The following is a 52,693-nucleotide window of genomic DNA, read 5'->3' as shown; positions in this document are numbered from 1 at the left end:
CTTCTCCAGGGCGACGGTCGCGGACTTCACGGCGTCAATCACGGAAGCGGCAACCTGCTTCCCATCGATAATGGTGGTCACATTTCTCTCCCTGAATGAATGCGCCCACTCTAGTGGGGCTGCTGATCGGCGGGATGGCCTCCTAACGCCCTATGCTGTCGAAAACGCATAATTTCAAGCGGTCCGCGCCGGAAGAGCGAAATGAAATCCCCCGCGAGGCGCTTTCCTGTCATCGATGAGAGAACAAGGGCGCGCCGCAATGCAACCGGCCATCTGTTCCCTCTTGCGTGATGGACGCCGGAATTTCAGCCGCACGCCGCGGAATATCTTGAAAAATATCAATATCTTTCAACATGCCGACCAATATGGTTAGCAATGCATGAATGCCGCCGTCGGCCTTTTCAGGAAATCCTTAAACGGCCTTTCAGCCGAACTTGCTAAACCGAGCGCTGTACCAGCCTTACGGGAGCATCATGACGCCGGATCGCACGGATACTGCCGAAAACGGCGACCGCGCGGCGCGTGCGATCCCGGTGGAGGCCCCAGTCGCTACGGGAGGAACCGTGCCATGACCCTCGTGTCGGGCAACATCGCCGCTTCGCAGCGGGACATTCTCGGCCTGCCGGTCTGCGATCTCGGCTGGGCGGATGCCTTCGCCCTTGCCGAGGAGATGGCGACCATGCCGTTCGGGCAGAGCGTCATCGCCTTCCTCAATGCGGGCAGCGCCAACCGGATGATGCGGGACCCGGAATACCGGGCCGTGCTGGAACGCCAGATCGTCCTGCCGGACGGCGCGGGCATCGATCTCGCCTCCCGGCTGCTCCACGGCCGGAAGTTCCCGGCGAACCTGAGCGGCATGACCTTCGTTCCCGCGCTGCTGACCCACATTTCCAAGCCGATGCGCGTTGCATTGATCGGCGGGCAGCATGTGGCCCTGATGGGAGCGGCAGAAGAGCTGCGCCGCCATACGCCCTGGCACGACATCCTGCCGATCGCCGACGGCGCCTTCGACCCGGCGCGATCCGACGCGATCATGGAGCGCGTGCGCGCCGCGAATATCGACATCCTGCTTGTCGCGATGGGCAGCCCGGCACAGGAAAAGTGGATCGACCGGCATGTCGGCCCCGGCCATGCGCGGCTGGTGCTGAGCGTCGGCGGCCTGTTCGATGCGCTCACCTATGGGACGCACCGGGCGCCGCGCGGCGCCGGCAAGCGCCGCCTCGGATGGCTCGACCGGTTCATGCGCCAGCCCAACCTCGCCGCTCCGCTCTTCCTTTATCATGTCCTGCGCTACAAGCTTTCGGGCATGACGGCTTCGCGCGGCGGCACGGCCGTAGCGGCAAAGGCCGGCTCGCTCTAGCGACCGGCCCTTGTTGATAATCCCTTTTCAGGGGATGGGCTTCAGTGCCCGCCGCTCTTCTCCGCCGGCTCGGCGGCCGGAACCTCACCCTTGAGAAGCGTGACGCCGCGCCTTGGCGCGGGATCGCGCACCGAGGCGGTCGTCAGATAGTCGATCTGCTCGACATAGACCTCGGCGATGACCTCCGCACCGAAGCGCCGGTTCAGCCCCTCCTTCACGACGCCCCGGAAAGCCTCGATGTCGAAGCTGCCGGTGTTCGCCACGTCGATCATCTTCTTGCCGACGAGGAGCGTGTAGAGCTCGTCGGTGATCAGCTGCGGCAGCGGCACGACCTGCCTTGCCGCCAGATCCCTGTTCGCCTTGTAGGCGAGCCTGGTCAGCAGGTAGCCGTTGACGCCCCCCTCCCCGATCACCGGCACGGTGGTCGTGTAACCGCTGACGAACTCCATGGCCGCCTCGCGTTCGGCGGCGTCGGCATCCACCTTGGGCGCCGACGCCATCTTCAGCGAGAAATAGACCGAGGCGAGCGTGATCGCGAGAATCCAGACGCCTGTGCCGATGAGCTTGATCATGTCCCGTAACCCAGGCGGAACTGTTCCTGCGAATAGGTACCGTCAGCCTCCAGGTCCTGCACGGCGTTCTTCAGGATGCTGACGACCTCGCGGACGGCTTCCAGGTGGGCCGAAACGCGCTGCGCATTGGTGGCGAGCTTTTCCCGCACGCGGCCGAGCTGCGTCGAGAAGGCCGGCGGGACCTCGTCCGGCCGCACGTCGCGCGACAGCATCGCCAGTTCGTAGAGGCAGCGGCTCTTGTGGGCGTTCGAGGTCGGCAGGTCGAAGTGGGGATCGCTGCCGATATTGTCGTTCTCGTTGTCGATGATCGTCTCGAGCCGGCCGAGGACGGTGCGGATCCGCAGTTCGTTGGTAGCCTGTTCCATTTTGTTGGTCTCCGCTTATGCTTTCTTGTCGTCTTGCTTGATGCCCGGGATCAGGTCGGCAAAGGCCTGCCGTTGCAGCGCCTGCACCATGCCGGCTGCGACGCGGTCGACATCCTTCTCCTTCGGATCCGTGGTGATGCCGCTCTTGCCGGCGAGGCTTTCGGCAATGCCGATGCCGCCGCCCTTAGCGAGCGCCTCGCCGAGCTGATCGGCCATCATGCTGCGCCACATCTCGCCGGCCGTGCCCTTGCCGTAGATTTCCTCGCTCTCGGTCGGCATCATCGACTTCACGAAATTCTGCAGCACCATCGATTCGAACTTGCGCAGGTGTTCCGGGACGGATTTCCCGCCTGCGGCCTTGATGCCTTCGGCGGCCTGGGTGGCGGCCGTATCGCGGTTGAGAATACCGACGGCAGCCTGGAACCCTGCACCCGCTTCGGCAAGGCTGGTCGCCTCGAAGCTGGCGCGGTTCGATTTCAGCTTGGCTTGCGCTTCCTGAACCTGGGCCGGGTCGGCGGCGCGCACGACATCGAGCACCAGGTCGCTGGGGGGAGAAATTGCCACGTCTCAGAGCCTTTCAGGTGATCCTCAAGACCGGTCCCGTCCTCATGGCGGTTCGCCGGCCTCATGACCATTCCGGACATCCGCTCCGCCTGCGCCGGTTCGCGGCTGCCTCGGCGGACCTCGTCATCGTCCTGGGGCGACTATCGCCGCTCAACCTTACGGGAGGCTGGTGGCGGATGACGAAGCGGTGACGGCATCGCACGCCAAATCCATTCCGACGCAAGCCTGACGAGAGGCTTGGGGTGGATAAGCTACTCGTCGCCCGCCTTGTAGGCGATGTGCTGGTCGATGAGGTCGTAGATCGAATTGTCCGCCACCTCGCGCTCTTCGGCGCTGCGGGCCTCCTTCATGCGGTCTTCCATGCGGTCGCCCTTGGTGCGCTCGCGCACCACGCGCATCTCGTGCATCTGCTGCACGTTGACCAGCATCTGCTCCTGCTGCTGCAGCTTGCTGTATTGGCCGGAATAGTGGCGCGAGAAGCTGCGGTGCACCGGATCGAGCGAGTTGATCGCGTCGACGACCACATCCATCGTCTCCGCCACCTCCTGCCGCTGCCGGGTCGTGTTGGCAAGGTCGATCTCCGCCATCTTTTCGAGATGGCGCTGGACGGTGACCAGGCGTTTCAGCTTGTCCGAACGGTTCTGCGCCATCCTATTCCCCCCGGAAGACCGGCAGGAAGCCGGCGGCGAAAATCTCGAGCAGCGAGGAAATGCCGAAATACAGCAGGATCATGCCGCCCATTATGATGAAAGGCAGCGAGACGAAGTAGATCGGAATCTGCGGGGCGAGCTTGTTGACGAGGCCGATGGAGACGTTGAACACGAGGCCGTAGAGGATGAAGGGGCTCGCCAGCCTCAGCATGATCATGAAGGTCTGGCTCAGCGTATCCGTCAGCGTGATCAGCGCGCTCTGCGGATTGAAGCCCGCGCCGAGCGGCATGACGTTGTAGGACTCCACCAGCGCCCGCATGAGGACGTGATGGAAATCCAGCATGAAGAGCACCAGCAGGCCGGTAAAGGAGATGAGGTTCGTCAGCTGGTTCTCGGGCGTGTCTTCCAGAACGTCGGGGGTCGGCGGCGCGTTGAAGCCCATCATCATGGTCAGCACCGTGCCGGCGAACTGCAGGCCGAGCACGTAGTAGCGTGCGATGAGACCGATCACCGCTCCCGTCAGCGTCTCGAAGACGATCAGCGAAAGGTATCCGTCGAGCGAGCCGGACGTGCGCGGATAGATCGTGTCCCACAGGATCGGCAGGATCGCCATGGAGATCGCCACCGCGAGGAACAGGCGTATCTGCATGGAAAGGCGCGCGGAGGAGAACCCCGGCAGCAGCATGAAGCACCCGCCGACACGGCAGAAGGCAGCGAACAGCGCCAGCACCGTGCCCTGCGGGTCCGTGATCATGAAATCGAGCCGAGAATCTTGATCTCGATGCCCTTGGCGAGCTCGACATGCGAGAGGACCGGCAATGTGGCGAACAGGCGCTCGATGATCATGCGCACATAAGAGCGGGATTCGGGCGACGTGACCAGCACAAAGGGCGTGCCGCGATCGAGAAACTCGCGGATAACCCGCGTCGCCTGTTCGGAAAACTCTTCGAGCTGGCGCGGATCGATGTCGAACTCGACGATCTCGCCCTTGGAATCGCGCTTGAGGGCCTGGTGGAAGACCATGTCCCACTTGTTGCCGAGACGCAGCACGGGCAGCACGCCATTGTCGGTGAGGTCGCCGCAGATCTGCTGCGCCATGCGGATGCGCACATGCTCGACGATCTGCTCGGTCTTGCGGACATGCGGGGCAAGCTCGGCGACCGCTTCGAGGATCAGATGCAGGTTGCGGATGGAGACGCGCTCGGCAAGCAGCAGCTTCAGCACGGCCTGCAGGCCGGAATAGGACATGTGCGAGGAGCAGATCTCGTCGGCAAGCTTGCGGTATTCGGGGTCGAGCCGCTCGATCAGCACCTTCACGTCCTTGTAGGACAGAAGCTGGGGCAGGTTGTTGCGGATGACTTCGGAAAGGTGCGTCAGCACGACGGAGACATTGTCGATCGGGTGGAAGCCTTCGCGGCGCAGGTCGTCCGCGAAGGTCTCGAGGATCGAGACGGCCGGCATGCCGAAGGCGGGCTCGCGGATGTCGTCGCCCGGCACGCTCGGCTTGCGCCCGCCGCCGGTGACGACGAGCACTTCGCCGACACGCACGACGTTGGAGGCGATCGTCGTGCCGTGGATGCGGATCTGGTAGGACTTGTCGGGGATGGTGATGTCGTCGGAGACCTTGATTTCCGGCACGACGAAACCGTACTGCGCGGCGAATTTCTTGCGCATCTTGCCGACGCGGAAAGCCAGCTCCTGGTGCGCGCCGAGGAGGCGCGTGGAAACCTGCTTGCCGAGAAGAAGCTCGATCTCGGCGGTTTTCAGCACCGACTTGACCGAATCCTTCTCCTGTTCGCGCGAGGCCTGGACCTGTTGGGCCTCCTGCTCGCGCTTGAGGCGGTTCTCCTCCTCGATGCGGCGCGGGATGATCCAGCTGCCGAAGGCCATGATGCCGCCGAGCACCATGAAGGGGAAGAAGGGCAGGCCCGGCATGACGGCAAGCAGCATCATCAGGCCGGCGGCGACGAGAAGCGCGCGCGGGTAGCCGGAGAGCTGGTTGACGACGGCCTGGTCGGTGGAACCTGCGGTGCCGCCGCGCGAGACGATGAGACCGGCGGCGAGCGAGACGATGAGGGCCGGGATCTGCGAGACGAGACCGTCGCCCACCGACAGCTTCACGAAGACGTCGGCCGCTTCCGCAAGCTCCATGTCATGGCGGAAATAGCCGATGATGATGCCGCCGAAGACGTTGATGGCGGTGATGATGAGGCCGGCGATCGCATCGCCGCGCACGAACTTCGACGCACCGTCCATCGAACCGAAGAAGGAGCTCTCCTCCTCCAGTTCGCGGCGGCGAAGCTGCGCCTGCTTCTCGTCGATGAGGCCGGCGGAAAGGTCGGCGTCGATCGACATCTGCTTGCCGGGGATCGCGTCGAGGGTGAAGCGTGCGCCGACTTCCGCGATACGCGTCGCGCCCTTGGTGATGACGATGAAGTTCACCACGATCAGGATCATGAAGACGATGATGCCGATGACGAAATCGCCGGACATGACCAGGCTGGCAAAGCCCGCGATGACCCCGCCCGCCGCGTCGTGGCCCTCGTTGCCGTGGGAGAGGATGACGCGCGTCGTCGCGATGTTGAGCGCAAGGCGGATCATCGTAGCGATGAGCAGGACGGTCGGGAAGGACGAGAAGTCGAGCGGGCGCTGGATCCACAGCGCGACCATGAGGATGAGCACCGAGAAGGCGATGGAGAAGGCGAGCCCGATGTCGATCAGGAACGGCGGGATCGGCAGGAAGAGGATCGACAGGATCGTCAGGATGCCCACGGCGAACGCGATATCGCGGCCGCTGGGGCTTACCTTCGGAAGGTTGATTGCCGGTACTTGCGCCATCTGAATGCGTCCCGTCTCGTCATGAGAGGCGGCGGCGCGCCACACGCGTCGCCATTTCACCCCGATGGCCTACAGGGCGAAGCTTGCGCGAGGGTGGCTCTAGAATCCCGACTCTATCCGGGAAAACACGAGATTGGTGAAAATGGAGATCTGCGCGCCGATGAAGGGGGCCGAGATGGCGATCGTCACGAAGATCGCGAGGATCTTCGGCACGAAGGTGAGGGTCATTTCCTGCACTTGGGTCAGCGCCTGAACGAAGGCGATGGCGACGCCGACGATCATCGCGGCAAGCACGGCAGGGCCGGAGGCCACGATGACCGTCCAGATGGCTGCCTGCGCTATGTCGAGGGCGTCTGCCTCATTCACGGGATAGGGTTCACTTCACGGTTACGCCCGGTCCGACGACGATCTTCTCGCCCGACTCAAGCGTCGCTACGATACCGTCGTTGTATAGCGTGACTTCCTTGACGACGCCAGAAATCTTGCCGTCGTCGCTGGTCACGGTGCGGCCGATGACGGAATTGGCCTCCTGGAGCGAAGTGCGCTGGAGCAGGCTTTCCAGGTTCTTGTTCGTCTTGATGGTCTGCTCCACCTGGGAGAAGGTCGCAAGCTGCGCCATCTGCTGGGTCGCGTCCATCGGCTCGGTCGGGTCCTGGTTCTTCATCTGCGCCACGAGCAGCTTGAGGAAGCTCTCGTAGTTCAGGGTCGCGGACTTCGAGTCGGTCGTCGAATCGGCGCCCGTCACGGTGGGCACGTAGCCGGAGGAGGTCGAAGAGCCGACAGTGTCTACCATGGTGCGATCTCCCTGCGGATCTGCTCGACAGTAGCCGGAGCCAGTTCCTGGTTGTTGAGGATGCGGTCCTCGATCGGGTAGAGGGCGCGGATCGCCTTCAGCGCCTCGAAGGCGCGGCCCTGCGTGACGAGGGCGTCGACGCGCTTCAGCTCGGCCAGCACTTCCTCGTTCTTGAAGCACGAAAGCAGCATGATGACCGACTTGCGGAACATGGCGATCGACTGCTCCGCGCCTTCCGGATTGATCAGCGACATCTGCGCGATGAAATAGAGCTGGCGGAGCGGCGTGGTCGCCTGTTCCGGCTGCAGGACATGGTTTTCCAGAAGGAAGGTCACGTCGTTGAGGAACTCGATCGCCACCTTGCGATCGACCCTGAGGACCGCCCCGTTGACGAAAATGCGCTCACCGGACTTCAGCGATATACGCAGCGTACTTTTCATTTGATGCCATCCTTGATGATGGTGGTGATGTCGATGATGCCCTGGAAATTCGTGGATTCGCGTTTGCGGATCTTTTCGATCTCCTTGAGGATCCAGATGGCGATAGAGATGAGATTGGCCCGAAGCTCGTCATCGAGCTGGTTTTCCGGATTTCCGAGGTCTTCGATGAAGCGGATCCATACCCGGCGGGTGAAATAGACGGCTTCCACCGTCTCCTTGCCGAAGTTTCCGCCCTCGGACGTCATCGCCGCCTTCAGGAGCGCAATCGACCGTTCGAGGACCTGCCGTTCCCGATCCTTCGAGACGGCAACGCCCTCCTCCATGATCTCGGCATATGAAAACTGGTACATTCAGACATCCTTCATGTGTGTCCGTACCCTCTGGTTCATCAGAGGTAGTTCAAGAGACTGAGATTCTGGATCCTCGACGTCAGCGTGTAGGCGAGTGAAAGCTGCGATTCGAGCGTGGTGACACGCGTCGCCGCCTCGTAGGTATCGATACCCTCCATGTCCTTGATGCTGGTGCTCAGGATGGTGATCTGGGCATTGAGCGAGACATTGGCCTGCGTCACGCGCGATTCGGAAATGCCGAGCTTCGAGCGTTCCCCGTCGATGCCGGAAATGGCGCGGCCCATATAGTCGATGGCCGCGTCGCTGACCGTCTTGCGGGTGGCCTCGGAAACGCCGAGGGCCAGCAGTTCCTGGCCGAGCACGAGGCCGAGCGCCATGTAGCGCATGCCGTCCGTATTGGTGTTGGTCGAGCTCTGGACAGTTTCGGAAGCGCTGATGCGGCTCTGCATGTTCTCGTCCGAGGCATTCGACCAGTTCGCCTGCCAGTCCGGCCCCATGAAGCCCGCCTCGAGGCTGCCGATGAAGCTCTGCATCTGGGCGGGCGTGATGTTGGCGACGGCCGCGTCGGCCTGCGAGAAGCCGAAATGCGTCAGGAACGCATCGTCGAAGGCAGCCTTGGCATCCGAGACCGGCGATTCCTGGAAATAGTCCTTGAACGGCATCACATCGGAATTGATGCCGGCGAAGAGATATTCCCCGCTGAAGGAGGAGTTGGCCGCGGCCGTGAAGGTCGAAAGCGCGTTGCCGATATTCTTCTGCGCGAGCGCCAGCTGATCGGCCGACGTGATGCCGGAAAGCGCGATCAGCACCTCCATCGCGTCGTTCGCCGCCGTCGACATCTGGCCGAGAGCCTCCTGCGAGGCCGCAAGCCGCTGGGTCGTCAGCGCGTTGGTGCTCTTCAGCGATTCCATGCGCTGGAGGTCGCGGTGCAGGTTCAGCGTGCGCGCGGTCTTGGCGCCCAGCACGGCGCCGACATCCGCATGGCGGCCCGTGACCGTCTCCTCCTGGAGCTGCAACATCTCCGTCTGCGCCTTGGCCACGGTGAGCCGCATCGCATTCTGAAGGGACATGTTGGAAACGAAAGAAGTCTTCATGACTTAGCCCGCCGCTTGAAGAAGAGCGGTGATCATCTCATCGATCGCCGCCACGAGTTTCGCCGACGCCTTGTAGGACTGTTCGAGGTCGAGGAGCAGCGCGAGTTCCTCGTCGAGGCTGACGGCCGTCACGTTCTGGAGCGCTTCCTGCGTGCGGGCGAGCAGCGCGTTCTTGTCGTCGCCGGCCGTCGTCGCCGCGCTGCGGATCTCCTCCAGCCAGCCGACCGAGGCCGTGCTGAAGGCGAGGATACTCGTCGACGTATCGATTCCGGTAGCCGGATCGTAGGTCGCCGTCGCTTCGAAAGCTGATGCATAACTGTTCAGGAGCGCCGAAAAGCTAGCGTCGTCGTTAAGGTTGAAGTCTTCGTTTATGCCATCGCGCAAACGCATGGCATTGCCGACGTCGCTCGGCGGAATCGCCGTGCCGGTGATCACCTTGGGATTCACCTTTATCACGGCTGCCAAGCCGGGAACGACGGCGTCGCTGCCGAGATCGACACCGACGGCCATGCCGTTGCGGACGAAAAGCCCGTCCGCCGCGCTGCCGGCGGTGTTCTCGGAGAACATGTTGATGAGGCCGCGGGAAATCTCGTCGAGCTGGGCCTGGAAGGTCGGCGCGGTGTGGTCGCGCAGTTGCAGGAGCGCGGCTATCGAGCCGCGCGCGCTGGTGTTGCCGCCCGTGCCGGCCTGGACCGGCACGCCGTCGATCAGCACCTGGTTGCCGTCGACCGCGGCCGTGTAGGTCGTCGTCGGTGCGAACGTCACGCTGCGCGCCACCGTCTCGAAGAGTACCGTGCCGTCGCTGGTGTAGAGCGCAAGGTCGTTGTTCGTGCGGGTCACCGTGGTGACGCCCACGATCGCCGAAATTTCGGTCAGCAGCTTGTCGCGCTGGTCGAGCGCGTCGTTGACGTCGGCACCCGCGGCCGTCCCCTGCTTGATCTGGTCGTTATAGGTCTTGAATTCCTTGAGCAGGCGGTTGAGCTCGGTCACCGCCGTATTGATGTCCGCATCCGCCTCGGCGCGCATCTTCTGCAGCGCGAGCGAGGTGCTGTTCAGCGAATTGGCGACGTCGATCGCATCCGAGACGACCGTCTCGGCGAGCGAAACCTCGTTCGGCTTGTCGGCGAAGGTCTGCAGGTTGTCGCGAAGCTTGGCGAGATAGGTGGACGGGGCGAGCTCGTAGTCCTCGCCGCCGAGCATCATCTTCATCTGCGTGAGGCCGGCAAGCAGCGTATCCTGTCCGGACGCCTTGGAGATCGAGAGCAGGTTCTGCTTCAGCAGGGCTTCGTTCTGGGCCCGCTGCGTTTCGACCACCGTGGCGCCGGAGGTCGCCGTGGCGAGGATCGCCGCACGGCGGGCATAGGCCGGGTTGCTTGCATTGGCAATGTTCTTCGACGCGACGGCCGATTGCAGGCCTACGTTGGAGAAACTGGACTGAGCAGTCTTCATTGCTGCTGAAAGCGACATCGGTTCTACCTAACTCTCGAATGCGCGCGGGGTTCAGGCCGCCTTATCTCTTGAGGTTGACGAGGACTTCCATAAGTTCCGAGCCGGTCTGGAAGACCTTCGAGTTCGCCGTGTAATTGCGCTGCGATTCGATCATGCTCGTCAGCTCCTCGGCGATGTCGACATTGGAATCTTCCAGCGCGCCGGAAATGATGCTGCCGTAGCCGCCATTGCCGGCATAGCCCATGACGACGACGCCGGAATCGGGGCTCTGCGCGTAGACGTTGCCGGCAAGCGGCTTGAGGTTGTCCGGGCTCTGCACATTCGCCATGGCGATACGATACTTTGGCGCGATGTCGCCGTTCTCGTATTTCAGATAGACGATACCGTCGTCGCTGATCTCGTAACCGGTCACGCCGCTCGGGCCGATGCCGTCGATGTCGCCCTTCGCCGCGAAGGAGGCCGCAAGCTGCGTCGAACCACCGGTGTCGCCGCCGATGGAGATTTCCAGGGAATTGAGCACCGCGCCCCCGATGGGCATGCCGCTCGTGACGATGTCCGTCGGCGAGACGAGCCTGCCGTCCGTGTCGAAATCGAGCGTCTCGGTCGTGGCGGTGGCCGGCGGCGTGATGACGGTGGGCGGGCTGGCGAGCATGTCGTATACGTCTCCGGTATCCGGATCGGTATAGGTTACGCTCAGGTCCCACTGGCCCGGCGTTGCCGTCGTCGAATAGTTGAAGTCCAGCTTGCGCGTGTTGCCGAGGCTGTCATAGGCGACCAGCGACGTCGACTTCGTATACGGATGCGCCTCGTTCGACGGCAGGTTGACGTGAAGGTAACCGCTTTCAGATGCCTTTACGCTCAGTTCGCCGGACGCGAGGTTGATCTCCTCGAGGCCTGCAAAGCCGTTGATGACGATCGTCGGATCTTCCGTGGACGAATAGGGATAGCCCAGCAGCGTGAAGCCGGCAGAGTTCTTCAGCGTGCCGTCATCCATGACGGTGAAGGCGCCGGCGCGCGTCAAGTATTCCTGGCCGTCCGTGCCCTGCACGATGAAGAAGCCCTTGCCGTTGATGGCGAGGTCCGTCGAGGAGTTCGTGTAGGTGAAGGTGCCCTGCGCGGAGATGGAGTAACGCACATCCGTCGTCACGCCGCCCGAATTGTACGCGCCGCCGGTGGTGGGCAGGATCAGCGAGGAGAACTGGGTCGAAGCCTTCTTGTAGCCCGTCGTGTTCGCGTTGGCGATGTTGTCGGCCACCGTGCTCAGGCGGTTGGCCTGCGCGTTCATGCCGGAAACACCCGTTCTCATCGTACCATAAAGGCTCATGTGATTTCCCCGTTCGTCTGTCGCTGCGACCCTATGGGACGGGCCTTGCGTGAAGCTGGCTGCCGGGGTCCGCCTCCCCGCCAGCCAGCGATCATGTTTCAGCCCTGCCAGTCGATGCAGTAGCCAAGGAAGCGCTTGGAATCGATCGGATCGAAACCGAGCTTCTTGCGCAGCTTCTTGCGCAGCTTGCTGATGTGGCTTTCGACGACATTCTCCTCGACGTCTTCATCGAAGATGCCGTAGATCGCGTTGAAAATCTGGGTCTTGGAAAGCCGGCGGCCGCGGTTGGCGACCAAATATTCGAGGATGCGGCGCTCGCGGCGCGGCAGGGGAAAGACCTCGCCGTTGATTTCCGGATCGCGGCCGTCGGAAAAGACGCGGATCGGGCCGATGTCGGTGTGGTTGGCGAGCGCCTTCAAGCGGCGCCGGATGGCCGCCGCACGGGCCAGGATCTCACGGGGATGAACCGGCTTGCGCACGACGTCGTCGACGCCGCTGTCGAAAAGCGCGAGCGTGGTTTCGAGGGAGGGGGTATCGCTGACCGCGATCACCGGGGCCTGGGAGCGATCCCGGATCGCCCGCGGCAGCTCCATCGAGAGCTGCCCCTGACCGATCACGAATGCCTCGACCGCGTCGATGTCGGAATCGGCTGCGGTATTCACCCACTCGCCGAATTCCCGGGGATCGAACCCCGTCGAGGGCACGCCCTCGCGACCGAAAAGAGAAGTATAGCCGTCTTTAACGAGCTCGCGCTCATCAACCACTACGATCATTCGTCCGCCTCCGAATCAGTGTAGTGCCTCGTTTAGGCAGTGGTACGAATCGGGCGAATCACCGGCAACTAGAGGAATTAATTGGCGGGTTTTAACAGTTGATTAAGAATTGCGTGCCGATTTGGTCTAGATATAGTAGGTCCTTGCAAAATTTGCCACAATTTTACGGTGGAAAAGTTAACAAAGGTTAACGACCTGCCTTGCCATCCCAAAACGTGGCGCATTCTTGCCACATTGCGGCACAGGCTTCTGCGAGGCAGAAAATTCAACTTTTAGTCGAATTATCGGCAGAACTGTTTCGCGTTAGGCGTCCAGCTGCCATAGCCGGTCGCCACCAGGTTCGCGATCACCCGGCAGACGTAGCGCTTCTGCGCCGGGTCGTTGTTCGGTCCGGCGTGATAGCGTGCGACGGCCATCGTCCAGGTCTCGTGCCGGGCGTGCAGGCGCGCCAGGAACGCGGCCGCATATTCGACGTTCCTGCGCGGATCGAACATCTCGGCCGGCGAGGCGAACTGGTCGCCGTGGAAGTGGTGGTTGATCTGCATGCAGCCAAGGTCGATCAGCCTGGCCCCCCGGGCACGGGCCGCCTGAAACGTCTGGAGCGCATCCTCCCGGCTCGTGCCGAAATAGGCCTTGCCCTCGATGTTCAAGGCATAGGGCTGGAGCGATCCCTTGCGGCCGGTCTCGGTGAGGCCGACGGAATAGAGGATGCCCGCCGGGATGTCGTACTTGGCGGCTGCCGCCAGGATTTCCCGCTCGCAAGCGCCGACGGACGCTTCGGCATCAGATATAGACGCCGCCAGAGCGCACAGACTGGCCGCCAGCAAGGCCAGAAGCGGTTTCCGACATAGTGCCTTCATGAGTCCTTTCCTCGCGTCCGAAGGTGCCCGTACCCTGCTCTCCGCCACGCTCGCGGCCGTTTCCGCCCTCGCGGGCCTGCGGCTGGCTGGAGAATTGCTGCTGTTGCGATTGCTGGCCCTGCCCATCGCCCTGCGCGCTCGCGCCGCGGTCCGCCGGCGCAAGCTGCACGCTGACCTGGTCCACGGCAAAACCCTGGCCCCGCAGCGCCCGCACGATGGCATCCTGGTCGTCGGTAAGCTGGCGATAGGCCTCGCCCGTCTCCACCTGCAGCGAGACGACGAGGTCGTCGCCGTGAAGGCGCAGCGTCGCCGTCACCAGGCCGAGTTCGATCGGGTGCATCTGGATCTTCAGCGTGTTGACGACCTTGCCGGTCGCCGCCGCCTCGGAGTGGGTCAGGCTGCCGGTGGCGCTGAGGGAGGCCGTCCATTCCGGATCCTGCGTGATCGCGGTCGTCACGGCGGCTGCATTGCCGGTCTGCGCCAGACCGATGTAGCGGCGCGCATCGACCACGGTGACCGTCTCACCCTGCGGACCGGTGGGGCTGGCGTCGCGGAAGGTCGCACGATCCCCCGCCCCCGTGATGCTCATGTCGAGCTCGCGCCCCTTGCCGTCCGCCCGGATCAGACGGAAGAGCTGGTCGGTATCCGACTGCGGCACGTCGCCGGCATCGCCGGCGTCGACGAGATGGGGCACCTCCACGCTGGCGCCGGCCTTGGCAGCCTGGATGTCCGCCTTGGCGGATGCCTTGCCGCCCGGCTGCACCCTGACGTCCTGCACAACGGCCTTGGCGGTGGAACCGTCGATGACCGCATGAGGCGTCGTGGGAGCGGCCAGCAATTCGAGAAGGTTGCCGACATCCGTTCTGTCGGTTGCCGCCTTGTCCGGTGCGGCACCGTCCCCATCGTCCTTAGCCGCCAGTTCCCCGGCCTTCTGCGCACCTGCCTTGGCACTTTCGCGCTTCTCGGAATGCGTCTTTCGATCCGGGCGGCCGACGGAATCGGCGAGCGAGGCGACATCGAAGGGAATCTCGCCCTCGGGGACCTCGCCGCCCGCCTCACGAAGCACGTCGGCCGGCATGTCCCGGCGGATGGTTTTCGCCTGCGTGCCGCCCGCCTGTCCGGCATCGAGCTCTCCGCGCCCGTTGCCGGAGATCGAAATGCGCCCGCCCTTGCGGCCGCCTTCCTCATCCTTGGCGTGGAGGTTGGCGATGGTGATGGCGAAATCGCCCTTTGCGGAAGGGTCGGCGGTCTTGCCTTGCCCGGCCTTGCCCTTGGACGGCGCCTGCCCCTGCAAGACGCCTAAAATCCCGCTGCCGATAGTACTCAACTGCCTTCTCCTTCCAAGAGCGCATCGATCTCGCCGAGCTTGGACCGGCCGCTCGATAAGAAATTTTCGAATGCGGGGTCGGTGCCCGCATTTTCCGGCCGCTTTTTGCCTTCCTGCTCCGGCTCGGCGACGGCCACGGGCGTTTCTCCGCCTTCCGCTTGCGGGTCCATCGCCCGATCCGCCGTTTCGGCCTCGTCGGGCCCTTCGTGGGAGATGGTTTCCGCCTCCGCAGGCACCTTGGCCTCCTGCTTCGCAGAGGCTTGCGGCATGCGCAGGACCTCCTCCGCCACCGCGCGGGCAGCCGCCTTCAGCGCCCGGTCCTTGACGGAAAGCTTGTCGTCCGGAATGGCGACGATCGTTTCCATCGCCGCCGCCACGTCACCCGATGGTACGGAGGCAAGCCCGGAATAGAGCTCCGCCAGCGCCTTCGGAACGCTCTCGTCGTCGCCCGAGAGAATCTGGGCGCGTTCGGCGGCAAGCGAGGCAAGCTTGTTCTTGCCGGAGATCGCCGCCAGCCGCGCCATGCGCAGATAGACCTCCCGCTGGCGCGGCACGTCCATGAAGGAGAGGACTTCGAGGATGTCCTCCTCCTTGAGGGCATCGAAATGATCGACGGCGAGCTTCACGAAAAGATCGGCGAACTGGCTTGCATAGGGCGAACGCAGGTAGCGGCGCGCGTAGCGGTTCGCATAGGTCATGCTCCTGTCGATCCAGCCCGCTTCGCCCGCAACGTGGATGGAGCGGCGCAGCGCCGCCTCCTCGACGATCGTGCCGGGCGCGACGAGGCGCGCCCAGTCGAAATAGCTGAGCGCCAGCTTGGGGTCCTTTCGGATGACCGAATTGGCCGAGACGAGCGCGAGATAGGGCCCGACGCGCGAGCGCTTGTACTCCGGGAATATCTCCGCGAGCGACTTCACGCTCTGGCTGCCCCGCCCGCCGAGATAGCTGCGCAAAGCATCGGTGAGGCGGGAATCGAAATGGCCGGCAATGTCCTTCTTGATCAGGAGCTCCAGCGTCTCGGGATTGCCGCCGCTCATCGCGTAGACGAGCGCGGCATCCACGTTGCGCGGGTCGTCGAATAGGGAAGGGTCTGCCGTGCGCAGCCGCTCGTCGATCGTGGTCAGCAGGAAGCGCTGCATTTCCATCGCGGAATGATCGCCGAGCACCACCGTGTCCTGCACGAACTGCAAAGACCGGATCATCTTGTAGGGCGCGAGATCATCGGGACTTGCGGCACGAGCGGATGCGATGACCGGAAGCGTCGCGCAGAAGACCGTACCCGTCAGAAGGAGGCGCCGAAGGAAACCCATCGTTTCAGCCGCCCTCGGCCTGGATGAGGATTTCGATGCGCCGGTTGGCGTCCGCCATCGGATCGTCCGGCACCTTCAGGCGGCGGTCGGCGAAACCGGTCACCTGGCTCACGCGCTTTTCTTCGAGACCGCCGCGCACCAGCATGTAGTAGGCGCTCTGCGCCCGGTCCATGGAAAGGCGCCAGTTGTCGTTCTTGCCGCCGGCGAAGGGACGGCCGTCCGTGTGGCCGCGAATGGCGATCGCGCCGGGCCGGCCCTTCAGGATCTTGCCGATCTTCTCCATGGCGAGCACCATTTCCTGCCGCGGCACCGCCGAGCCGATGTTGAACATGGGCGTGTCGAGCTGGTCGGTGAGACTGACGAGAAGGCCCCCCTCCGCGGGGGTGACCGTCAGGCCCTCGGCGAGCCTGCCCAACGTGCCGATCTCCTGCGCGATCTGCTTTTTCAGCTCGTCCGCCTGCTTTTCATCGCCGGCCCTTGCCGCTTCGGCGGCAGCCTTGTCCGCTTCGGCCTTCTCTTCCTGCGCTTTCTTCGCCGCGGCCTCCACGTCCGCCTTGGCCAGCGCTTCCTCCACCGTCCGGTCGGCATCGACCGCCGCGATCTGCTGGCCGGACTTGCCGTCCTGCGGCTTGGCTTCGCTTCCGGCATCGGTCGCTTCGGAGATTTCCACCTGCTGCGTCCAGAAATCGGGATCGAACGGGTCGCGATAGGCCTCGCCGCCACTGGCGCCGGTGGCGGGGCCGGAATTGGCGGCGCCGCCCTCGCCCTTGGCGCTCACATTCGCCTGCTGGCCGACTTCCTGCGCGATCTCGGAGAGGACGGAATAGGGATTGTCGAAGAAGTCCGCCTCGGAATACTGCGTCTCCTCGCCGGCCGTCGTGTTTTGATCCTGTCCCTTTTCCGCGCCGTTGCCGCTTGCCTGCTGCTGCCCCTGCTCCTTGGACTTGTCCTGCGCCGCCTCGCCTTCCTTGCTGTTGGCGGGCTTCTTCAAGGACCTGTCGGCGGGTTTTTCGTCCGTGAGCTTGATCGGATTGAAATAGGAGGCGACGGAGGCCTTCGTTTCCTCGTTGGCGGCATTGACGAGCCACATCACGAGAAAGAACGCCATCATCGCCGTCATGAAGTCGGCATAGGCGATCTTCCAGGCGGCGGCATGGTGGTCGCCGTCATGGTCGCCATGGCGCTTGACGATGATGATCTCGTTCTTGCCGTGGTGGTGATTTTCGCCTTCGCTCATGCAAGCACCTTGCGCACGGTGTCAGCCCAGGCCGCCATCCGCGTTACCAGGACGGCATCGCCGAATTCAACCGTCAGATCGACATCCTGCACCTCGACATGCCGGAAGACCGGAGCGGGCTCCTCGAAGTGTGACTTCAACTGCTCGAAGAGGTTCAGCGGCCCCCGCACCGTGATCGTGATGCCCTCGCCGTCCTGCAGCCCTTCGGCGATCATGCGCGCGAGATCGGCGACCGCCCCCTTCGTGAGGACCTGGTTCATGACCGGGGCCAGGACCTGCGCGGCCTGCGCGGCGACATGGTCGGCGACTTCGCCCGTCAGCGCGGAGAAGCGCTCGGCGAGAGCGGCCGCATAGTCCTGCTCGTAGCGCGCCTTCAGGGCGTCAAGCTCGGCCCGGTGCGCTTCCTTCAGGCCGGCAAGCTCGGCCTCGTGCCGGGCGGAAAGCTCCGCCTCGGCTTCCGCCCGGCCCTCGGCGAAGGCCGCGGCCCGTTCTGCCTCCACATCCACCGCCGGCACGGCGGGGGGCAGCACGAAAGGTTCGGCCGCAGCCGCGCCCTCCTCCCGGGCAAAGCCCTGCGGCTGGAAGGCGGGTGCCTGCACACGCTTGGGCGCGCCGAAATCCTTCAGGTAGCGGGCGAGATGGACGCTCATGCCGCGCGCCCCTGTCTTGCGACGTCCCGGACAAACGCGGGCGAAGCCCGCCGGGATACCCGCGGGCCGCTTCGACGTTCGCTCGTAGAAACACTCTTACCTGACAACACCGCTGACCTGTCTCCTCGGACGCCGCGCCCTGCGAAAGGCGCACAATCTTCCTGATCGTGCCATCGAGCCTAGGCGTTCAAACTTGTGCGAGGATGAAGATGGAGGGTGTTGGGCCGCGCCAGGGCAAATCGCGCGGCCCAACCGCCCGCTTCGGCCGATGACCAACGGCCGGGCGGATCGAAGCGCGCCTGCCCTTACTGGCGGAAGAGCTGGAGGATGTTCTCGGCGCTCGAATTGGCGATCGACAGCGACTGGATGCCGAGCTGCTGCTGGGTCTGGAGCGCCTTGAGCCGCGTCGATTCCTCGTTCATGTCCGCATCGACCAGACGGCCGATACCCTTGTCGATCACGTCGTTGAGGCTGGCGACGAAGCTCTCCTGCATCTCGATGCGCTTGGTGATGGCACCGAGCGTGGACGCGGCGTTCGTCAGGTCCTTGATGATGTAGTCCGTGACGCTGATCATCGCGTCCAGCGCTTCATAGGTCGTGTCGTTGTCGATCTTGATCTCGTCACCGGCGGGCGAGCCGCCCATGTCGATCAGATAATAGCTTCCGGTCAGCGCACCGGGATCCTCCGAAAGGACGGATGCGTCGATGGACTTGGTGAGATAGCCCCGGTCGGGCTCCTCGATGTCGATCAGCACGGAATTTGCCGTATCGAAGTCGAGCGTGGCGACCTTGACGTTACCGCCGGCCGTGCGCACGAAGGAGGCGACGACGGACTTGACGCCGAGTGCGTCGACGCCGGAATTGTAAAGCCAGTTCTCGCCGGAGAAGGACGCCGATTGGGCGGCCGAGACGAGCTGGTTCTTCAGCTCCTTGATCTCGTCGTTGATCTTGGTCTTGTCCACGCCCGGTTCGCGCGCAGCCACCAGCTTCGCCTTGATCTCGCTCATCACCTCGATGACGTTCTCAAGGGCCGTATAGGCGGTGTCGACCTTGGCGGCGCCGAGGCCGAGCGCGTCGGCCACGGTGGAGATCGCGCGGTTGTCGGAGCGCATCGTGGTCGCGATCGACCAGTAGGCGGCGTTGTCGGAGGCGGTCTCGACGCGAAGGCCTGAGGAGACGCGCGCCTGCGTCGTCTGAAGGTTGTTGTCGATGGAACGGAGGGTCTGCAGCGCCGCCATGGCGGCGGAGTTGGTCAATATGCTGGTCATTGGCACTTGCCCTGAGATAGGAATTGTCGGGGACATGCCGGAGTGAGGCGGGGAACCGGTAACGACGGAGAGGCTTCATGCATCCGGCGCCGCTCGTTTGCCCTGGGCGCCGGTCCATCGTTCTTAACGATTGGTTAACGGCAAATGGTTAACAAAAGGTTAACGCCATCGAGGTCTCGTAAAGACAAATGAAAAAACCGTTATCTTGTAATGGCTATTTCCTGCCGCTCCTACGGTTTCAACCCGAAGGGAGCCGGAGACGCGGGGGCGAATGCGTCATAGCGGCACGACAATGCGCCAAATCGACAGGAAGACGCATCGTTTCGGGTCGTATCCGGCGTTCCGATGCAAGGATGTGTTGCATTCTATTAACGGTTTTTTAGCAGTTCCTGCTTAGAACTTTCCCCAGTTGTGAGAGTCCTGCCCATGTAGGCGCTCGCAATCACTGGCGTAGGGATCGGAGCCGCGACCGGCTCTGGAAGCATGATGCCCTTCCGATGCGCTGGCTCGTTCGAGTCATGTTCCACGTAAACATTGCTATCGTCCGCAAGGCACCCGAATTGCAACGCCAATGGCGGGTCCAGCCGGACGTACAACGCTGCAGCAAGCGCACGACATGCTGAGTCCACCGTAAGGGGATCACATCGGTCCTTTGGCAGGCGACTCGCACGGGAATGACGTTTGTGAGAGCCAACCATCAAGGGCGCGTTCATGACTTCAATCGTTACTTCCCTTTCGGTCAACCAGATCCGGGCGCTCTCGTCGACCGCGATCGCCAACCTGTCCACGACCGACATCGCGGCGCTCAGCAGCGCCCAGATCAAGGCCCTCAGCTCCGCGCAGATCGCCGCTTTCGAAACGGAAGACATGGCGGCCTTCTCCTCGGCCCAGCTCAGCGCGGTTACCGCAAGCGCCATCGTCGGCCTGACGCTCGCGCAGATCGAATCGATCTCCTCCACCAACATCAGCGGCCTCACCGCCTCCCAGATCGGCGCGCTGAATACGGCGCAGATCGAAAAGCTGAACACCGAACAGGTCGAAGCCCTCACGAGCACGCAGATTGCAGCCCTCAGCGCTGCCGCCCTCGGCACGTTCGATTCCGATGAAATCGCCGCCATCTCGAGCAGCGAAGTCGCCGCCATCAGCGCCAAGGTCCTGGCAAGCCTCTCCACCGCCGCCATCGCCAACTTCACGAGCGAGCAGATCGGCGCCCTCAATGCCAAGCAGGTCGCTTCGCTTACCAGCGCCCAGATCGCCGTCCTGACCTCCGACCAGATCGAAGGCCTCTCCACTGGCAGCGTCGCAGCCCTGACCGCAAAGCAGCTTGTCGCGCTTTCGACCGACGTCGTCGCCGCCCTCAGCACCGACCAGATCGCCGCCCTCTCGGGCAAGCAGATCTCGGCCCTGACCACCGCGCACGTCGCCGCGCTCGTCACCGACCAGGTGGAGGCGCTCAACAGCAGCCAGATCGCCGCTCTCAGCGCCGCGGCCCTCGACACCATGACCTCCGACGAGATCGCAACCTTCTCGACGGACGAAGTCGCCGCCCTCAGCGCCAAGGTCCTGGCAGGCCTTTCCACCGCCACGATCGCCAACCTCGAGAGCGACAAGCTCTCGGCCCTGACGGCAAAGCAGGCGGCAGCCCTCACGACGGCCCAGATCGCCGTCCTGACCTCCGACCAGATCGAAGGCCTTTCCACCGGCAGCGTCGCGGCCCTGACCGCAAAGCAGCTGGCGGCACTGTCGACCGACGTCGTCGCCGCCCTCAGCACCGACCAGATCGCCGCCCTCTCGGGCAAGCAGATCGCGGCCCTGACCACCGCGCAGGTGGCCGCGCTCGTCACCGACCAGGTGGAAGCGCTCAACAGCGGCCAGATCGCCGCTCTCAGCGCCGCGGCCCTCGACACCATGACCTCCGACGAGATCGCAACCTTCTCGACGGATGAGGTCGCCGCCCTCAGCGCCAAGGTCCTTGCAGGCCTCTCCACCGCCACGATCGCGAACTTCGACAGCGAAAAGATCGCGGCCCTGACGGCAAAGCAGGCAGCAGCCTTCACGACGGCACAGATCGGCGTCCTGACCTCCGACCAGATCGAAGGCCTCTCGACCTCGACGCTTGCCGCCCTCTCGGCAAAGCAGGTCGCCGCCCTGACGACCGACGCGATCGCCGCGCTCAGCACCGACCAGGTCGCTGCGCTGACGGCAAAGCAGGTGGCCGCCCTGACGACCGCGCAGGTCGAAACGCTCGACACCGACCAGGTACAGGCGCTCAGCAGCACCCAGATCGCCGCTCTCGGCGCCCTGGCGCTCGACACGATGACCTCCGACGAGATCGCCTCCTTCACTTCGGATGAAGTCGCCGCCATCAGCACCAAGGTCCTGGCAAGCCTCTCGACCGATACGATCGCCAACTTCGACAGCGACCGGATCGCCGCCCTGACGGCAAAGCAGGCCGCAGCGCTGACGACCGCGCAGCTCGGTGTCCTGACCTCCGACCAGGTCGCAGGCCTTTCGACCGGCAGCCTCGCCGCCCTGACGGCAAAGCAGCTGGTGGCGCTGTCGACGGATGTGGTTGCCGCTCTCAGCACCGACCAGATCACGGCCCTGACGGCAAAACAGGTCGCAGCCTTGACCACCTCGCAGGTCGCGGCCCTCATCACCGACCAGGTGGAAGCCCTTTCGAGCAGCCAGATCGCGGCTCTCAGCGCTGCCGCGATCGGCACAATGACCTCCGACGAGATCGAAACCTTCTCCACGGATGAAATCGCCGCCATCAGCACCAAGGTCCTGGCAGGCCTCTCCACCGATACGATCGCCAACCTGACCAGCGACAAGATCGCGGCCCTGAACAGCAAGCAGGTCGCTGCGCTGACGGCGGCCCAGATCGGCATCCTGACCTCCGACCAGGTTGCCGGCCTGACGACCGGCAACATCGTCGCCCTCACGGCCAAGCAGATCGAAGCCCTGAAGACCGACGCCATCGCGGCCCTCGAAACCAGCCAGATCGCAGCCCTGACGGCCAAGCAGGTGTCGTCTCTGACGACCGCACAGGTGGCAACGCTCGACTCGGATCAGGTGGAAGCTCTTTCGAGCAGCCAGATCGCTGCCCTCAGCGCTGCCGCGATCGGCACGATGACCTCCGACGAGATCGAAACCTTCTCCACGGACGAAGTCGCAGCCATCAGCGCCAAGGTGCTCTCGGCCCTGACGACCGATGCCATCGCGAACTTCGGCAGCGCCCAGATCGCGGCCCTGAGCTCCGCCCAGGTTCTGGCCCTGACGACGGCCCAGCTCGCGACGCTGACCTCCGACCAGGTTGACGGCTTCACGACCGGCCAGATCGCCGCCCTCAGCGCCGGCCAGATCGCAGCCCTGAGCACCACGGCGATCGCATCGCTCGACACGGATCAGGTCGCCGCCATCACGGCCAAGCAGATCGCGGCCCTGACGACGGCCCAGGTTGAGGCGCTCGATACCGATCAGGTGGAAGCTCTTTCGAGCAGCCAGATCGCAGCCCTCAGCGCCGCAGCGATCGGCACGATGACCTCCGACGAGATCGCAGCCTTCGATACCGATGGTATCGCCGCGATCAGCGCTAAGGTCCTGGCCGCCCTGTCGACGAGCGTGATCTCCAACCTCGACAGCAGCCTCATCGGCGCCCTCGGCTCGGCTCAGCTCGCCGCCCTGACCACGGCTCAGATCGGTGTCCTGACCTCCGACCAGGTTGCAGGCCTGACGAGCGACAAGATCACGGCCCTGACGGGCAAGCAGCTCTCGGCCCTCTCGACCAACGCCGTCGCGGCGCTCGAGACGGACCAGGTCGCTGCCCTGACGTCGCTGCAGATCGCATCGCTCACCACCGACCAGGTGGCAGCGCTGGACTCCGACCAGATCGAGGCTCTGACCAGCGGCCAGATCGCTGCCCTCAGCGCCGCGGCCCTGGAAGCCATGAGCTCCGACGAGATCGCGACCTTCCTCACCGACGAGATCGCCGCGATCAACGTGAAGGCCCTGGCGGGGCTGTCCACCGAGGACATTGCCGGCCTGACCTCGGAACAGGCGCAGGCCTTCACCAGCCAGCAGATCGGCGCGATGACCAACGCGCAGATCGAGGCCGTCATCGCAGCCTATAACGACATCTGAGCCGGCCAGGCTCCAGATCCGGCGGCGCGGGCCATGCCCGCGCCGCCTTTTTCGTTTCGGCTCCCCTTCCCCGAAAACCGGCCAGCCCGACGCAAGACAACTCCGATAGCAAGATAGACGAGCTCATTCCGAGTCGTTCAACAGCCCGGCCAGCAGGCCCCTTGCCGCAGGATGTCCATGACCGTCAGCACGCCCATCGTTCCCGACCCGAACGCGCCGCTCCTCAACCTGCTGATACGCGCACGCACGCAGCAGCTCTCGCTCGCCGAGCTGTTCCAGGTCGCGGAAGGCCTGGCCGGCGCCGGCCAGACGGCACCGGCGATCGAGCTCTACAAGACCTGGATCGCCTTCAACGACGCCAACCCGCTGCTGCATCTTGCCTATTTCAACTATGCGGTCTCACTCTCGAAGGCCGGCGACGCCGCGGCCGCGCTGCATGCCCTGCGCGCGGCGGTGCGGCTGAACCCGCTGTTCGGCCAGGCGCATATCAATCTCGGCCGGACGCTCGAGGATTGCGGGCTGACCGGCCAGGCGGTGCAGCAATGGCGTACCTTCGTCGAGGCGACGGCGGAGCTCACGCCCGACCGGATCAACAACCGGCTGCTCAGCCTCCAGCATATCGGCCGCGTGCTCGAAGGCACCGGGCAGCTCGAAGAGGCCGAAGCCGCGCTCTGGCAGGCGATGGAGCTGCAGCCCTCCCGCACCGAGGCGGCCCAGCACTGGATCTCGCTGCGGATGCGCCAATGCAAATGGCCCGTAGTGGTCCCCTCCACGCAGCTCACGACCCGCCATTTCATGGACGCCATGTCTTCCATGACGATCGCCTGCTATACGGACGACCCGCTGTTCCACATGGCAAAGGCCCACAAGTATTGCCATCAGACCGTGGGCAGGCCCGCCGACCTTGCGGCATTCGAGCGCAAGCCGGTGCGGAAGAAGACGGGGACCGGACAGCGCCTGCGCATCGGCTACGTCTCGTCCGACCTGCGCCAGCATGCCGTCGGCTTCGCACTGAGCGAGGTGCTGGAGCTGCATGACAAGTCGGCCGTCGAGGTCTTCGCCTACTATTGCGGCGAGCCCGTGCCGCACGACCAGACCCAGGCGCGCATCAGGCAGGCCGTCGACCACTGGCGCGACATCACCAAGCTCAGCGACGTCGAGGCGGCCCGCCAGATCGTGGCGGACGAGATCGACGTGCTCATCGACATCAACGGCTATACCAAGCACGCCCGCACGAAGATCTTCGCCTACCGCCCCGCACCGGTCATCGTGAACTTCTGCGGCTATCCCGGCACGATGGCGAGCCCGTACCATCAGTACATGATCGCCGACGAGACGGTCGTGCCGCCGCAGAACGAAATCTACTATACGGAAAAGGTCCTGCGCATCGCCTGCAACCAGCCGGTGGACCGCAAGCGCGCGGTGAACCCGCGCCCCACCCGTGCCGCCGCCGGCCTGCCGGAAGACGCCTTCGTCTTCGCCAGCTTCAACGGCATGCAGAAGATCACCGCCCGCTGCTTCGCGCGATGGATGGCCATTTTGCTCTCCACGCCCGGCAGCGTGCTCTGGCTGCTGGTCGGCGACGAAAGCGTCAACGAGCGCCTGCGCAAGATGGCCGAACAGGCCGGCGTCGCGCCGGAGCGCCTCATCTTCGCCGGCAAGGTGCAGAATCCCGACCATCTTGCGCGGATCGGCCTTGCCGATCTTTTCCTCGATACCTTCCCCTACGGCGCCCATTCCACCGCGGCCGACGCCGTCACGCAGGGCCTGCCCGTTCTGACCGTTGCCGGCAAGAGCTTCGCGTCGCGCTTCTGTGCCAGCATCGTGACGGCGGCAGGCATTCCCGAACTGGTCTGCAGCGGCCCGGACGACTACGTGCGCAAGGCCATCGGCTTCGCCAAGGACCCGGCAAGCCTTGCGGCTGTACGCGAATCGCTCGAGCGCCAGCGCGAGACCTGCGCGCTACGCGACATGCCCGGCCTTGCCCGCCGCCTCGAAGACCTGTTCTGGCAGATGCAGGGCGAGGCAGAGCGGGGCGAGACGCCCGTTCCGGATCTCAGGAACCTCGACATCTATTACGAGATCGGCGCCGAGCTCGCGGCGCGGGACATCGAGTTCGAGGACGACGAGAGCTATCGCGCACGCTATCGCGCCGAGCTCGCCGCCCTCAACGACTTTGCGCCTCTCCCGCCGGACGCCCGCCTCTGGCCGGCACCTGCCGGCCGATGAGGGGAATGCGGAGCCGGATGCCATGCAGGTAGAAGAAAGAATTCTCATCGTCGGGGCCGGGCTTTCCGGCGCCGTCATCGGCCGCGAGCTCGCGCAAAAGGGTTACCGGATCGAGATCGTCGATTCGCGCGGCCATATCGGCGGCAACTGCCATACCGAGCGGGACGCGGCAACGGGCGTCATGGTGCATGTCTACGGCCCGCACATCTTCCATACGGACGACGAGGACGTCTGGAACTACGTGAACGGCTTTACGACCTTCATGCCCTACAAGAACCGCGTGAAGGCAACGAGCGGCGGCCAGGTCTATTCGCTTCCCGTCAACCTGCACACGATCAACCAGTTCTTCGGCAAGAGCTTCCGCCCCGACGAGGCCCGCGCCTTCATCGAGGAGCAGGCGGACAGGACCATCACCGATCCGCAGACCTTCGAGGAGCAGGCCCTGCGCTTCGTCGGCCGCGACCTCTACGAGGCCTTCTTCAAGGGCTATACGCAGAAGCAGTGGGGCTGCTCGCCGCGCGAGCTGCCGGCATCGATCCTGAAGCGGCTGCCGGTGCGCTTCAACTACGAAGACAACTACTTCTTCCACAAGTACCAGGGCATGCCGGAGAACGGCTATACCGAGATGATCGGGCGCATCCTCGACCATCCGAACATCGCGGTGACGCTGGGAGCCAGCTTCCGGCGCGACGAGAAGGCCGGCTTCAGCCATGTCTTCTATTCCGGGCCGCTCGACGGCTATTTCGACTATGAACTCGGCCGGCTCGGCTACCGCACGCTCGATTTCGAACGCTTCACCTATGACGGCGACTACCAGGGCTGCGCGGTGATGAACTACGGCGATGTCTCGGTGCCCTATACCCGGATCACCGAGCACAAGCATTTCTCTCCCTGGGAAGAGCATGAAGGCTCCGTGTGCTACCGCGAATTCTCGCGGGCCTGCGAGCCGGACGACATCCCCTACTATCCCATTCGCCTCGTGAAGGAGAAGGCGCAGCTTGCCGACTATGTCGCGCGCGCCGAAAGGGAGGCGGGCGTCACCTTCGTCGGACGGCTCGGCACCTATCGCTACCTCGACATGGATGTGACGATCCGCGAGGCGCTCGACACGGCAAGGCTCTATCTCGCCCGCAGCGCGCAGAATGCGGCGATGCCAGCGTTCCTCAATCCGCCGCTTTGACGGGCTGGGCGGCAAAAAGACGAAGGCCCCGGCAGAACCGGGGCCTCCAGAAAAACTTGAAGGGTCTATCTTCCGGCTTCCGATTAACGGAAGAGCTGGAGAATGCCTTCCGCCGAGGAGTTGGCGATCGAAAGCGACTGGATGCCGAGCTGCTGCTGGGTCTGCAGCGCCTTGAGGCGGGTCGACTCTTCGTTCATGTCGGCGTCGACGAGGCGGCCGACGCCCTGGTCGATGGCATCGACAAGCTTCGCAGCGAAGTCTTCCTGCAGGTCGATGCGCATGGAGATCGAACCGAGCTGGGAAGCAGCCTTGGTCATCAGCTGGATGGCGGCTTCCGTCAGGTTCAGGGCCTCGGCCATTTCGGCGTCGGTGAATTCGCTGATATCGAGCGTAACGACGCTGTCGGTGATGGTGTAGGTATTGTCGGTCGTATCGATGTCGTCACCCGCGGCGCCCAGGATGCCACCCGTGCTCTGCGTGTGGTCGCTCGTGTCGACGGTCGTGAAAAGCACGTTCTGGGAGTCAGCCGTCTGCTCGTCAAGCGTGTAGATGGTGGTGTTGACCTTGACCGTGCCGGACGCATCGCGGATGAAGCCGGAGACGATCGTCTTGTCGGCGACGGCACCGGTCGCGGTGCTGTCGAAGACCAGCCAGTTCTGGCCGTTGAACGAAGCGCCGCTGGCGATCGACACCAGTTGCTGCTGGAGCTGGGTGATTTCTTCCTGGACCTTGGCCTTGTCGACGCCCTGTTCGGTTGCGGCGGTGACCTTGGCCTTGATTTCCTTCACGACATCGATTGCCGCTTCCATACCGGCGTAAGCCGTGTCGACCTTGGCCGCGCCGAGGCCGAGAGCGTCCTGCACGGCCGACAGCGCCTTGTTGTCGGAGCGCATGGTGGTTGCGATGGACCAATAGGCAGCGTTGTCCGCAGCTTCACCGACGCGCATGCCGGACGATACGCGGCCCTGCGTGGTTTCCATGCTGCTGCCGATCGAGCGCAGGGTCTGGAGAGCGGACATCGCCGCGACGTTGGTCAGAATGCTCGTCATGTATAGGTGCCCCTTGAATGGCTGACTGGGAAAGGGACATTCCGGATGTTACCGGGGAACGGTGGTCAGCATCATGCCTGCCAACCGGTTAAGTTTCTTGGTTAACCCACCGTTTCGTTGCTCCAAGAAAACCGCAATAAAGTTAATGAAGTCTTTAGCGCAGAATAAAAATGATAAAGGCCGCGCCCGTTGCCGGGCGCGGCCTTTTCAGGTTTGCGGTGCGGTCAGCCTTCGCGCCGCCCACCCATCCGTGATTAACGGAACAGCGAGAGGATGTTCTGCGAGTTGGAATTCGCGATCGACAGCGACTGGATGGCGAGCTGCTGCTGGGTCTGCAGGGCCTTGAGACGCGTGGATTCCTCGTTCATGTCGGCGTCGACGAGACGGCCGATGCCCTTTTCGAGAGCGGTGGAAAGCTTGTCCGCGAAGTCTTCCTGCAGGCCGATGCGCATGGAGAGCGAACCGAGGTTCGAACCGACGGTGCCGAGGTTCGTCAGCGCGGTCTCGATGGTGTCGAGATGCGTTGCGATCGTCGCATCGTCCGTGCTCGCATCGATCGAAATGGCGAGCGTGTCGGCGAGGTAGCCCGTGGAATCGTCGACTTCGCCGGTGGTGGAGTCATAGGCGCCGAACAGGGCGTTTGCAGCCGAGTCGTAGGTTGCCGTCGTGACCTTGACGGTGCCGTCGCTGCCGCGCACGAAGCCGGTGACGACCGTCGTGTCGGCGGAGCCGCCGGCAAGCCAGTTTTCGCCGTTGAAGGTGGCGGAGGCGCCGATGCTCTTCAGCTGCTCCTGGAGCTGCGTGATTTCTTCCTGGACCTTGACCTTGTCAACGCCCTGCTCGGTCGCGGTGACGAGCTTCGCCTTGATTTCCTTGACGACGTCGATCGCCGCTTCCACACCGCCGTAAGCCACGTCGACCTTTGCGGCGCCGAGGCCGAGAGCGTCCTGGACGGCAGAGAGAGCTGCATTGTCGGAACGCATGGTGGTTGCGATCGACCAGTACGCAGCGTTGTCCGAGGCCGCGCCGACGCGCTGACCGGACGAAATGCGGTTCTGCGTCGTTTCCATGTCGTTGTTGATGGTGCGCAGCGTCTGGAGCGCTGCCATTGCAGACGTGTTGGTGAGAATGCTCGACATTCTAGTTGTCCCTTTGAACGAAATACTGGTGGGGACATACCGGACTGACTTTACCGGTTACGGCGGTTCGGCATCATGCCAACTCGGTTTCTCCAGCGGACTGAAGGGATACCAAACCCGTCGTGTGAGCCCAAAACTCGCAGCCAATCCTTGCCAACTCCTTAAATCGGCAGGGTGCTTTCGACCCACCGGGAAACAGGGTTAATGCCGGGTAAGAAGGTATGGTTAAGCAGCTCTAACTGAAGGAGCGCACCAGGCTGCCGACGAGCAGGTTCCAGCCGTCGATGAGGACGAAGAACAGGATCTTGAAGGGCAGCGAGATCGAGGTCGGCGGCAGCATCATCATGCCCATGGCCATGGTGATGGTGGCGACGATCAGGTCGATGACGAGGAAGGGCAGCACGACGAGGAAGCCGATCTCGAAGCCGCGGCGGATCTCCGAGATCATGAAGGCGGGGATGACGACGCGCAGGTCCGCCACATTGTCCTGCATCACGGTCTGGTCGCGCTCCTCCGCCAACGAAATGAAGAGCTCGAGGTCCTTGTCGCGGGTATTGGCCACCATGAATTCACGGAAGGGCTCGGCAATGCGCCGTGCGGCCTCCGTCTCGTCGATCTGGTTGGCGATCAGCGGTTCGACGCCGTTCTGCCAGGCCCGGTCGAAGGTCGGCGCCATGACATAGAAGGTCATGAAGAGCGCCAGCGAGACGAGGATCATGTTCGAGGGCGTGGTGGCGAGCCCCATGCCCGAGCGCAGGATCGAGAAGGCGATGACGAAGCGCGGAAAGCTCGTCACCATGATCAGGATGCCGGGCGCGACCGAAAGAACGGTGAGCAGCCCGAAGGTGCGGATGATCCAAGACGCGACCGAGCCGTCGACCGGCGCATTGAGCAGATCGCCCGGCAGTTGCAGCTGCTGCTGGGCATAGGCCATGCCGGTCATCGCCATCATGGCGACGAAGGTCAGAAAGGCTCGAATCATTCGATCACAAAGGTCCGGAACATGACGTTGGTTACGCGTCCTTCGGACCTGAGGTCAACCCGCTCCTGCAGGTCTTCCCTGAGATATTGGAAGCCGCGCGGCCCCTGCACCTGCTGGAGCGAGACCGTGCGCATGTAGGCCATGATATCCTGGTGGATTTCCTCCGCCAGAACGACATCCGGCGCGCCCTTGAACATCAATGCGACTTCCAGGCGCACGCGATTGTCGGACGGATAGGCAAGGTTGCTGGTGATCGGATCGAGCAGCACGACGCCGCTCGCCTCGGTTGAGATGTGCGTCACTTCCTGACCGGCGTCGCCGGACGCGCCGTGGCCGCTCGCGGCGGCGGGTCCCGCCTTCGCCTCCTCCGCCGGCTTTTCGGCGGGCGGGGGAGCGAGCATGTTGCCCACGAACCAGCCGCCGCCGCCGGCAAGCAGCGTCAGGATGGCGATGACCGCGATGGTGATGACGAGCGAAGGCTTCTTCTGCCCGCCGTCCTGTTCTTCGTCCGCCATGGTGTCCTTCCCGTATTGCGAGGGGGTGCGATCGTCAGATCGGCGAGAACAGATCGACAGCCTGTTGGCCCCACGGCGGCTGCTGCACTTCGGTCAGGCGGCCGCGGCCGCCGTAGGAGATGCGGGCTTCCGCGATGCGCTCGTAGGAAATCTGGTTGTTGGCGTCGACGTCCTGCGGCCGCACGATGCCGGCCACGTTGAGGATGCGCAGCTCGTGGTTCACGCGCACCTCCTGCGAACCGCTGATCAGCAGGTTGCCGTTCTCGATCACGCCGGTGACGACGGCGGCGACGAGCAGGTTCAGCTTTTCCGAACGCTCCGTCGTGCCGTCGCCCTTCGTGCTGGTCGAGGAACCGAAGGAAAGGTCGGCTTCCGTGTCCACGCTGAAATTGTTGCCGGAGCCGCCGAAGCCGAGGTTCATGCCGCTCTTATTGGTGCGGGACCGGTCGGTCTTGTTGTCGAAGCTCGCGCGGTCGTTGACGCGGATATTGACGGTCAGGATGTCGCCGACCTTGAATGCGCGCGAATCCTTGAAGAGTGCCGACTGCTGGTCGCTCCAGATCGAGTAACCGGAAACCGCCGTGCGCGGCTGCTTGGGATACATCGCCATCTGCGGGGTCTCCGCATAGTTGAGCCCGCTGCCGATCGGACTCATCGACGGCGCCCGGCCGATCTCTTTCACGGCCTGGCTGCAGCCCGACAAGGCCATCGCGACGGCAAGTACGGAGGCGGTCTTTTTCATGACGGGTCCTTTGACGTGTTCTTGTCGGTCGCCGAGGCGATGATGCGGGTGAGCGCCGCGGCCTTGTCGGCCGGCATCTCGCTCAGAATGGTGCTCGACTGGCGCGGCGGCAGCTTCATGACGATGGCCGAGGCGATTTCCGGATCGAGTTCGGCAAGCTGGGAGGCTGCGGCATCCGGCTTCATCTTCCGGTAGATTTCGACGAGGCCCGCTTCGGCGGTCTTCAGGAAGTCGTTGCGGCGCTTGAGCCAGTCCTCGTATTCGGCGCGCCGGGCCTCCAGCGTCCTGATGCGCGCGTCGACGTCCTTTTGCAGGTTTTCCAGCTCCTGCTTCTGGAGGAGGTAGCGCCGGTCGCGTGCGGCATCCGCGATATTGGTGCAGAATTCGCGGATCTCGTCGGCGCTCGCGTTGGTCGTCGTGATCACCGGACGCTCCTCGGCGAAGGCGCCGGGAATGGCCATCATGACGAAGCCGGCCAGGGGAAGGACCAGCCTGCGCGCAAGGGTTGAGGGAGCCATGCCTGTCGTCATTGCAGCACCAGTTCTGCCTGAAGGGCGCCGGCCGTCTTGATGCTCTGCAGGATGGAGATGATGCCATCCGGCTTGACGCCGATGCTGTTGAGGCCCGAGACGAGCGAGCGCAGGCTGGAGCCGTCGAGCATCGCGACATTGCCGCCGTCCTGCTGCACGAGGATGTCCGTATTCGGCTGGACGGCCGTCACGCCCCTGGAGAAGGGTTCCGGCTGGATCACCTGCGGCATCTCGTTGACCTGCACGGTCAGCGTGCCGTAGCTGACGGCGACGGGCGAGATGCGCACGTCCTGGCCGATGACGATCGTGCCCGTGCGCTCGTTGATGACGACGCGCGCCGGCGCATCCGTCTCGATGACGAGGTTCTCGATGTCGGCCATCAGGCGGGCGAGGTCCGCCATCTTCGGCTTGGCGATATAGACGGACTGCGAATCGCGCGATTCGGCGATGGGCGCGCCGTACTGGGCGGCCGCATAACGGTTTATGGCGTCCGCCATGCCGACCGAGGTCGAGAAGTCCGGGTTGCGCAGTTGCAGCACGAGGTCGGACGAATCCTTGAAGCGCGAGGGCAGCTCGCGTTCGATGATCGCGCCGTTCGGCACGCGGCCGGCGGTCGTCACGCCCTGCTGCACGGTGGCCGCCTCGCCGCCGGCACTGACGCCGGTGACGACGATCGAACCCTGCGCGACGGCATAGATCTGGCCGTCGGCGCCGGAAAGCGAGGTCATGACGAGCGTGCCGCCGCGCAGCGAGGTCGCATCGCCGAGCGAGCCGACGGTCACGTCGATGCGGCTGCCGGGGCTGGCGAAAGGCGGCAGGTTGGCTGTGACGAGCACGGCCGCGATGTTCTTCGCACGTGTCTGCGTGCCGACCATCGAGATGCCGAGGTTCTGCAGCATGGCGCGCATGGACTGTTCGGTAAACGGCGAGGAGCGCATGCTGTCGCCGGTGCCCTGGAGGCCGACGACGAGACCGTAGCCGATGAGCTGGTTCTCGCGGCCGGCCTGCAGCGAGGCGACATCCTTGATGCGGGCGGCCGGCAGCGCGGGACCTGCCGCAAGCACCAGGCATGCGAGGAAGGCGGCGGCGCGGAGAAGGAGGGACTGCATCATTTCGCCACCACGTGGACGGTTCCATCGTCCATGACCGTGCCGGAGACGATCACGCCGGAATCCTTGTTGCGGACCTTGACGAGCTCGCCGACCGCCGCATCCTGCAAGGGGGTGCCGGCGGCGCGCAGAACGAGCGACCCGTTGTCGAAAACGAGCTGGACGGTGGTGCCGCGGGAAACGGCGAAAGGCTCGCGCAGCGCCGAGGTGAGGATGACCCGGCCCGGAAGCAGCGTGCGCTTGGTCACGAGGCCGTTCACGGCGGCGATGGTTTCCGCGTAGCCCTTCACGATGTTCGGATTGGTGACCTCGACCTCTTCGAGCTGGCCCGCGTCGAGCTCCTCGCCCGGATAGATGATGCGCTTGGGCACGACCGCGGTGCGCATGTCGGCAAGGGCCGCATCGGCCGCCAGAAGACCGAGCAGCACCGCCGGCGCGGCGAGGATCGCGCGCCGCCATGCGGATAGGGTCTTTCCGGTACGAAGAGCTGCTATCAGGCGAAACATCATGTTCCCCGCATGTCCGGTTGCTATCTCAGGTTCTTGCTGACCACCGCCGCCATCTCGTCCGCCGCCTGGATGATCTTGGAGTTCATTTCGTAGGCGCGCTGCGCGGAGATCAGGTCGGTGATCTCCTTGACCGGATCGACGTTGGAGGCTTCGAGGTAGTTCTGCTGGATGTAGGCGAAGCCGGCCTCGTCCGGCGCGCCGACATTGGCCGGGCCGGATGCGGCGGTTTCGCGGTAGAGGTTTTCGCCGAGCGGCTCGAGGCCCGCCTCGTTGACGAAGTTCGCCAGCGTGATCTGCCCGAGTTCCTGCTGCTCGCCGCCGACGGTCGCATAGACCTGGCCCGACTTGCTGACGGTGACCTCCGTCGCATCTTGCGGCACGACGATGCCGGGCACGACGGTATAGCCGTCGAGCGTGACGAGCTGGCCCTGCGCATTGGTGTTGAAGGCGCCGGAGCGGGTGTAGAGCGTGGAACCGTCCGCCGCCTCGATCTGGAACCAGCCGCGGCCGATCAGCGCGAGGTCGAAGGAGTTGCCGGTGGAAACGAGGCCGCCCTGGAGGTGCAGGTTGCGCACGGCGGCGGTCTTCACGCCGAGGCCGATGATGGCGCCTTCCGGCACGACCGCCTGGTTGGCGCGGTTCGGCACGCCTGCGGCGCGCTCGGTCTGGTAGAGCAGGTCCGAGAACTCGGCGCGGGCGCGCTTGAAGCCGGTCGTGTTGATGTTCGCGATGTTGTTCGCGATGACTTCAAGGTTGGTCTGCTGCGCGTTCATGCCGGTCGCGGCGATGGCAAGGGCTTTCATGTCCGGTCCTCAGATCTGCATTCTGGCGATTTCGAGATAGGCGGTGACGACCTTGTCGCGGATGGCGATCGCGGTCTGCAGCGACTGCTCGGCGTTCATGACGGCATCGACCACTTCGCGGGTCGTCGCCTTGCCCTGGATGGCCTCGAAGGACTTGGTCTCGCCGAGTTTCAGCGTGTTCGCCATGTCGCTCGCCATGTCGCCCAGCACCTGGGCGAAACTCATCTGGGTGCCGGTGCCCTGCGCGGCGGCAGCGGATACGGAGCTGGCCGTTCCCGTTTCCACCCCCGTCAGGGCGCTGTCGGAGAAGAGGGAGTTTACGCCCTTGACGCTTTCGATCATTGCGATGCCCTCAGCAGGTCGATCGTCGCGCTGATCAGGTCGCGCGACTGCTTGATGCTCTGCAGGTTGGCTTCATAGGAGCGGTTGGCTTCGCGCATGTCGGCCATCTCGACCAGCACGTTGACGTTCGGCATCTTGACGAAGCCCTTTTCGTCGGCGGCCGGATTGCCGGGATCGTACTCGGTCGAGAACTCGGTCTCGTCGAAACCGAGGCGTTCCACCTCGACGAGCGCCGCATTGGTCGCGCGGTCCAGTTCGGCGGCAAAGGTCACTGTCTTGCGGCGGAACGGATCGGCGCCGGGAGTGTCGCCCGTCGAGCGGGCATTCGCCAGGTTTTCCGAAACGATACGAATGCGGGTGGACTGCGCCTCAAGTCCCGAGGCCGCGACTTTCAAGGAAGCTACGAGCGGATCCATTTTTTACCTTCTGACTGTCATCAGCATCATGCGATGAAAGGCCTTTACGAGGCCGGCATTCAACTCGAACTCACGCTTGACCTGCCCTTCCTTCATGAGCTCTTCGGCAAGACCGACGGTGTTGCCGGACTCCTGCACGCCGATCTCCTCGGTGGGCCTGGTCTCGATGACGCGGCTTGCCATTTCGGTTTCGGTGAAATGGCCCGGCTGCGTCGCCGCCATGCGGATGCCCGTGGTTTCGAGCACCGACTGGAAGGGGGTCACGTCCTTCGCCTTGAACCCGGGGGTATTGGCGTTGGCGATGTTGCCTGCAACCACGCTCTGGCGGACTGAGAGCCATTCGGCCTGCTTCGATGCCAGTTCAAACAGTTGTATCGGTTGCATGACAAGCTCCATCCTTGTTCACGGCGAACCTACGGAGCCAATCTTGCGTCAGACTTGCTGTCCCGCCGTTTCCCGGCAAGACGCTGAATTTGCGGGAAAATAAATGTCGTCGCCCAGCCTGCCGGCGGCATCCCCTTCGAGCGCAAGAAGGCAGCGGCGCGCGCATCGTCCGGATCCGCGCCATTTGCGGGCGGGGTCCGCCGGATCAGTTGCGCTTGATCACGTCGCCGTTCGACGTGACGATGACCCAGGCGCCGTCGCGCTGCTCCAGCGTCGCAAGACGGCTGTTGTCCGGCAGGATCGAGCCGACGCGCACGATATACATGCCGCGGGCGTCCTCGATGAGCGCCCGGCCGTTCGCCACATGCATCAGCCGGAAGCCGGAATCGGCCGGCAGCGGCTGGTCGAGGCCGGTCTCCACCGGAGCGCCGAGCGTCCTTTCCGCGCCGAGGCCGGACGTCGTGGCCGTGGCGACCGGGTCGACGCCTTCGAGCGCAGGATTCTTGTCGTCGTCGACCATGGCGGCGGGAGAGACGCTCACCACCGCCTTCGCCGCCGTTTCCGGCAGCTCTCGGGTCGCACCCTGCCAGAGGGTCGGCACCGAGAACTTTTCCGGGTTGAGGAAGACGTACCAGGGGAAGAAGGCGGCACCGGCCGCAAGCATCACGCCGGCACCGACAAGAACCTTGTCGCCCACGCTGTAATATCCCCGTTCCGGCCGCTTGAGCGGCTGGATCGTCTCGTCTGCGTCGAAATCCGTCACTGTCATCCCCTTCGCGTTGCCGGCGCGCCGCCCTGCCCGGCCGCATTCTTCAGCGCGATCGCGAGATCGGAGAACGCGTCGCCGGCGGGCCGCTCGCCCGGCGTCTGTTTCAGAACCTCATAAATGACCGGCACCTGCTTGATCGCCATGTCGAGGTCGGGATCGCCGCCGGGGCGGTAGCCGCCGATGAGGCGCAGGTCGCGCGTTTCCTCGAAGCGGTGGATGAGCGACTTCAGCCGTGCCACCAGCTTCTCCTGGTCCGGCGTCCAGGCCTTGCGGGCAAGGCGCGAAATCGAGGCAAGCGGGTTGATCGGCGGATAGCGCCCCTCCTCCGCAAGGCTGCGCTCGAGCACGATATGGCCATCGAGGATGCCGCGCGTCGAATCGGCGATCGGGTCGTTGTGGTTGTCGCCGTCGACAAGGATCGAGATGATCGCGGTGATCGTGCCGGCGCCCTCCGCGCCGGGCCCTGCCCGTTCCAGCAGGCGGGGAAGCTCCGTGAAGACGGAGGCCGGGTAGCCGCGTGCGATCGGGGGCTCGCCGGAAGCGGTCGCCACCTCGCGGATCGCATGGGCGAAACGCGTCACGCTGTCGACGATCAGCAGCACGTTGTCGCCCTGGTCGCGATAGTGTTCGGCGATGGTGACAGCCGTCAGCGGCGCCATCTTGCGCAGCATCGGGCTCTCGTCGCTGGTCGCCACGACGGCGACGGACTTGGCGAGGTTGTCGCCGAGCGTGTCCTCGATGAACTCGCGCACTTCGCGGCCGCGCTCGCCGACGAGCGCGATCACCACCTTGTCGAAGGCGTCCGCCCGCGCAAGCATCGACAGCAATGTCGACTTGCCGACGCCCGAGCCGGCGAAGATGCCGAGACGCTGGCCGAGGCAGAGCGGCGCGAAGATGTCGATCGCGCGCACGCCCGTCTGGAAGCCCTTTTCGACGCGCTTGCGCGTCATCGAAGGCGGCGCGGAGTTGGAAATGGACCGGCGCACATCGCCCTGCACCAGCGGGCCGAGCCCGTCGATCGGCTCGCCGAGGGCATTGATCGTGCGGCCGCACCAGGAGCCGGTCGGCGCGACGCGGAAGGCGCCCTTGCGGATGACCGTGTCGTGGATGCCGATCGGCTCGCCCGGCTCGATGGGGCAAACGACGACCGTCTCCGGCTCGACGCGGACGACCTCGCCGAGGTGGATGCCCGTCGCGCTCTTGTGCGCCACGAAATCGCCGAGCCGGACGTGCCGCGACAGGCCGCTGACCGTATAGTTGCCGGCCGCGATCGTCTGGACATGGCCGCCATGGGCGACCGAGAATTCCGGGGAGGAATAGCGCCGCACCAGCCCGGCGAGCGCGTTCAGCATGCGTCCGCCTTCAGGGGCGCGTCTTTCATCGGTCGTCATGCCCTCTGCCATGCGCGCTTACCGGTTCCCGCCGAAGGTGCGGATGGCTTCCTTCAGGGATTCCTCGCTGTCGCGGATGAGGGACGCGATGTTCTCGAAGGCACGCGTGACCTGGATGAGCTGCGTCATCTCGCCGATGGCGTTGACGTTCGATTCCTCCACATAGCCCTGCACGACGCCCGCATCGACGCGGTCGACGATGGGCTGCGGCTGCAGGGTGGGGATGATGCCGCTGTTGCCGGCACGAACGAAACCGCCGGAGAGGTCCGCCTCGAAGATGCCGAGGGCGGCCACCGGCCGGCCGTTCTGGTTGAGCTGGCCGTCGGCGCTGAGCAGGATCGGACCGGCATTCGCGTCGATCTGGATGGGACCGCCACCCGCATCGAGAACGGGATAGCCGTTCAGCGTCACCAGTTCGCCGGCATCCGTCAACGTGAAGCGGCCGTCGCGGGTGAGCGTCGGGCCGGCGGGCGTTTCCACCTGGAACCAGGCATCGCCCTTGATCGCGAAATCGAGCGGACCGCCGGTCTCGGTGATGCCTCCGCTGCGCGTCGACAGGAACTCCCTGCCTTCCGAGACGAAGGCGACGTCGGCGGTCTTCTGGTCGCTGACGACCTGGTTGAACTTGACCTCGGTGGCGCGGAAGCCGACCGTCGTCGCGTTCGCGACATTGTCGGCGAGCGTCGTGAGGCGGCGGTCGAGCGCAAGCTGGGACGAAAGCGATACATAGAGCCCGGTCTGCATCTCAGCGACCTCCGAGTTTCAGGTTGTTGATGGAAAGGAGCAGGTCCGTCGAAATGCCGGTCAGGCTCGACGGCTGGAAGAAGGTCAGCGGATCGTAGCTGCCGGTGGGATTTTCGAGCTCCCACATCGCGGTGAAGCGCTCGAGGAACTTGCCCACCGCAGAGGGATCCTTGAAATCCTCCAGGTTCAGCACGTCCTCGTAATAGGCGGCCTGCCGGTCGATATCGGTTGCGGCGAACTCGGCCGGCAGCTGAAGCGCCGTACGCACGACCTGCGCCAGCGCATCGTCGGCGATGATGGAATAGCCGGAGGTGATGGAGGAAGCCATGCGCTCGAAGTAGAGCGCGAGGCGCACGCCCGTATTGTCCTCGCCTGCGGTCACTTCCAGCGTCTGGCGGGCATATTTGTCGACGACGCCCTTCTGGGCGCGGTCGAAGGTGGTGGCAAGCTCGCCGTGCCGGGCGAAGTTCAGCGATTCGGCCAGTTCCTTGTAGCGGCTGTCGGTGAGGTTGTTGGCGAAGGCATCCTTGTCGTCGACGCCCTCGGCCAGCACCTTGCGCATGAAGGCCTTGGCATAGGCCATGTCCTCCAGCCCGTGCGCCTTCATCACGTAGTTGTAAAGCCGCTCGTCGGCGAAGAAGGCGTCGATCGTCTTTATGCTGCCGATCCTGGCGAGATAGTACTCGGTCTCGCGCTTGACGTCCGGCTGTTCCGAGACGCGCTTCAGCGACGTCTGGAGGTCGGAGGAAATCAGCTTGTAGCTCGTATAGGTGGTCGTCACGATAGGCCGCCGATCAGGTTCAAGAAGGCACGAATGCCCGTTTTGAGCCTTGATCCTGCGGGGTTTTGCTTGCGCGAACCTGATCCGTAAACCTGCCGTCCCGGTACAGCCTCACGCAAGGCTGGAACCGTATTCCGGAACGGTCAGAATTGTGTCGGGACACCTTCGCTCATGAACATCATCATCGGCCTCATCGTCACCATCGGCTGCGTCTTGGGCGGCTTCATGGCCATGGGCGGGCACGTCGAAGTGCTGAACCAGCCCTTCGAACTCATGATCATCGGCGGCGCCGGCATCGGCGGCTTCATCGTGGCGAACACGATGAAGGTGATCAAGGAAACCGGCAAGGCGCTCGGCGAGGCCTTCAAGCACAAGGTGCCAAAGGAACGCGACTACCTCGACACGCTCGGCGTACTCTACAGCCTGATGCGGGACCTGCGCACGAAATCGCGCAACGAGATCGAGGCGCACATCGACAATCCGGAGGAATCGTCGATCTTCCAGGCAGCGCCGACCGTGCTCGCCAACAAGGAACTGACCGCCTTCATCTGCGACTATGTCCGCCTCATCATCATCGGCAATGCCCGCAGCCACGAGATCGAGGCGCTGATGGACGAGGAGATCCAGACGATCACGCGCGACAAGATGAAGCCGTACCACTCGCTGACGACCATGGGCGACGCCTTCCCGGCCATCGGCATCATCGCCGCCGTTCTCGGCGTCATCAAGGCCATGAGCAAGATCAACGAATCTCCGGAAGTGCTCGGCGGCCTTATCGGCTCGGCCCTGGTCGGCACCATGCTCGGCATCTTCCTGTCCTATTCGGTCGTGTCGCCGATCACCGCGAACATCAAGGTGGTGCGCGAAAAGCAGAACCGTCTCTACGTCATCGTGAAGCAGACGCTGCTCGCCTACATGAACGGCTCGGTCCCGCAGGTCGCGCTGGAATACGGCCGCAAGACCATCTCCTCCTACGAACGCCCCTCCATCGACGCGGTGGAGCAGGAAATGATGAATCCGGGCGGCGGCGATTCGAAGGCGGCCTAAGACATGAGTGCAGCGACCGTGACCCCTCATCCCACCATGGATCCCATCGTTCTGGCGCGCCTGACCGGCAAGCTCGGCGACCAGGCGACGATTTCCCGGCTCTGCGCCAGCCTGGGCGAGGTCTTCGCCGAATTCCTGCCGGACATGCTGGAAAGCGAACTCGGCTTCGAGGTCGCCGTGTCCTATGCCGGCTTCGAGACCGGCCGATACGGCGCGCTCGTCTCCGGGCTCGGCGGCGCGATGGCCTGCTGCGACGCCTCCCTGCGCGACTGGTGCGAGCGTTTCACGCTCATCTGCGACAGCCCGATGATCATCACGCTCGTCGAGAACATGCTCGGCGCGATCAGCGATTCGATCGAGGACCCCGAGCCGCGCCCGCTCTCCAAGATCGAGCTGGATGTCGCCGCGATGATGTTCGACCGCATCTCCAGCGTGCTGAAGACGGCCGTCAACGGCGCGAACGGCTATGAACCCTTCCTCGGCCCGGCGCACAATGCCGAAACCCGCAAGCCCTCCGACGACGGCAGCGACGAGCACTTCGTCGCCATGGTCAACATGGCCGTCGGCATCGGACCGGTGCTGTCGACCTTCCACGTCGTCATTCCGCAAGGGGTGCTGCTGAAATCGACCATCACCGCGCCGAAGCCGGCCAATGCGCCGAAGACGCGCGTCGAATGGAGCGAACGGCTCAGCGAACAGGTCCGCCGTTCCAAGGTCACGCTCGAGGCGCGCATCCGCCTCGAAGCGCAGACGCTCGACACGATCAGCAGGCTCCAGGCGGGAGACATCATCCCCTTCAACGAGGCGGGAGACGTGCGTGTCGAGGTGAACGCGAACGGCCGCAACCTCTACATCTGCGAGTTCGGCCGTTCCGGCGCCCGCTACACGGTCCGCGTCAAGGATACCTACGGCTCGGAGGACGACCTTCTCCAGCACATCATCGGATAGTTTGCGCGTGAATCCTGCGGGACGGCACGCCTCAGGCAAGTTTCGAATGGAATAGTGGTCTCATGGCACCAAAGAAAACACCCATCGCTGACGACATCATGTCTTCCATCAACGCTGGCGACCAGGAACTGGAGCAGGCGATCGACGACTTGCGCGGCGTACTTCAGAAGGATGCCTCGGGCACGCTCGGCGCGGATGTTCCGGCGGCGGGAGACGATCCGCTCGCCGCATTCGGCGGCGATTTCGGCAATACCGACTTCGGCGGCGCGGCCGCCACGGCCGATTTCAGTGCGGACACCGGTTTCGGCGGCGCGGATTTCGGCGCCGGCAGCGATTTTTCCGCCGACATCGCGGAAACCCCGCGTCCGGGCAGCGCCATGCAGTCCAACCTGGACCTCATCATGGATATCCCGATCGATCTGCAGATCGTCCTGGGATCCTCTCAGATGCAGGTCTCCAGCCTCATGAACCTCAGTGAAGGCGCCACCATCGCGCTCGACCGCCGCATCGGCGAACCGGTCGAGGTCATGGTCAACGGCCGGGTGATCGGCCGGGGCGAGATCACGGTTCTCGAAAACGACGACACCCGCTTCGGGGTCAAGCTCATCGAAGTGAAGAGTACACGCAAGATCTGATGCCCGGTCGGGCCTCAGGGAGACATCCATGATGGATTTCGAAAATTTCGGCACCTCCACAGCGGTCGGCACGCCGCTGACGCAGGTCGAGAAGGCAGCAGCCGTCCTTCTCGCCATGGGCAAGGGTGTGGCCGGCAAGCTCTTGAAATATTTCACCCAGAGCGAGCTCCAGGCGATCATCGCCGCGGCCCAGAACCTGCGCGCCATCCCGCCGCACGAACTGATCGAGCTCGTCAACGAGTTCGAGGACCTCTTTACCGAGGGCGCGGGCCTGATGGACAATGCCAAGATGATGGAGGGCATCCTGGAGGAGGGCCTGACGCCGGACGAGGTGGACGGACTGCTCGGCCGCCGCGCCGCATTCCAGGCCTACGAGACGACGATCTGGGACCGCCTGCAGGACGCCGACCCGGTCTTCGTCGCGAAGTTCCTGCTCAACGAGCATCCGCAGACCATCGCCTACATCCTCTCGATGATGCCGTCCTCCTTCGGCGCGAAGGTGCTGCTCGAAATTCCGGAAAGCCACCGCGCAGACGTCATCAACCGCACCGTCAACCTGAAGGATGCGAGCCCGAAAGCGACCGCGATCGTCGAGGCGCGCGTCATCGAGATGATCAACGCGCTCGATGCGGAGCGCAACTCGGTCGGCTCGAACAAGGTCGCCGATCTGATGAACGAGCTCGAGAAGTCGCAGGTCGACGAGATGCTCGCCTCGCTCGAAACGGTCTCGACCGAATCGGTCAAGAAGGTGCGCCCGAAGATCTTCCTCTTCGAGGACGTGCTCTACATGCCGCAGAGAAGCCGCGTGTCGCTGTTCAACGACGTGGCCGGCGACATCATCACCGCCGCCCTGCGCGGCGCGTCGATGGAACTGCGCGAGGCCGTTCTCTCCTCGATCGGCGCGCGCCAGCGCCGCATGATCGAATCGGACCTCGCCGCCGGCGACCAGGGCGTAAACCCGCGCGAGGTGGCGATCGCCCGCCGTTCCATCACGCAGGAGGCGATCCGCCTCGCCGCTGCCGGACAAATCCAGTTGAAGGAGAAGGAACAGGAGCAGCAGGCTGCCTGATCCTGCTTGACACGGTAGCGCCGCAAGCGGAGCGTATCTACGGCCCGAATCTCCTGAAATGGGGTTCGGGCCGCTTGTTTTTGGCCCCTACAGTGCCGCGCGCCGTTCCTGGCGCAAGGGCTTCTGTAGCAGTTGACGGTGGCCGGGGAGCGCGACGTGTCGGACGACGACAAGGACAGTAAAACAGAACTCCCGACCGAGAAGAAGCTTCGCGACGCGATGGAGAAGGGCAACACGCCCTTCTCGCGCGAGATCACGGTCTTCGCCTCGACGCTTGCGATCTATCTCTTCCTCGTCTTCTTCCTGCCGGGCGGGCTCTCGCGCATGAACGAGACGCTGCGCGACTTCTTCGAGCAGCCCGAGGCCTGGAACCTGAAGACGGGCACGGACGTCATCGCGATCTTCCGCCATCTCGGCTGGGAGGCCGGCGCCCTCCTGCTGCCCATCCTTGCCATGATGATGATCTTCGGCGTCGCCTCCTCGGTGTTCCAGAACCTGCCGAGCCCGGTGCTGGAGCGCGTGCGTCCGCAGATCAGCCGGCTCAGCCCGACGAAGGGCCTCGGCCGCCTGTTCGGCAAGCCCGGCCTCGTCGAGTTCGGCAAGTCGCTGATCAAGATCCTGCTCGTCTCGCTGGTCGTGGCCCTCGCCATGCGGGGCGACTACCTTGCCTCGCTCGACACCATGTTCTCCGAGCCCGCGGCGCTCATCTACATGATGAGCTCGGACGTCAACAAGGTCCTGCTGATCATCCTCTTCGCGACCGCCCTGATCGCGGGCCTCGACTTCGCCTGGACGCGCCACCACTGGTTCTCCGAGCTCATGATGACGAAGCAGGAGGTGAAGGAGGAGATGAAGCAGGCGCAGGGCGACCCGATCGTGAAGGCCCGCATGCGCTCGATCCAGCGCGACCGCATCCGCCGGCGGATGATGACCGCGGTGCCCCGCGCCACCCTCGTCATCGCCAACCCGACCCACTTCGCCGTTGCGCTGCGCTATGTGCGGGAGGAAGGCGATGCGCCGGTCGTCGTCGCCAAGGGCCAGGACCTCATCGCCCTCAGGATTCGCGAGATCGCGGAAGAGAACGGAATCCCCGTCTTCGAGGATCCGCCGCTCGCACGCTCAATGTTTGCGCAAGTCTCGGTGGATAGTGTCATCCCACCGGTGTTCTACAAGGCCGTGGCGGAGCTGATTCACCGGGTTTACGCAGCCTCGCCCCAGACCAGACGGGTAAACTAGATCCGATGAGAAAATGCACCTTTTCCGCCGAGCGCGAGAAGATCGTTGCCGAAGCGATCTGCCCGGTCGCGACCGAGCTCAGACTGCTCGATGCCGCCGACCTCGTCTCGCTGTTGCGTTTCGAGTGCTACGGTAACCTCGCCGACCTGGTCTCCTCGGCGGCGGAGCTCTACTTCCTGCCCGGCACGATCAACTTCGGCGCAGGCGGCGACTACCGTCTCGACTGGGACACTGAGCCGGAGGTGACGCTGGACATGGAGATCCGCCCGCAGGGCGTGACGGTCTACGCCAAGCTCCTGCTTCAGAAGGACAAGGCCGGCGTGGAGGTCACCCATGTGGCCTTCAACGATCCGTCCGCCAATCCCGACGACAACACCGCCTTCCTGCGCAAGAGCTTGCAGGAAGCGCGTTACGTGAAGTCCGATTCGTCGTCGCAGCACGCGCACTGAGCGTTCAGGAGGCACCTTCCCCACCCGCAACACCATCCTCGGGCTTGATCCGAAGACCCAGCGGCACCGGCGGCGCGGACGGTCGGGTCAAGCCCGACCATGGCGAAGGAGAGGCCGGCGGAAAATGGCCTTGGAGCCGATCCTCACCTTGGCCTGTCAGGTGATGTAGCCGAGACGGATGGCCTTCGCGATCGCCTGGATGCGGTTCACCGCGTCGAGCTTCGTCGTGGCCGTGCCGAGATAGGCGTTCACCGTGTGCACGGAGAGGCCCATCTTCTCGGCGATCGCTTCCGAGATGCACCCGTCGCCGGCCATCTGGAGGCAGGTGATCTCGCGTTCGCTGAGCGCCTCGGACGGCGCCAGCTTCTTTTCCTTGCAGGCCAGCATGTCGATGAGCACCTGGCAGCTCTTCATGTGCATGTCGACGATAAGGTCGCTGGAGGGCGCGATGAAAGCACCCGTGAAGAGGACGTAACCGTTGCCGTGCGCGCCGAGCCGGACCGGGAAGGCCATGCCCGACCAGGGCAGGAGCCGTGCCGGCAGACGCGTGGTGAAGGGTTCGGCGCCCGATTCGGCAAACTGATCGTCGCCCGCTCCCTCCCACAGCAGCGGCAGCATGGACGTCTCAAGATGGGCGAGCATCGCCGGCCCATAGGCTTGCAGAAGCGCGCGGGCATTGCCGTCGACATCATGGGACCAGTTGTGCAGGGAAAGCGTGAGCTTCCGTGCCGACGGCAAGCCGTGGCCGCTGACCCGCAACACCGCGAAATGCTTTGCGCCGAGGATCGTCTGCATCACCTGCAGGCGGGCCACGAAATCGGACGCCCGCGCCGCCTTGGGCGGCCGCGCGAGCCGGATTTCCGTCTCCATGGCAGCGGGGGCGGAAAGCGGATTGTCCATGGCAGTTCTCCTCAGACCAGGCTGTTGCGAACGGCCCAGGCGATCGCCTCCGACCGCGTCTTGGTCGCGGTCTTGCGCATCACGCTGGTGATGTAGTTGTTGATCGTGTTGCGCGATATGCCGAGGATGACGGCGATCTCGTCGCTGGTCTTGCCCTCGGCGATCCAGTAGAGGCACTCGATCTCGCGCTCGGTCAGATCCATTTCGCGCTCCTGCCTGAGGATCGCGCCCCGGCAGCAGACGCTTGCGAAATAGCCGGTCATGACGCCGACATCGCGCAGCTTGCTCTGCGACAGGATGAAATGCTCCGGGAAGAGAAGCAGCAGCGACATGCGCACCCGCCCGACATGGAAGGCGATGGTGCAATATTCGCGGCTGATGCCCTTCGGCACCACGAAGCCATCGCCCAGGTGGCTGAAGCGGGGCTTCAAGAGGCCCAGGCACTTGTCGAGCTCGCTCATGCGGGACTGGCTTGCCACGACCGTGTCGGCGATGCCGCGGACCATGTCGAAGGGCCAGTCGGACGCGACCACGATTTCAAGGCCCGCTTCCGGCGAGACATCGTGGCGGACGAGAAGATAATGGGAGGCGCTGACATAATCGGTCAGGGCCTTCAGACCCGAAGAGAGGCCGGCGCGATCCGCACAGCGTCCCAGGTGCTGAACCAGAAGCTCACGCGCACTCTTACGCTCACCCGACTCGGCAGAGAATCCATAGGATTCCCAGGCCGTGACATCCGACCGGATCGTTTCCATGATAGCCCCCTGTTCCGATTCCGAACGGAAATCCCCGCCTCCTTCCCGACAAGTGTTCGGAACCGTCCGAACCCCCTTTCCGGTCAGGCCGCATCAGCGAGAATCACCAAGCGAATCAGTAACTAAAGTGTACATCTCCTAACGCTAAAAACCATCGCCATCTTCTCGGGATTTACTTTTGCCGGCTTCTATGAATCGATTTTCGCAAAGTGATTTGCAAGCAGCCATATGCAACGCGCTGGCAAACGACTTTCGATTAACCCATTGTTAACCATGAAATATTCAGATCGGGCATTCGGCTTCGATTTCCAAACAGATCGCTAACGTAATCGCTGGTTGCGCATCGCGATCGCGCCTTGCCGTCTAAAGACCGCAAACTTTTTTCCCCGATCACGCGGGCGTGAACACGATGCCCGGCCGAGAGGAGTCCGGTTGCGGGAAAAGGGCCGCGAACCGCGCGGGCGAGCGTTACGCAAAAGCGACAGCACGGGTCAAAAAATGTCGCTGTCCGGCATTGCCGCAAACGAAGCGACGCGGCCGTTTCCGGCCGCGTCGTGCTCTTTGCATCTCCAGGGACGTCAGGCCGCTTCCTTCTCCACGGCCCATTTGCGCAGGATCTTGGCGGCGCGCTCCTCGCTGATCTCGACCATGCGGCTGAGGCGCCGTTCCGGGCCTTCCTTGACGCGCCGGTTGAAGGTGCCCTCGCTTCCGTCGCTCGCATTGAGCAGGTCGTCGGTGCTGTCGAAGCCGAAATCCGCGCCGAAGCCGTCCATGAGGGTGGCGCCCGGGCCGCCGATGCCGCCGGCCGGCGAGAAGTCGGGAAGCTCCAGACCGGCCGCATCGCTTTCCAGCGCGCCCGCCGGCGCACCGCCGCCGGTGACCGAGCGGACGGCCGGGCGAAGGCCGAACCAGACCACCAGGAAGGCGACGCCGATGAAGGCGAGCGCATTGATGATGCCGCCGAGGTTGCGCGTCAGCACCTCCATGACGCCCGGTCCCGGAACCGCCGCGTCGAGAAGCTGGTGGTCGAGGAATTCCATGGCGGTGATCGTGATCACGTCGCCGCGATCGGCGTTGAGGCCGGCGGCGGACGAGACGATCTTCTGCATGTCGGCGATATAGGCGTCGATCTTCGCCTGGTCCACCGGCTCGCCGACCATGGCGGCGACGCGCGCGCGGTTGACGACGACCGCGACCGACAGCTTTTCGACCGCAACGCCGTTGCGCACGGTGGCGACCGTCTTGCTGTTGATCTCGTAGTTGGTCTGCTCTTCCTTCTTGTCCGCCTCGTCGCTCGACTGCGGACCGTCACCGTTGCCGTCGGGACCGCCCTGCGGAATGTTCTGCTCGACGGTCGCCGCCTTGTTCGATGCCTGCTGGCTGGACTTCTGGCTTTCCCGCGTCACGCGCACGGAGCGCTCCACGCGCGATTCCGGATCGTAGACCGTTTCCTGGATCTGCTGCGTGTCCGTGTTGAGCGATGCGGTGACGCTGGCGCGGAAATTGTCCATGCCGAGGAAGGGCGCGAGCGCCTTCTCGATATTGCGTTCGATCTCGCTCTGGACGGTCTGGACCGCCGTCAGCGAACGGTTGACCGCGCCGTTCTCCGGATCGTCGCCGGAGGCGAGAAGCTGGCCGGCGGAATCCAGGATGGTCACGCCGTCCACTTCCAGGCCCGGCACGGAGGCGGCGACGAGATGGCGGATCGCGGCGGCCGATTCGCGGCCGGCCTGCGCGCTCGCCCGAATCATGACGGACGCGGTCGGCACCTGCTCGGCCTTGCGGAAATTGCCGCGCTCCGGCATCACGATGTGGACGCGGGCGGCGGCGATGCCGCTGATCTGCTGGATGGTGCGGGCGATCTCGCCTTCGAGCGCGCGGACGCGCGTCACCTCCTGCATGAAGGAGGTGAGGCCGAGGGAGCCGACCTTGTCGAAGAGCTCGTAGCCGGAATTGGCGCTGCTCGGCAGGCCGCGCTCGGCGAGATAGAGCCGCGCCTTGCCCGTCTGCCCGACCGGCACTTCGATGCTCGATCCGTCCGTTCCGGTATTGAAGTCGATATTGGCCTCGGCGAGCGCCAGGCTGATCTGGTTCACGTCGGTCTTCTCGAGGCCGACATAGAGCGTCTCGTAAGCGGGTTTGTTCACCAGGATCCCGGCGGCAAGCACGAGGCCGATCGAAACGACGGCGGCTCCCGCCAGCATCGCAAGTTTCGCCTGCCCCAGCGACGCCAGGTTCTTGTAGACTTTCGTCAACTGTTCCAACAGATTCATTCTGTTCCCGCACGAACTGGTCGCCTGGACATCGGCCTACCATGCCGACGCGATCAGACGCATTTTCAATCACGTGGGGCGGAACCGGCACATTTCCGCACGCGCCGACTGCCCCATGGAGTACGCGGATCTGACTGATCCGGCATGGAGAGTAGACGGTGAAACTTGCGCGAACATTTCGTTGCCGCCTGCTTCAAAGGGCAGCCGAACGAAAGACGGCGCCCTCCAGGCGCCGCCGAACATTCTGATTGTATTATAAGTTTCCTAGAAGGCCTCGAAATCGCCGGCCGCCTTGCCGATGGGCTGGGAATGGCCATGGCGCATCCCGCTGCCAAGCGCCTTCTGCATGTCGGCAAGTTTCACGAGGTTGAGCGCCGTCGTGACGTCGACGATCCAGGATTCGGGAATGCCCGCCGTGATCGTGTCGATGAACTCGGCAAGCCCCCGCGTCTTCTGGACGGCAAGGTCGATGCCCTGCAGCACCATCATGCGTTCCGCGGCGTCGAGCATGGCCTCGCCGTTGGCGCCGGAAAGCTGCGGCTCGATGCGTTCTATCAGGTAAGCGACGTCGTGCAGCTCGGACACGATTCGCATCAGGACATCCGGAAGGGCTTCCTCCATGGCGGTCGCTGCACTCAGATACTCGGCTTGCATGGGTTACCCTCTTTCCCCGTGCGGGGCCGGCGGCTCGACTGCGGCGGCCGGCAACGCACATACGCGTGGTATTTCCGCTTCCTTCGGGCGATGCCGCCCGCTCAGAAGAATTCGATCGAGCTCTCGGCAGGCTTGACGACGGGGGCGGGCCGCTGCTGCTCCAGCGCCACCGTCTTCTGCGTCTCGACGCCCGTTAGGGCGTATTGCCGGGCCCGGCCGCTCGACGGCCAATATTCCAGCTTGCGGCCATGCTCGCCGCCCGTGCTTTCTCCGACGATCTTGATGCCTTCGTCCATCAGGAACTGCCGGGCAAAGCGCGCGTTCTGCTCGCCGACATTGGAAAAGCGTGCGATCGTCCTCGCTCCCCCGAAAATCTTCGCCTCCAGCCGGTCGCGTCGCGCGCCCTGCTTCAGGAGGCCGTTGATCAGCAGTTCCATCAGGTGCACGCCGTAGCGCGTGGCATCGCCCCCCGAGGCCATCGCCTCGGCCGAGCCCGGCAGCAGGAAATGGTTCATGCCGCCGACGCCAATGACCGGGTCGCGCATGCAGGCGGCCACGCACGAGCCGAGAATGGTGGTGAGCACCACATTCGGATCGTTGAAGACCTTGTATTCGCCCTGGATGACATGGACGCGGCGCGCCCCGGCTTCCGATATCATTTCAATGCCCCGAACACGGCCTCGATGGCCGCCTTCATCTTCTCGATGGTGAAGGGCTTTGCCAGGACGTTGTTCGCGCCGAGCGCCGCCGCCTTCTGCACCAGCGCACGGTCGCCCTGTGCGGTCAGGATGATGAAGGCCGCCTTCTTGGTGTTGGGGTTCGACCGCACCGCCTGGAGGAACTCGATGCCGTCCATCTTCGGCATGTTGAAGTCGGAGATGACGAGGTGGTGCGGCTGCTGGGTCATGATGGCCATGCCCTGCGCGCCGTCGCCGGCGGCGGTGATCTGCTTGAAGCCGAGCTGCTGCAGGGCATCGCCCAGAAGCAGGCGGCTCGTCACCTGGTCGTCAACGATAAGAACTTTGATTTTTTCAGCGATAGACATTATTCGCTCCCTTCTCTACGGGCCGCAGTGATCTTCAAGATTTCCTCCCCTATGGAGGAGAGCGGAAACTGGTGCTCGACGGCACCCAGCTCGAAAGCCACTCTCGGCATTCCATATACGACGCAGGTTTTTTCGTTCTGGCCGATGGTCCGCGCCCCTGCATGGCGCATTTTCAGCAAACCCGCCGCTCCGTCCCGGCCCATGCCGGTCAGGATGACGCCGACGGCATTGCGGCCGGCGAGCTCTGCAACCGAATCGAACAGCACATCCACCGAGGGGCGGTGGCCGTTGACCGGATCCCGTTCCACCAGCCGGCAGCAGGGCGCGTGCGGGTTGGCTATCTGGAGATGGCGGTCGCCGCCGGGCGCCAGGTAGATCTTGCCGATCTCCAGCCGCGCGCCATCCGTCGCCTCCTGCACCACCGGCGCGCAGAGCCGGTTCAGCCGGTCGGCGAAGCTCTTGGTGAAGCTCGGCGGCATGTGCTGCGTGATCACGGTCGGCGGGCAGTTGACCGGAAACTTCTGCAGGACCGCGATCAGCGCCTCCACCCCGCCCGTCGAGGAGCCGATGGCGACGACCTTGCGGCCCGCCTTGTAGCCGGCGGCCGGGTTGACGTTGGCCGAGGTCGGCGCAAGCGGCGGCGGCTCGGCATGGAAGCGGCGCTGCGAACGGGCGGCCGCCTTCACCTTCTCGGCGAGGTCGCCGAAAGGGCGCACATCGCCCGGCTGCGGCTTGCCCACGCAATCGAAGGCGCCGATTTCGAGCGCCATCAGCGAGGCTTCCGCACCGCGATGGGTCAGCGTCGATACCATGATGACAGGCATCGGGCGGAGCTTCATGATCTTGTCGAGGAATTCGAGCCCGTTCATGTTCGGCATCTCGATATCCAGCGTCACGACGTCCGGATTGAGCTGCTTGATCGCGTTGCGGGCTTCCATGGCGTCGCCCGCCTGGCCGACGACATTGACTTCCGGATCGGCGTTGAGCACGGCCGTGATCAGGCCGCGCATGGTCGGCGAGTCGTCGACGACGAGTACGCGCGCGGGTGCCATCATGCGCCCCTCCCCCTGTTCTTGCCGGTGTAGCGGTAGGTTGTGATGCCGATATTGTCGAACTGGTTCTTCGCTTCACCCGAAACGCGCTCGGAATGGCCGATATAGAGGTGGCCGTTGTCGGCGAGCATGCCGGCGAAGCGCGACCAGATCTTCATCTGCGTCGGTTCGTCGAAATAGATGACGACGTTGCGGCAGAAGATGACGTCGAACGGACCCTTGAAGGGCCACGCGGCCATCAGGTTCAATTCGTTGAAGGTGATGAGGCGCTTCACCCGGTCGTCGATCTGCCACTTCTGCCGGCCGGCGATCTCCGTCTCGCGGAAGAACTGCTTGCGCATGACCGGATTGACGGTTTCGAGCGCGGTCGCATCATAGGCGCCGGCGCGGGCGACCGCCAGAATCTTCGGGTCAATGTCCGTCGCCAGGATGCGGAAGTCGTAGTCGGCGACGTTCGGCATCAGCGACAGCACGGTGAGCGCGATCGAATAGGGCTCCTGCCCGTCCGAGCAGGCGGCCGACCAGATGCGCACCCGCCCGCCATTGCGGGCACGGGCCAGCAGGTCCGGCAGGACCTCGGTGCGCAGGTGGTCGAAGTGGTGGTTCTCGCGGAAGAAGCGCGTGAAGTTCGTCGTCAGGTGCGACAGCATCTCCTTGCGCGCAGCCGCGCCGGCGGGGGAGGAAACCAGCGCGCAGTACTCGCGAAACCCCTTGAGGCCGAGCGCACGGATATGCTTCGACAGGCGCGAATAGACCAGCGAGGCTTTCGTCTCGTTGAGATAGATGCCCGCATCCGCATAGATCATGGCCGCAATCTCGGAAAGGTCCCGGCGCGTCAGCGGATATTCGCCGCTCGCAAGGCACTCGTCCGGAGACTGCCTGGTATCGATGGCCGGCGAATAGGTCATGCAGCTTCGCTTTCGGTATGCGGGAACAGGGCATCGAGCTCGATGAGGCAGATCATGCGGCCCTCGATGGCGAGGATGCCGCGGGCATAGGCCTTCTCCGCTTCGTTCGCGATGTCCGGCGTCGGCTGGATGTTCTCGTCCGTCACGGTCAGGATGTCGGAGACCGCGTCGACGAGCAGGCCCACGACCTTCGAGCCGACCTGGGCGACGATGATGACGTGGCGCACGGTCGGCTCGACCGGCTTCATGCCGAGGCGCAGCGACAGGTCGACGATCGGCAGCACGGCGCCACGCAGGTTGATCACGCCCAGAACGTAGGCGGGCGCGTGCGGCATCGCGGTCGCCGGGGTCCATCCACGGATTTCCCGGACCGACATGATGTTCACGCAAAACTCCTGATCGCCGATCCTGAAGGCGATCAGTTCGCGTCCATGAGTGAGATTCTTGACCGCGTACGTCATTGGCTCTTAACCGGTTGCAGCAAGCGAGATGTCTTGTTTCAGGGATTGGCCGCGCGATGCGGCAACCACCGCGTCGACGTCCAGGATGAGTGCGACGCGCCCGTCGCCGAGGATGGTCGCGGCGGCGATGCCCGGCACGTGGGTGTAGTTCGCCTCCAGACTCTTGATGACGACCTGGCGCTGGCCCTGGATGGCATCGACCATGAGGGCGCGCTGGCCGCCGCCTTCCGATTCGACGAGGAGGGCGACGCCCTCGATCGGATTGGCCTGCGTGGCGCGG

The 52,693-nt window shown here is 64.2% G+C and carries 56 protein-coding genes (1 of these 56 cut by a window edge); 10 read left to right on the top strand and 46 right to left on the bottom strand.

The annotated features are described in order from the left end of the window. Nucleotides 1-568: 568 nt before the first annotated feature. The gene (locus ACIIOY_RS07360) at nt 569-1,360 is read left to right on the top strand and encodes a WecB/TagA/CpsF family glycosyltransferase (protein WP_411033979.1); all 792 of its coding nucleotides are present in this window, start codon (nt 569-571) and stop codon (nt 1,358-1,360) included. Nucleotides 1,361-1,401: 41 nt separating this feature from the next. On the opposite strand, the gene ACIIOY_RS07355 is transcribed toward ACIIOY_RS07360, so the two are convergent. The 20 genes from ACIIOY_RS07355 to ACIIOY_RS07260 all read right to left on the bottom strand — a co-directional run bounded on the left by ACIIOY_RS07355 (nt 1,402) and on the right by ACIIOY_RS07260 (nt 19,224). Beyond that, on the bottom strand, nt 1,402-1,932 hold the full coding sequence (locus ACIIOY_RS07355; protein ID WP_411033978.1) for a hypothetical protein: 531 nt from the start codon (nt 1,930-1,932) through the stop codon (nt 1,402-1,404). Beyond that, a complete protein-coding gene (locus tag ACIIOY_RS07350; RefSeq protein ID WP_411033977.1) occupies nt 1,929-2,297 on the bottom strand; it encodes a hypothetical protein in 369 nt (122 codons plus the stop codon). Before ACIIOY_RS07350 ends, ACIIOY_RS07355 begins: the two co-directional genes overlap by 4 nt. A gap of 15 nt (nt 2,298-2,312) precedes the next feature. Beyond that, nucleotides 2,313-2,861 carry a rod-binding protein gene (locus ACIIOY_RS07345; RefSeq protein ID WP_411033976.1) on the bottom strand — a complete coding sequence of 183 codons (549 nt, stop codon included), beginning with the start codon at nt 2,859-2,861 and terminating at the stop codon, nt 2,313-2,315. Between the two features lie 251 nt (nt 2,862-3,112). Beyond that, complete coding sequence (locus ACIIOY_RS07340) at nt 3,113-3,511, bottom strand: hypothetical protein (RefSeq protein ID WP_411033975.1); 399 nt, start codon at nt 3,509-3,511, stop codon at nt 3,113-3,115. 1 nt (nt 3,512) lies between these two features. Further along, a complete protein-coding gene (gene fliR, locus ACIIOY_RS07335) occupies nt 3,513-4,265 on the bottom strand; it encodes a flagellar biosynthetic protein FliR (protein ID WP_411033974.1) in 753 nt (250 codons plus the stop codon). Next, nucleotides 4,262-6,349, bottom strand: coding sequence for a flagellar biosynthesis protein FlhA (flhA, locus tag ACIIOY_RS07330; RefSeq protein ID WP_411033973.1), 2,088 nt, complete (start codon nt 6,347-6,349; stop codon nt 4,262-4,264). The genes fliR and flhA overlap by 4 nt, the downstream gene beginning before the upstream one ends. A gap of 99 nt (nt 6,350-6,448) precedes the next feature. Further along, the gene (fliQ, locus tag ACIIOY_RS07325; RefSeq protein WP_411033972.1) at nt 6,449-6,715 is read right to left on the bottom strand and encodes a flagellar biosynthesis protein FliQ; all 267 of its coding nucleotides are present in this window, start codon (nt 6,713-6,715) and stop codon (nt 6,449-6,451) included. 10 nt (nt 6,716-6,725) lie between these two features. Then, on the bottom strand, nt 6,726-7,142 hold the full coding sequence (flgD, locus tag ACIIOY_RS07320) for a flagellar hook assembly protein FlgD (RefSeq protein WP_411033971.1): 417 nt from the start codon (nt 7,140-7,142) through the stop codon (nt 6,726-6,728). Beyond that, nucleotides 7,136-7,582 (bottom strand): flagellar biosynthesis repressor FlbT, encoded by a 447-nt coding sequence (gene flbT / locus ACIIOY_RS07315; protein WP_411033970.1) that lies wholly within the window; start codon nt 7,580-7,582, stop codon nt 7,136-7,138. Before flbT ends, flgD begins: the two co-directional genes overlap by 7 nt. Beyond that, entirely contained in the window at nt 7,579-7,932 is a 354-nt protein-coding gene (gene flaF, locus ACIIOY_RS07310) for a flagellar biosynthesis regulator FlaF (protein ID WP_411033969.1), read from the bottom strand. The genes flbT and flaF overlap by 4 nt, the downstream gene beginning before the upstream one ends. Nucleotides 7,933-7,970: 38 nt before the next feature. Continuing rightward, the gene (locus ACIIOY_RS07305) at nt 7,971-9,026 is read right to left on the bottom strand and encodes a flagellar hook-associated family protein (protein WP_411033968.1); all 1,056 of its coding nucleotides are present in this window, start codon (nt 9,024-9,026) and stop codon (nt 7,971-7,973) included. A 3-nt stretch (nt 9,027-9,029) separates the two neighbouring features. Further along, nucleotides 9,030-10,493: a flagellar hook-associated protein FlgK gene (gene flgK / locus ACIIOY_RS07300; protein ID WP_411033967.1), complete on the bottom strand. Its 1,464-nt coding sequence runs from the start codon at nt 10,491-10,493 to the stop codon at nt 9,030-9,032. A gap of 43 nt (nt 10,494-10,536) precedes the next feature. Continuing rightward, entirely contained in the window at nt 10,537-11,799 is a 1,263-nt protein-coding gene (locus ACIIOY_RS07295; RefSeq protein WP_411033966.1) for a flagellar hook protein FlgE, read from the bottom strand. A gap of 98 nt (nt 11,800-11,897) precedes the next feature. Continuing rightward, nucleotides 11,898-12,572: a transcriptional activator Rem gene (gene rem, locus ACIIOY_RS07290; protein WP_411033965.1), complete on the bottom strand. Its 675-nt coding sequence runs from the start codon at nt 12,570-12,572 to the stop codon at nt 11,898-11,900. Nucleotides 12,573-12,853: 281 nt separating this feature from the next. Then, nucleotides 12,854-13,432 (bottom strand): transglycosylase SLT domain-containing protein, encoded by a 579-nt coding sequence (locus tag ACIIOY_RS07285; protein ID WP_411033964.1) that lies wholly within the window; start codon nt 13,430-13,432, stop codon nt 12,854-12,856. Then, entirely contained in the window at nt 13,356-14,759 is a 1,404-nt protein-coding gene (gene fliK, locus ACIIOY_RS07280; RefSeq protein WP_411033963.1) for a flagellar hook-length control protein FliK, read from the bottom strand. The genes ACIIOY_RS07285 and fliK overlap by 77 nt, the downstream gene beginning before the upstream one ends. Then, nucleotides 14,756-16,069 (bottom strand): chemotaxis protein MotC, encoded by a 1,314-nt coding sequence (motC, locus tag ACIIOY_RS07275; RefSeq protein ID WP_411033962.1) that lies wholly within the window; start codon nt 16,067-16,069, stop codon nt 14,756-14,758. Before motC ends, fliK begins: the two co-directional genes overlap by 4 nt. 4 nt (nt 16,070-16,073) lie before the next feature. Beyond that, on the bottom strand, nt 16,074-17,306 hold the full coding sequence (locus ACIIOY_RS07270) for a MotB family protein (RefSeq protein WP_411033961.1): 1,233 nt from the start codon (nt 17,304-17,306) through the stop codon (nt 16,074-16,076). Continuing rightward, nucleotides 17,303-17,956, bottom strand: a complete 654-nt coding sequence (locus ACIIOY_RS07265; RefSeq protein WP_411033960.1) for a hypothetical protein — start codon at nt 17,954-17,956, stop codon at nt 17,303-17,305. Before ACIIOY_RS07265 ends, ACIIOY_RS07270 begins: the two co-directional genes overlap by 4 nt. Before the next feature lie 305 nt (nt 17,957-18,261). Then, nucleotides 18,262-19,224, bottom strand: a complete 963-nt coding sequence (locus ACIIOY_RS07260) for a flagellin N-terminal helical domain-containing protein (RefSeq protein ID WP_411033959.1) — start codon at nt 19,222-19,224, stop codon at nt 18,262-18,264. A gap of 711 nt (nt 19,225-19,935) precedes the next feature. Between ACIIOY_RS07260 and ACIIOY_RS07255 the strand changes: the two genes are divergently transcribed. The 3 genes from ACIIOY_RS07255 to glf all read left to right on the top strand — a co-directional run bounded on the left by ACIIOY_RS07255 (nt 19,936) and on the right by glf (nt 26,776). Then, entirely contained in the window at nt 19,936-23,367 is a 3,432-nt protein-coding gene (locus ACIIOY_RS07255) for a beta strand repeat-containing protein (protein ID WP_411033958.1), read from the top strand. Between the two features lie 177 nt (nt 23,368-23,544). Continuing rightward, nucleotides 23,545-25,596: an O-linked N-acetylglucosamine transferase, SPINDLY family protein gene (locus ACIIOY_RS07250; RefSeq protein WP_411033957.1), complete on the top strand. Its 2,052-nt coding sequence runs from the start codon at nt 23,545-23,547 to the stop codon at nt 25,594-25,596. A 22-nt stretch (nt 25,597-25,618) separates the two neighbouring features. Further along, a complete protein-coding gene (glf, locus tag ACIIOY_RS07245; RefSeq protein ID WP_411033956.1) occupies nt 25,619-26,776 on the top strand; it encodes a UDP-galactopyranose mutase in 1,158 nt (385 codons plus the stop codon). Nucleotides 26,777-26,859: 83 nt separating this feature from the next. Here glf and ACIIOY_RS07240 read toward each other — a convergent pair whose 3' ends face one another. The 16 genes from ACIIOY_RS07240 to ACIIOY_RS07165 form a co-directional block, all read right to left on the bottom strand. Then, a complete protein-coding gene (locus tag ACIIOY_RS07240; RefSeq protein ID WP_411033955.1) occupies nt 26,860-27,825 on the bottom strand; it encodes a flagellin N-terminal helical domain-containing protein in 966 nt (321 codons plus the stop codon). 254 nt (nt 27,826-28,079) lie between these two features. Beyond that, nucleotides 28,080-28,964, bottom strand: a complete 885-nt coding sequence (locus ACIIOY_RS07235; RefSeq protein WP_411033954.1) for a flagellin N-terminal helical domain-containing protein — start codon at nt 28,962-28,964, stop codon at nt 28,080-28,082. Nucleotides 28,965-29,199: 235 nt separating this feature from the next. Continuing rightward, nucleotides 29,200-29,946: a flagellar type III secretion system pore protein FliP gene (gene fliP, locus ACIIOY_RS07230; RefSeq protein ID WP_411033953.1), complete on the bottom strand. Its 747-nt coding sequence runs from the start codon at nt 29,944-29,946 to the stop codon at nt 29,200-29,202. Beyond that, nucleotides 29,943-30,461, bottom strand: coding sequence for a flagellar basal body-associated FliL family protein (locus ACIIOY_RS07225; protein WP_411033952.1), 519 nt, complete (start codon nt 30,459-30,461; stop codon nt 29,943-29,945). Before ACIIOY_RS07225 ends, fliP begins: the two co-directional genes overlap by 4 nt. A 34-nt stretch (nt 30,462-30,495) precedes the next feature. Continuing rightward, nucleotides 30,496-31,203, bottom strand: a complete 708-nt coding sequence (flgH, locus tag ACIIOY_RS07220) for a flagellar basal body L-ring protein FlgH (protein ID WP_411033951.1) — start codon at nt 31,201-31,203, stop codon at nt 30,496-30,498. Continuing rightward, the gene (locus ACIIOY_RS07215) at nt 31,200-31,733 is read right to left on the bottom strand and encodes a MotE family protein (RefSeq protein WP_411033950.1); all 534 of its coding nucleotides are present in this window, start codon (nt 31,731-31,733) and stop codon (nt 31,200-31,202) included. The genes flgH and ACIIOY_RS07215 overlap by 4 nt, the downstream gene beginning before the upstream one ends. Then, nucleotides 31,730-32,842 (bottom strand): flagellar basal body P-ring protein FlgI, encoded by a 1,113-nt coding sequence (locus tag ACIIOY_RS07210; RefSeq protein WP_411033992.1) that lies wholly within the window; start codon nt 32,840-32,842, stop codon nt 31,730-31,732. The genes ACIIOY_RS07215 and ACIIOY_RS07210 overlap by 4 nt, the downstream gene beginning before the upstream one ends. After that, nucleotides 32,842-33,351, bottom strand: coding sequence for a flagellar basal body P-ring formation chaperone FlgA (flgA, locus tag ACIIOY_RS07205; RefSeq protein ID WP_411033949.1), 510 nt, complete (start codon nt 33,349-33,351; stop codon nt 32,842-32,844). Before flgA ends, ACIIOY_RS07210 begins: the two co-directional genes overlap by 1 nt. Before the next feature lie 20 nt (nt 33,352-33,371). Further along, the gene (flgG, locus tag ACIIOY_RS07200; protein ID WP_411033948.1) at nt 33,372-34,154 is read right to left on the bottom strand and encodes a flagellar basal-body rod protein FlgG; all 783 of its coding nucleotides are present in this window, start codon (nt 34,152-34,154) and stop codon (nt 33,372-33,374) included. 9 nt (nt 34,155-34,163) lie between these two features. After that, nucleotides 34,164-34,496, bottom strand: a complete 333-nt coding sequence (gene fliE / locus ACIIOY_RS07195) for a flagellar hook-basal body complex protein FliE (protein WP_411033947.1) — start codon at nt 34,494-34,496, stop codon at nt 34,164-34,166. Next, nucleotides 34,493-34,912: a flagellar basal body rod protein FlgC gene (flgC, locus tag ACIIOY_RS07190; RefSeq protein ID WP_411033946.1), complete on the bottom strand. Its 420-nt coding sequence runs from the start codon at nt 34,910-34,912 to the stop codon at nt 34,493-34,495. The genes fliE and flgC overlap by 4 nt, the downstream gene beginning before the upstream one ends. Nucleotides 34,913-34,915: 3 nt before the next feature. Continuing rightward, a complete protein-coding gene (gene flgB, locus ACIIOY_RS07185; protein WP_411033991.1) occupies nt 34,916-35,296 on the bottom strand; it encodes a flagellar basal body rod protein FlgB in 381 nt (126 codons plus the stop codon). Nucleotides 35,297-35,501: 205 nt separating this feature from the next. After that, nucleotides 35,502-36,065: a flagellar protein gene (locus tag ACIIOY_RS07180; RefSeq protein ID WP_411033945.1), complete on the bottom strand. Its 564-nt coding sequence runs from the start codon at nt 36,063-36,065 to the stop codon at nt 35,502-35,504. Continuing rightward, nucleotides 36,062-37,456 (bottom strand): flagellar protein export ATPase FliI, encoded by a 1,395-nt coding sequence (fliI, locus tag ACIIOY_RS07175; RefSeq protein WP_411033944.1) that lies wholly within the window; start codon nt 37,454-37,456, stop codon nt 36,062-36,064. Before fliI ends, ACIIOY_RS07180 begins: the two co-directional genes overlap by 4 nt. 18 nt (nt 37,457-37,474) lie before the next feature. After that, nucleotides 37,475-38,200: a flagellar basal-body rod protein FlgF gene (gene flgF, locus ACIIOY_RS07170; RefSeq protein WP_411033943.1), complete on the bottom strand. Its 726-nt coding sequence runs from the start codon at nt 38,198-38,200 to the stop codon at nt 37,475-37,477. A 1-nt stretch (nt 38,201) separates the two neighbouring features. Then, entirely contained in the window at nt 38,202-38,981 is a 780-nt protein-coding gene (locus ACIIOY_RS07165) for a DUF1217 domain-containing protein (protein ID WP_411033942.1), read from the bottom strand. A gap of 171 nt (nt 38,982-39,152) precedes the next feature. On the opposite strand from ACIIOY_RS07165, the gene motA reads away from it, so the two are divergent. The 6 genes from motA (at nt 39,153) to ACIIOY_RS07135 (ending at nt 44,365) form a co-directional block, all read left to right on the top strand. Continuing rightward, complete coding sequence (gene motA, locus ACIIOY_RS07160; protein ID WP_411033941.1) at nt 39,153-40,028, top strand: flagellar motor stator protein MotA; 876 nt, start codon at nt 39,153-39,155, stop codon at nt 40,026-40,028. Between the two features lie 3 nt (nt 40,029-40,031). Beyond that, nucleotides 40,032-40,976 carry a FliM/FliN family flagellar motor switch protein gene (locus ACIIOY_RS07155; RefSeq protein WP_411033940.1) on the top strand — a complete coding sequence of 315 codons (945 nt, stop codon included), beginning with the start codon at nt 40,032-40,034 and terminating at the stop codon, nt 40,974-40,976. A 62-nt stretch (nt 40,977-41,038) separates the two neighbouring features. Then, nucleotides 41,039-41,611, top strand: coding sequence for a flagellar motor switch protein FliN (gene fliN, locus ACIIOY_RS07150; RefSeq protein ID WP_411033939.1), 573 nt, complete (start codon nt 41,039-41,041; stop codon nt 41,609-41,611). Between the two features lie 28 nt (nt 41,612-41,639). Next, complete coding sequence (gene fliG / locus ACIIOY_RS07145) at nt 41,640-42,680, top strand: flagellar motor switch protein FliG (protein ID WP_411033938.1); 1,041 nt, start codon at nt 41,640-41,642, stop codon at nt 42,678-42,680. A 138-nt stretch (nt 42,681-42,818) separates the two neighbouring features. Beyond that, nucleotides 42,819-43,916, top strand: coding sequence for a flagellar biosynthesis protein FlhB (flhB, locus tag ACIIOY_RS07140; RefSeq protein WP_411033937.1), 1,098 nt, complete (start codon nt 42,819-42,821; stop codon nt 43,914-43,916). A 5-nt stretch (nt 43,917-43,921) separates the two neighbouring features. Then, nucleotides 43,922-44,365, top strand: a complete 444-nt coding sequence (locus tag ACIIOY_RS07135) for a BspJ family T4SS effector nucleomodulin (protein ID WP_411033936.1) — start codon at nt 43,922-43,924, stop codon at nt 44,363-44,365. A gap of 156 nt (nt 44,366-44,521) precedes the next feature. Here ACIIOY_RS07135 and visR read toward each other — a convergent pair whose 3' ends face one another. The 10 genes from visR to ACIIOY_RS07085 all read right to left on the bottom strand — a co-directional run. Then, nucleotides 44,522-45,265: a transcriptional regulator VisR gene (gene visR / locus ACIIOY_RS07130; protein ID WP_411033935.1), complete on the bottom strand. Its 744-nt coding sequence runs from the start codon at nt 45,263-45,265 to the stop codon at nt 44,522-44,524. An 11-nt stretch (nt 45,266-45,276) separates the two neighbouring features. Beyond that, nucleotides 45,277-46,020, bottom strand: coding sequence for a transcriptional regulator VisN (gene visN / locus ACIIOY_RS07125; protein WP_411033934.1), 744 nt, complete (start codon nt 46,018-46,020; stop codon nt 45,277-45,279). A gap of 578 nt (nt 46,021-46,598) precedes the next feature. Continuing rightward, nucleotides 46,599-48,293, bottom strand: a complete 1,695-nt coding sequence (gene fliF, locus ACIIOY_RS07120) for a flagellar basal-body MS-ring/collar protein FliF (RefSeq protein ID WP_411033933.1) — start codon at nt 48,291-48,293, stop codon at nt 46,599-46,601. Between the two features lie 264 nt (nt 48,294-48,557). Continuing rightward, nucleotides 48,558-48,947: a chemotaxis protein CheT gene (gene cheT, locus ACIIOY_RS07115; RefSeq protein WP_411033932.1), complete on the bottom strand. Its 390-nt coding sequence runs from the start codon at nt 48,945-48,947 to the stop codon at nt 48,558-48,560. A 101-nt stretch (nt 48,948-49,048) separates the two neighbouring features. Further along, the gene (gene cheD, locus ACIIOY_RS07110; RefSeq protein WP_411033931.1) at nt 49,049-49,606 is read right to left on the bottom strand and encodes a chemoreceptor glutamine deamidase CheD; all 558 of its coding nucleotides are present in this window, start codon (nt 49,604-49,606) and stop codon (nt 49,049-49,051) included. Next, nucleotides 49,603-49,992, bottom strand: coding sequence for a response regulator (locus ACIIOY_RS07105; protein ID WP_119257659.1), 390 nt, complete (start codon nt 49,990-49,992; stop codon nt 49,603-49,605). The genes cheD and ACIIOY_RS07105 overlap by 4 nt, the downstream gene beginning before the upstream one ends. Beyond that, nucleotides 49,992-51,047: a protein-glutamate O-methylesterase CheB gene (gene cheB / locus ACIIOY_RS07100; RefSeq protein WP_411033930.1), complete on the bottom strand. Its 1,056-nt coding sequence runs from the start codon at nt 51,045-51,047 to the stop codon at nt 49,992-49,994. Before cheB ends, ACIIOY_RS07105 begins: the two co-directional genes overlap by 1 nt. Further along, nucleotides 51,044-51,952 (bottom strand): protein-glutamate O-methyltransferase CheR, encoded by a 909-nt coding sequence (gene cheR / locus ACIIOY_RS07095; protein ID WP_411033929.1) that lies wholly within the window; start codon nt 51,950-51,952, stop codon nt 51,044-51,046. The genes cheB and cheR overlap by 4 nt, the downstream gene beginning before the upstream one ends. Further along, a complete protein-coding gene (locus ACIIOY_RS07090) occupies nt 51,949-52,413 on the bottom strand; it encodes a chemotaxis protein CheW (protein WP_411033928.1) in 465 nt (154 codons plus the stop codon). Before ACIIOY_RS07090 ends, cheR begins: the two co-directional genes overlap by 4 nt. Nucleotides 52,414-52,419: 6 nt before the next feature. After that, nucleotides 52,420-52,693: the end of a chemotaxis protein CheA gene (locus ACIIOY_RS07085; RefSeq protein WP_411033927.1), read on the bottom strand. Its footprint extends 2,006 nt past the window's final position; 274 of the gene's 2,280 nt are visible here — the last part of the coding sequence; its start codon lies beyond the right edge, outside the window — the gene reads right to left on this strand; its stop codon occupies nt 52,420-52,422.

The sequence above is a fragment of the Shinella agrisoli genome (genome assembly GCF_046557955.1).
Lineage (GTDB): Bacteria > Pseudomonadota > Alphaproteobacteria > Rhizobiales > Rhizobiaceae > Shinella.
Note: the sequence above shows the minus strand (reverse complement) of the source record. Positions and strands in the feature narration are given on the sequence as shown.

What these genes read in the sequence shown, in the direction of transcription:
- ACIIOY_RS07350 (WP_411033977.1), bottom strand. Translation starts at nt 2,297, where the DNA reads ATGGAACAGGCTACCAACGAACTGCGGATCCGCACCGTCCTCGGCCGG.
- ACIIOY_RS07260 (WP_411033959.1), bottom strand. Translation starts at nt 19,224, where the DNA reads ATGACCAGCATATTGACCAACTCCGCCGCCATGGCGGCGCTGCAGACC.
- flgH (WP_411033951.1), bottom strand. Translation starts at nt 31,203, where the DNA reads ATGAAAAAGACCGCCTCCGTACTTGCCGTCGCGATGGCCTTGTCGGGC.
- motA (WP_411033941.1), top strand. Translation starts at nt 39,153, where the DNA reads ATGAACATCATCATCGGCCTCATCGTCACCATCGGCTGCGTCTTGGGC.
- ACIIOY_RS07255 (WP_411033958.1), top strand. Translation starts at nt 19,936, where the DNA reads ATGACTTCAATCGTTACTTCCCTTTCGGTCAACCAGATCCGGGCGCTC.
- ACIIOY_RS07235 (WP_411033954.1), bottom strand. Translation starts at nt 28,964, where the DNA reads ATGTCGAGCATTCTCACCAACACGTCTGCAATGGCAGCGCTCCAGACG.
- ACIIOY_RS07180 (WP_411033945.1), bottom strand. Translation starts at nt 36,065, where the DNA reads ATGACAGTGACGGATTTCGACGCAGACGAGACGATCCAGCCGCTCAAG.
- flgB (WP_411033991.1), bottom strand. Translation starts at nt 35,296, where the DNA reads ATGCAACCGATACAACTGTTTGAACTGGCATCGAAGCAGGCCGAATGG.
- fliG (WP_411033938.1), top strand. Translation starts at nt 41,640, where the DNA reads ATGATGGATTTCGAAAATTTCGGCACCTCCACAGCGGTCGGCACGCCG.
- flbT (WP_411033970.1), bottom strand. Translation starts at nt 7,582, where the DNA reads ATGAAAAGTACGCTGCGTATATCGCTGAAGTCCGGTGAGCGCATTTTC.
- ACIIOY_RS07285 (WP_411033964.1), bottom strand. Translation starts at nt 13,432, where the DNA reads ATGAAGGCACTATGTCGGAAACCGCTTCTGGCCTTGCTGGCGGCCAGT.
- fliF (WP_411033933.1), bottom strand. Translation starts at nt 48,293, where the DNA reads ATGAATCTGTTGGAACAGTTGACGAAAGTCTACAAGAACCTGGCGTCG.
- flgK (WP_411033967.1), bottom strand. Translation starts at nt 10,493, where the DNA reads ATGTCGCTTTCAGCAGCAATGAAGACTGCTCAGTCCAGTTTCTCCAAC.
- cheR (WP_411033929.1), bottom strand. Translation starts at nt 51,952, where the DNA reads ATGACCTATTCGCCGGCCATCGATACCAGGCAGTCTCCGGACGAGTGC.
- ACIIOY_RS07090 (WP_411033928.1), bottom strand. Translation starts at nt 52,413, where the DNA reads ATGACGTACGCGGTCAAGAATCTCACTCATGGACGCGAACTGATCGCC.
- flhA (WP_411033973.1), bottom strand. Translation starts at nt 6,349, where the DNA reads ATGGCGCAAGTACCGGCAATCAACCTTCCGAAGGTAAGCCCCAGCGGC.
- ACIIOY_RS07210 (WP_411033992.1), bottom strand. Translation starts at nt 32,842, where the DNA reads ATGCAGTCCCTCCTTCTCCGCGCCGCCGCCTTCCTCGCATGCCTGGTG.
- cheT (WP_411033932.1), bottom strand. Translation starts at nt 48,947, where the DNA reads ATGCAAGCCGAGTATCTGAGTGCAGCGACCGCCATGGAGGAAGCCCTT.
- fliE (WP_411033947.1), bottom strand. Translation starts at nt 34,496, where the DNA reads ATGATCGAAAGCGTCAAGGGCGTAAACTCCCTCTTCTCCGACAGCGCC.
- flgG (WP_411033948.1), bottom strand. Translation starts at nt 34,154, where the DNA reads ATGAAAGCCCTTGCCATCGCCGCGACCGGCATGAACGCGCAGCAGACC.
- ACIIOY_RS07265 (WP_411033960.1), bottom strand. Translation starts at nt 17,956, where the DNA reads ATGAGCGTCCATCTCGCCCGCTACCTGAAGGATTTCGGCGCGCCCAAG.
- fliP (WP_411033953.1), bottom strand. Translation starts at nt 29,946, where the DNA reads ATGATTCGAGCCTTTCTGACCTTCGTCGCCATGATGGCGATGACCGGC.
- visN (WP_411033934.1), bottom strand. Translation starts at nt 46,020, where the DNA reads ATGGAAACGATCCGGTCGGATGTCACGGCCTGGGAATCCTATGGATTC.
- cheB (WP_411033930.1), bottom strand. Translation starts at nt 51,047, where the DNA reads ATGATGGCACCCGCGCGCGTACTCGTCGTCGACGACTCGCCGACCATG.
- ACIIOY_RS07250 (WP_411033957.1), top strand. Translation starts at nt 23,545, where the DNA reads ATGACCGTCAGCACGCCCATCGTTCCCGACCCGAACGCGCCGCTCCTC.
- cheD (WP_411033931.1), bottom strand. Translation starts at nt 49,606, where the DNA reads ATGATATCGGAAGCCGGGGCGCGCCGCGTCCATGTCATCCAGGGCGAA.
- motC (WP_411033962.1), bottom strand. Translation starts at nt 16,069, where the DNA reads ATGGGTTTCCTTCGGCGCCTCCTTCTGACGGGTACGGTCTTCTGCGCG.
- fliN (WP_411033939.1), top strand. Translation starts at nt 41,039, where the DNA reads ATGGCACCAAAGAAAACACCCATCGCTGACGACATCATGTCTTCCATC.
- flgA (WP_411033949.1), bottom strand. Translation starts at nt 33,351, where the DNA reads ATGATGTTTCGCCTGATAGCAGCTCTTCGTACCGGAAAGACCCTATCC.
- ACIIOY_RS07155 (WP_411033940.1), top strand. Translation starts at nt 40,032, where the DNA reads ATGAGTGCAGCGACCGTGACCCCTCATCCCACCATGGATCCCATCGTT.
- flaF (WP_411033969.1), bottom strand. Translation starts at nt 7,932, where the DNA reads ATGTACCAGTTTTCATATGCCGAGATCATGGAGGAGGGCGTTGCCGTC.
- ACIIOY_RS07135 (WP_411033936.1), top strand. Translation starts at nt 43,922, where the DNA reads ATGAGAAAATGCACCTTTTCCGCCGAGCGCGAGAAGATCGTTGCCGAA.
- flgD (WP_411033971.1), bottom strand. Translation starts at nt 7,142, where the DNA reads ATGGTAGACACTGTCGGCTCTTCGACCTCCTCCGGCTACGTGCCCACC.
- ACIIOY_RS07215 (WP_411033950.1), bottom strand. Translation starts at nt 31,733, where the DNA reads ATGACGACAGGCATGGCTCCCTCAACCCTTGCGCGCAGGCTGGTCCTT.
- flgC (WP_411033946.1), bottom strand. Translation starts at nt 34,912, where the DNA reads ATGGATCCGCTCGTAGCTTCCTTGAAAGTCGCGGCCTCGGGACTTGAG.
- ACIIOY_RS07340 (WP_411033975.1), bottom strand. Translation starts at nt 3,511, where the DNA reads ATGGCGCAGAACCGTTCGGACAAGCTGAAACGCCTGGTCACCGTCCAG.
- ACIIOY_RS07225 (WP_411033952.1), bottom strand. Translation starts at nt 30,461, where the DNA reads ATGGCGGACGAAGAACAGGACGGCGGGCAGAAGAAGCCTTCGCTCGTC.
- ACIIOY_RS07240 (WP_411033955.1), bottom strand. Translation starts at nt 27,825, where the DNA reads ATGACGAGCATTCTGACCAACGTCGCGGCGATGTCCGCTCTCCAGACC.
- flgF (WP_411033943.1), bottom strand. Translation starts at nt 38,200, where the DNA reads ATGCAGACCGGGCTCTATGTATCGCTTTCGTCCCAGCTTGCGCTCGAC.
- ACIIOY_RS07295 (WP_411033966.1), bottom strand. Translation starts at nt 11,799, where the DNA reads ATGAGCCTTTATGGTACGATGAGAACGGGTGTTTCCGGCATGAACGCG.
- visR (WP_411033935.1), bottom strand. Translation starts at nt 45,265, where the DNA reads ATGGACAATCCGCTTTCCGCCCCCGCTGCCATGGAGACGGAAATCCGG.
- fliI (WP_411033944.1), bottom strand. Translation starts at nt 37,456, where the DNA reads ATGACGACCGATGAAAGACGCGCCCCTGAAGGCGGACGCATGCTGAAC.
- fliR (WP_411033974.1), bottom strand. Translation starts at nt 4,265, where the DNA reads ATGATCACGGACCCGCAGGGCACGGTGCTGGCGCTGTTCGCTGCCTTC.
- glf (WP_411033956.1), top strand. Translation starts at nt 25,619, where the DNA reads ATGCAGGTAGAAGAAAGAATTCTCATCGTCGGGGCCGGGCTTTCCGGC.
- ACIIOY_RS07105 (WP_119257659.1), bottom strand. Translation starts at nt 49,992, where the DNA reads ATGTCTATCGCTGAAAAAATCAAAGTTCTTATCGTTGACGACCAGGTG.
- ACIIOY_RS07305 (WP_411033968.1), bottom strand. Translation starts at nt 9,026, where the DNA reads ATGAAGACTTCTTTCGTTTCCAACATGTCCCTTCAGAATGCGATGCGG.
- ACIIOY_RS07360 (WP_411033979.1), top strand. Translation starts at nt 569, where the DNA reads ATGACCCTCGTGTCGGGCAACATCGCCGCTTCGCAGCGGGACATTCTC.
- ACIIOY_RS07355 (WP_411033978.1), bottom strand. Translation starts at nt 1,932, where the DNA reads ATGATCAAGCTCATCGGCACAGGCGTCTGGATTCTCGCGATCACGCTC.
- ACIIOY_RS07270 (WP_411033961.1), bottom strand. Translation starts at nt 17,306, where the DNA reads ATGAGCGAAGGCGAAAATCACCACCACGGCAAGAACGAGATCATCATC.
- rem (WP_411033965.1), bottom strand. Translation starts at nt 12,572, where the DNA reads ATGATCGTAGTGGTTGATGAGCGCGAGCTCGTTAAAGACGGCTATACT.